Source organism: Pseudomonas sp. TZ252, assembly GCF_056110345.1.
Map to the genome: position 1 here is coordinate 282,928 of NZ_CM148566.1, position 54,661 is coordinate 337,588.

Sequence of the window (54,661 nt, forward strand, 5' to 3'; positions counted from 1 at the left end):
CCCCTACCTGGTGCGCGACCTCAAGGCCCGCGGCCTGTGGGACCCGGTCATGGTCAACGACCTGAAGTACTACGACGGTTCCGTGCAGCAGATCGAGCGCATCCCGCAGGACCTCAAGGACCTCTACGCCACCGCGTTCGAAGTCGAGACCCGCTGGATCGTCGAAGCCGCCAGCCGTCGCCAGAAGTGGATCGACCAGGCCCAGTCGCTGAACCTGTACATCGCCGGCGCCTCGGGCAAGAAGCTCGACGTGACCTACCGCATGGCCTGGTTCCGCGGCCTGAAGACCACCTACTACCTCCGTGCCCTGGCCGCCACCAGCACCGAGAAGTCCACCATCAACACCGGCAAGCTCAACGCCGTGTCGGCCGGTGGCAACGACGGCCTGCAAGCCGCCCCGGCCGCCGAGCCGAAGCCGGCGCCGGTGCCGCAGGCATGCAGCATCGACAACCCCGACTGCGAAGCCTGCCAGTGATCGCGCGTCGCTGAACGGCGTCCGTGTCGTGGCCGGGTAAGCCGGACTCCTCCCGTGAGTCCGGCTTGCCCGGCTCCTGACGGTCGCTCGTCCAGCGCCACGCTGGCAGCGCAAGGCCCCTCGCCAGGGCCAGGAACAATCCCCTTCTTCCCTCCGGGGGAGAAGAACGGCCCGGCCAGACCGTGCCGGACCACCGCTTTCGCGTGCACCTCACGCCCCATATCCAGGCCGCCGAGACGGCCGCCAGACCAGGAGAGAGCAAGATGCTGAGCTGGGACGAATTCGACAAAGAAGACCCGACCGAAGCCAAGGCCGCGCCCGCCGCCGCCCAGGCCGTTGCCCAAGGCCATGACAAGCTGGACGACGAAGCCGCCGGCTCGGTGGAAGAAGCGCGCGCCGTTTCCGCCGACGACTCCGACGCCGTCGCCCGCGCCAAGAAGGCCCTGAACGACCTCGACATCCAGGAAGGCCTGGACGATCTCGAAGGCTCCGCCGCCCGCGTGCAGGTCGGCGACAAGCAGATGATCAACGCCCGCGCCGACCTCAACCAGCTCGTCCCCTTCAAGTACGACTGGGCCTGGCAGAAGTATCTGGATGGTTGCGCCAACCACTGGATGCCGCAGGAAGTCAACATGAACGCCGACATCGCCCTGTGGAAGAGCAAGGACGGCCTCAGCGAAGACGAGCGGCGCATCGTCATGCGCAACCTCGGCTTCTTCTCCACCGCCGACTCCCTGGTCGCCAACAACCTGGTGCTGGCCGTGTACCGCCTGATCACCAACCCCGAGTGCCGCCAGTACATCCTGCGCCAGGCCTTCGAAGAGGCGATCCACACCCACGCCTACCAGTACTGCATCGAGTCGCTGGGCATGGACGAGGGCGAGATCTTCAACATGTACCACGAGATCCCCAGCGTGGCGAAGAAGGCCTCCTGGGGCCTGAAGTACACCCGCTCGATCTCCGACCCAATGTTCCAGACCGGCACCCCGGAAACCGACCGCCAGTTCCTGCGCAACCTGATCGCCTACTACTGCGTGCTGGAAGGCATCTTCTTCTACTGCGGCTTCACCCAGATCCTCTCCATGGGCCGCCGCAACAAGATGACCGGCACCGCCGAGCAGTTCCAGTACATCCTCCGCGACGAGTCGATGCACCTGAACTTCGGTATCGACGTGATCAACCAGATCAAGATCGAGAACCCGCACCTGTGGGACGCCCAGATGAAGGACGAGGCGACCCAGATGATCCTCCAAGGCACTCAGCTGGAGATCGAATACGCGCGCGACACCATGCCGCGCGGGGTGCTGGGGATGAACGCGGCGATGATGGAGGACTACCTGAAGTTCATCGCCAACCGGCGCCTGACCCAGATCGGCCTGAAGGAAGAGTATCCGGGGACCACCAACCCGTTCCCGTGGATGTCGGAGATCATGGACCTGAAGAAGGAGAAGAACTTCTTCGAGACGCGGGTTATCGAGTACCAGACGGGCGGAGCACTGAGCTGGGATTGAGATTCTCGATTTAGATCAAGACCGTTAGACACTGTCGACGGAAAGGGATTTCGGGACAATGGTAGAGATAAAGAGCCCCGCCTTGTGCGGGGTTCTTCATTAAAGAGAAATAAAAACCCAAGGTGTTCAGCAAGTTAATTCACCAAATCAAATAGAAGATATGTGCCAAGCTCACTATCCCCAAGACACCATCGACAGACTATTTGAGTCAAACAGTCCTAGAAAACAAGAAATAAAAACATGCCCAACCATTCGCTCAATCTGAAATCTCCGTAGGGCGAATAACGCGCAGCGTTATCCGCCAGCTGGCCAAGGTACGCTCCGAAATCCTTCTGGATACACGGACGATCCCCAATGCCAAGCTACCGACGAACCTGGGTCCCCGGCGGCACCTATTTCTTCACCGTCACCCTGCATGACCGCCGCTCCAACCTGCTGACCCGCGAAATCGACCTGCTGCGCCGCGTGGTCGCCCAGACCAGGCGCCGGCATCCCTTCCGCATCGATGCCTGGGTCGTGCTGCCGGAGCACATGCATTGCCTCTGGACCCTGCCGCCCGACGACGCCGATTTCGCCACCCGCTGGAAGGTCATCAAGTCCGGCTTCGCACGGCGCATCCCCTGCCACGAATCACGTACCTTCGCGCAACGGCGGCGAGGACAACGCTCCATCTGGCAGCAGCGCTACTGGGAACACCTGATTCGCAATGACACGGACTACCGGCGCCATTTCGACTACATTCATCTCAACCCTGTGAAACACGGGCTGGTTACGGCGGTCAAGGATTGGCCCTTCTCCACCTTCCACCGGGCCGTGGCTGATGGGCTTTATCCCGAGGATTGGGCCGGTGATCCTTCCTTGGAGGTCCGGGCGGCCGAGCGGGTTTGAGTCTGCTGGCGGATAACGGCTGTGCCGTTATTCGCCCTACCCCGGCTACCAAGTCTTTTTCTCAGCCTCGCAGGATGGCCGGCCCCGAGAAAGTAACCAAAGCGCTTGCCCCTGCATTCGGCCTCCTACACGACGATTCCGCTCGGCCTCCTGATGGGGCGGACCGGAGCGTCGGATGTTTCTCTGGAAGAGATAGGGCGAATAACGCGAAGCGTTATCCGCAGCTACACAGGATTTTCCTGTAACGCCCGAGCATCGGGGGATTGAAAGAACTTCGTCAAGTCGATGTACAAGCAATGGCTTCAGAGAATCGGCGGATAACTGCTTTGCAGTTATTCGCCCTACCGTTGACCGCTATCGGTGCGCTCCATAATCATTCTTCGGCGCTAAGAACGCATACCACCCAGCGGCAAACCGCTCCCGAAAGTAGCGGTGTATTCCATTGAGGAAATGCGTATGCCATTCGTTTTTCAACCCACCCCATTCATCCCCTCGCGGCACGACACCAACACCACCTCCCCGGAGGTGCGCCATGTCTGACACCCTCCTCCACCCCAGCCGTTTCACCCACCACCATCGGGTCCTGCACGCCGTGCTGCTGGATGAGGAAGGCTGGTTCGTGCTCTCCGACCTGGTACGGCTGCTGGGCCGTTACCTGGGCGGTCGGGCGCCGGCGGCGTTGTGTGACGAGGCGCCGTGGCCGCTGGCGACGGCGGAACAGCGCGAGCGCTTGTTCGCCCTCTGTCATGCGCTGGAGCGGCATCTGGACACCGATCAGTGGCGGCTCGCCTGGCTCCATGACGAACGCCACGGGCCACGCCAGGACTGCCTGGTCAGCGAGTCCGGGCTCTACGCTCTGCTCTGGCTCGCAGTGCCTGGCGCGGCACGAGGCTTGCGCCGTTGGGTCAGCGGCTCGGTACTGCCACGCCTGCGCAGCCAGGCCCACCCCAACGCCACGCCCCAGCGCGCCGTGCTGCACTGGAAAACCGCCGAGATCGACACCCTGCACTGGCAAGGCAAGACCTGGATCCCCCTCTCCGACTGCCCCCAACTCCTCGACAGCCCACGCCCGCTGATCCGGGCCTGACCCCGCCACATGCCCTGAAAGGAGTCAGGGCTTGAAGCAGCGGAGTGACCTGCTTTTACATGACTACTTGTCGTGGCCTGCAATCAGCACCGGCCTGTAATCCATCGCGGCCAACCAGAATTATCTGCGACTGACGGATAGGCTGGGCTCAGATTAATTGCGAGTTTGCAATCCATTCGACGGGCTAGTGCTCTTTGCGACTGACGCTCATACTGGTAATCCGGCACTTTGCATCTTTTCCTGCAACTCGGTCGCTCGCGCCGGGTCCAGCGTATTGCTGAACAACGCACTAACCTCCGTAGGCTTGGCATCGAACTGCTCTACCAGGCTTTTATGGTTTATCTTGCTAGTAGTCGACGTGCTTCTGCATCTCGAGACGGGAAGCCACTCTCTACGAGAAGACAGAAGCCCCTCACAGAGGCCTCTGTCTACGCCTACTAAAGTTCGGCTTATTATATGTATTTGTATTCTTTCAATAAATCACTCAGAGCTATTTTAAGTTCACCCTCTGTAAGTTCACCTGGGCGCTCTTTCTTTCCCTCGGTAAAGCTGTCGGCCAGACCAAACATTAAACTCAAGCATCTCCCAAGCGATGCATCATCTTGGGCCAGCACCCCTGAATCGCGCTCGGACCTCCAAGTCTTAAAAAATTCTTCGCTGAAGGTTTTCCCGTCAATCGATGAGGCTAATAGCTTCTTTGCAATATCTATCATTTCCATGCTCATCTTAAAGCACCTCATTTTTCATGTAAAAATTGTATTGATCCGTGCCAGGCTCAATCCTCCACCCAGAAACAAACATCCCATCCTCTCCAATGATAACAACAATATTAGTCCTGGCATTGTAATGTACTTTTGATTTTACTTCGGAGTGGTAAGTCCCTTTTTCTACGGTTGCAGGATCAGCAAGGTGCTCAAGAATTTTATCCCTAAACTCTGCAAGCGTTCCATTGTTGGCGCTTTTTTCACCCAGCCCAAAATCATATTTGTGGCTATCAAATTTTTTCTGTAGTTGCCTCCGTGTGAAGATACCACTATCAAGAGGACTACTGAGCATTACATAAACAGGTTTGACTCCAGAATCCGCCGGGAAAATCACGATCAGATCGTTTAGGTCCAGTAGCACTCCCGGATAGGACTCCGGCTCGGTCTTCAACGGTGTGAGGGTCACCCCCTCATATACCGGCACCGGCTTCGGTACGACCGGAGTGGTACTCGAAGGGTTCTGGTTTCCTGGAGGACTCGCCGGCGTCCAGGTCAGGATCAGTGGCGGCGCTTCTGCGGTCGTAGAGGGAACCGTAACCTCGTACAGGCCTGTCGTGGCATTGTAGGCCGCCATCCGGACCGGAACGGCTTTCGGAACGCTCACACCATCGGTGCTGACCACCGAAAGGGTCGTCGTGTTGCCTCGTGCCTCGTTGGTCAGGCACATCGGCAGATCGACGGTACCGCTGGCTTTTGCAACCGCGTTCAGGTTTACGCTTGGGGGAAGCCCCAATTTAGCGGCATCCATGCCCAGGGCGTAACGAACGCTATCGGGCGTTTGGTCCTGCCATTGCTCGGCAGTCCGGGAGGAGTAGGTCAGACTGGCAAAGCCCACGGCCATCACCGAGGGTGCTGAAGCCAGGACCCGGCCCAGGACGGCAATCGCATCGGAGATCGCTTGAGCAAGGGATGCGGCGCCTTGTGCGACCTGGATCAGACCCCGGCCTGCGGCGGTGGCGACAACGCTGCCATTGGCTGGCATGGCATAAGTATTGGCAGCCCTGATCGCCGCTTGACGAGCGATTTCCTTGCGCCTTGCCGTTTCGGCGTTCAGCTTGTCCAGCCGTGCTTGCAGGCTGGCGATTTCATCCACTAGGAGATCGGCGTTGTAGGTTGCCTTTTGTTTCTCCAGTGCATTGGGTGCCTTGGCAATCAAGGCATTGTTTGCAGTCTGCAATTTCTTCTTATTGGCGATCGCCTGCGTAACCAGTTGAGTAGCGCGTTCAAGCCACTGCTCTGGCGTTGGATTGGTCAGTTGAGGCAAAGCATTCCCAGCCTGGTCAAGCTCGGACTGCACTTTTTTCTCGACATTTGCCTTCCTGGCCTTGTAGTCCGCCTCCACCTCAGCAGCGGCTCGCTGGGCTTCTGCTTCCAATGACCGGGCTTTATTCTCCAGCTCTTGAGACGTTTGTTTCAAGATAGCGATTTGCGCCTTATAAATATCGGCGCTGTACGCTTTGGCCAGCTCACTCATATGGCGATCCAGGAACTCTCCATAGAATTTTCGGCTGGCCAGCAACTGACTCTGGTACATCGACCCTGACTTCTGAGGAAAGTCTGAAGCCGTATAAAGATTGGCCGGGCGATCCTCAATGGCCTTTAGCGATTTTGCTTTGGCATCCATGAGTGCATCAACGATACTCTTTTCATCGCGGATGTCATTGGCACTGACCGCTTTACCTGGCAACCCCGCTTCACTCTTGATTTCATCAACCTCCTTCAGGGTTTCATTTTTCAGGTTTTTCTTGAGTTCTGAATGGGACTTATCAAGCGTACTTCTTAGCTTCCTGTACTCCTGCATTCCAGTACCGACATACGGACTTGGTCCTGGTGGGACAAATGGTGGAGTACCGTAGCTTGATCGAGCAGGAATATACTGGATTATGTCACGCCCACCACCCTGCACATGTGTAATAACCATCGAACCAGGTTCGTAATCATTGACAGCCATAGATCGCCCCTACATTAATTTGAAAGTGTAATGTATTGAGCGACCCCCACCTAGAGAACCCTCTCCCAGTCAATAAGCCCCAATGCATCGGCAATACACTGCAATCAACTTCAATATCCCGTGTTTAGATGATCCAGAAGGTGCGCTCTCTCGCCTCTTATAATCGCGCCTGCGTCAAACGGTCATTTCCTGAACGCACACCTCATCTACCCCGGCCAGTCACGGAAGCCGCATACCTTCAGTTCATTAACGAACTCCCACTTTCAAAATTCATCCATGCCGCCCCTTCGCGAGCTTCCGGACAAAACCACGCTGATTGCGAGCCCAGCGTTTTTGATTGCAAGCCGCTGCACTTGGTCAGGCCGTTTCCGCAGCGCATGAAGTCTTGGCCGATCTACCGGCACGGCCAGCCATCGTTCGACGAATAAAGCCACCTCAGCCATGATGCCCTTTCCATCCCCAGCGAACCCCCGACATGGACGCCAAAGCTCTGCTCCTCGGCAGCCTCTGCCTGGCCTCCCCATTCGCCGACGCGGCGACGCTCGACAATGCCCTCTCCGCCTGCCTCACCGCCCGGCTCGGTGCACCGCACACGGCGGAGGGCCAGTTGCACCTGCCACTCACCCTTGAGGCCCGGCGCTCCACCGGCGAATGCGGCTGTACCTCGGCGCTGGTGCGATATCGGCTGCTGGCCATGCATGCCAATGCGAAGGCACAGGTCCTTCAGGAAGGTCTGCTCGACGGTCGCTACGAAGGCACCCGTACCCTAACGTTGGCAGCGGATGCGCAACTGGCGGCGGACAGCACGCTCGTGGTACGTCTTGGTTGCGCCGTCGCCGAATGACCATCCACCGACCCAGCGAGGTTCGCGATGCACCTGCTTTACCCCTCCGCCCCCGACCGCAGCAACGCGGTCGATGAACTCTTCGCCGAGGAATATGACGCGGCCCGTTCGGCAGGCTTGGCCTGTTCGCTGTTCTGCGACGAGGAACTGGAAAGTGGACGCTTCCGCGCCCGCCCGGAGTTTCCGGCAAACACCCAGGTGCTGTATCGCGGCTGGATGCTCACACCGGAAAACTACGCTCGCCTGCACGGCGCGATCCTCGTCGCTGGCGGACGGCCCCTGACCAGTCCACAGCAATATCGGCACTGCCATTACTTGCCGGAGTGGTATCCGCTCTGTGAGGACCTCACGCCGGCGACCCTGTTCCTGTCCAGGAACGCCGACTTCGAGGCAGTGTTGGCGCAAAGCCCGTGGCGCGCCTGGTTCGTCAAGGACCATGTGAAATCCCTGACCACCCAGCGCGGCTCGAAGGCCACCAATGCTGCGGAAGTGCGGGAAGTCCTCGATTCGATCGAGCGTTATCGAGGCACCATCGAAGGCGGTGTATGCCTTCGGGAGTTCGAGGCGCTGCGTGCGGAAACCGAGGAACGCTACTTCGTTCTTCACGGCCGCGCTCACGGGCGTCTCGATGCCGTCCCGCCGCTAGTGGAACAGGTGGCACAACGTATCGATTGCCCGTTCTTTTCCGTCGACGTGGTCGAGTCGACCAGTGACGAGTTGCGCCTGATGGAACTCGGCGATGGCCAGGTCTCCGACCGCAAGCAATGGCCCGCCGCACGCTTCGCGGCGATGCTGGCACAGGCATAGTCGGAACCGCTGCAATCCCAACCCGACCAAGCTCCCCTTGATCGATCCTGAGGGGGGCTCGTCACTCGCGCAGTGCCTCGACCACTTACTCTCATCCAAAGCCCAGGAACGGTTGTCCGTCCCCTCGCCCATGGATATTTCTTCCACTCTGCAATCCAGTTCATAAATCCCATAAAAGCCCTCTTCCGCTCCCCGCCAGCCTCCCCGCATCCCGCACCCTAGACGCCCCGCCGCTCTCCGCCGGCTCGCCCGACAAGAAAAACCAACCGCTCGATCAGCCTCATCCTTCACCCATCACAGGAGCCATCGCGATGCACCTGATACCCCATTGGATCCCCCTGGTCGCCAGCCTCGGCCTGCTCGCCGGCGGCTCGTCCGCGTCCGCCGCCGAGGAAGCCTTCGACCTCTGGAACGAATGCGCCAAGGCCTGCGTGCTCGACCTCAAGGACGGCGTGCGTTCCAGCCGCATGAGAGTCGACCCGGCCATCGCCGACACCAACGGCCAGGGCGTGCTGCACTACTCCATGGTCCTGGAGGGCGGCAACGACGCGCTCAAGCTGGCCATCGACAACGCCCTCAGCATCACCAGCGACGGCCTGACCATCCGCCTCGAAGGCGGCGTCGAGCCGAACAAGCCGGTGCGCTACAGCTACACGCGCCAGGCGCGCGGCAGTTGGTCGCTGAACTGGCTGGTACCGATCGGCCACGAGAAGCCTTCGAACATCAAGGTGTTCATCCACGAACTGAACGCCGGTAACCAGCTCAGCCACATGTCGCCGATCTACACCATCGAGATGGGCGACGAGTTGCTGGCGAAGCTGGCGCGCGATGCCACCTTCTTCGTCAGGGCGCACGAGAGCAACGAGATGCAGCCGACGCTCGCCATCAGCCATGCCGGGGTCAGCGTGGTCATGGCCCAGGCCCAGCCGCGCCGGGAAAAGCGCTGGAGCGAATGGGCCAGCGGCAAGGTGTTGTGCCTGCTCGACCCGCTGGACGGGGTCTACAACTACCTCGCCCAGCAGCGCTGCAACCTCGACGATACCTGGGAAGGCAAGATCTACCGGGTGCTCGCCGGCAACCCGGCGAAGCATGACCTGGACATCAAGCCCACGGTCATCAGTCATCGCCTGCACTTCCCCGAGGGCGGCAGCCTGGCCGCGCTGACCGCGCACCAGGCCTGCCACCTGCCGCTGGAGACTTTCACCCGTCATCGCCAGCCGCGCGGCTGGGAACAACTGGAGCAGTGCGGTTATCCGGTGCAGCGGCTGGTCGCCCTCTACCTGGCGGCGCGACTGTCGTGGAACCAGGTCGACCAGGTGATCCGCAACGCCCTGGCCAGCCCCGGCAGCGGCGGCGACCTGGGCGAAGCGATCCGCGAGCAGCCGGAGCAGGCCCGTCTGGCCCTGACCCTGGCCGCCGCCGAGAGCGAGCGCTTCGTCCGGCAGGGCACCGGCAACGACGAGGCCGGCGCGGCCAGCGCCGACGTGGTGAGCCTGACCTGCTCGGTCGCCGCCGGTGAATGCGCGGGCCCGGCGGACAGCGGCGACGCCCTGCTGGAGCGCAACTATCCCACTGGCGCGGAGTTCCTCGGCGACGGCGGCGACGTCAGCTTCAGCACCCGCGGCACGCAGAACTGGACGGTGGAGCGGCTGCTCCAGGCGCACCGCCAACTGGAGGAGCGCGGCTATGTGTTCGTCGGCTACCACGGCACCTTCCTCGAAGCGGCGCAAAGCATCGTCTTCGGCGGGGTGCGCGCGCGCAGCCAGGACCTCGACGCGATCTGGCGCGGTTTCTATATCGCCGGCGATCCGGCGCTGGCCTACGGCTACGCCCAGGACCAGGAACCCGACGCGCGCGGCCGGATCCGCAACGGTGCCCTGCTGCGGGTCTATGTGCCGCGCTCGAGTCTGCCGGGCTTCTACCGCACCGGCCTGACCCTGGCCGCGCCGGAGGCGGCGGGCGAGGTCGAACGGCTGATCGGCCATCCGCTGCCGCTGCGCCTGGACGCCATCACCGGCCCCGAGGAGGAAGGCGGGCGCCTGGAGACCATCCTCGGCTGGCCGCTGGCCGAGCGCACCGTGGTGATTCCCTCGGCGATCCCCACCGACCCGCGCAACGTCGGCGGCGACCTCGACCCGTCCAGCATCCCCGACAAGGAACAGGCGATCAGCGCCCTGCCGGACTACGCCAGCCAGCCCGGCAAACCGCCGCGCGAGGACCTGAAGTAACTGCCGCGACCGGCCGGCTCCCTTCGCAGGAGCCGGCCTTCTCGGGGCCTGGCCATACATCAGGTTTTCCTGATGCCAGCCCAATCGAATATGAATTCATCCTGATAGGTAATCCGCCTAACCTGCGTCTGCCACGCTTTCGCTCGTCCCGGAAGCGGCCATAACAATTCCAATAGCCGACGAGGACTCTCCATGCTCACCCATCGCATCGGTGGCATCCGCCTTTCCCCTTCCCCGCAGCGCTCGCCCGGAGACCGCCATGACTGATCTCCGCGATACCTCCCGCGACGAACGCCTGCTGGCGGCCCACGGCTATCGCCAGGAACTGGAGCGCGGGCTGAGCCTGTGGTCGTCCTTTTCCGTCGGCTTCGCCACCATCTCGCCGGTGGTGGGCATCTACTCGGTGATGTCCCTCGGCGCCATGAGCATGGGCCCCTCCTGGGTCTGGGTGGTGCCGCTGTGCCTGCTGCTGCAGTTCGGCGTGGCGCTGGTCTACGCCGAGCTGTCCTCGCAGTTTCCGCTGGCCGGCGGCTGCTACCAGTGGGTGCGGCGCCTGGTGGGCGACCGCCTGGCCTGGTTCACCGGCTTCCTCTACCTGGCTTCGGCGCTGGCCTCGCTGACTACCGTGGCCTACCTCGGTGGCTTCTGGCTCGGCCTGCTGGCGACCGGCGCGCCGCCGTCGGCCAACGGCCAGGTGCTCTGCGGCGCGCTGCTGCTGGCGCTGGGCCTGGCGGTGAACCTGCTGGGGATCAACCCGCTGAAGTACTTCGTCAATGCCGGGATCGTCGCCGAGGCCATCGCCTCCATCGGTATCGGCGTGCTGTTGCTGCTGTTCTTCCGCAACCATCCGCTCGACCTGCTGTTCAGCGGCCCGGGCGGCACAGGCGATGCGGACGGTTCCTACCTGGACGGCGTACTGACCGCGCTGGCGGTGGGCGGCTGGGCTTTCCTCGGCTTCGACGCCTGCTCGCAGATTTCCGAGGAAACCACCGATGCCCGCGTCTCCACTCCCCGGGCGATCCTGCGCTCGATGCTGGTGGTGGGATTCACCGTGATGCTCACCGCCTTCGCCGTGACCCTGTCCTACCAGGACATCGGCGCGGTGGTCAGCGGCCAGGTGGTCGACCCGGTCACCCCGGCGGTGGTGGACGCCTTCGGCGCCTGGGCCGAGCGGCCCTTCGTCGCAGTGGTGCTGATCGCCTTCGTCGCCTGCGTGGTGTCGGTGCAGACCTACATCGGCCGGGCGATCTTCGGCATGGCGCGCGACGCCATCCTGCCCGGCTCCGCCCTGCTGCGCCGGGTCGACCGGCGCAAGGTGCCGATGGCGGCGATGGTCTGCAGCACGCTGCTGGCCAGCCTCGGCCTGGCCCTGGGGCTGAACGCCACGGCGGTCGGCACGCTGATCGCGTTCGGCAGCGGCGGTTTCTTCGTGGTCTTCCTGATCGTCGCCGCCTGCGCTCTCTGGGCCCGCCTCGTCGGCCGCTGGGACCCGGACAAGGGCGCCTTGCGCCTGGGGCGCGCGGGGCTGGCGGTGAACGTCCTGGCAGTCGCCTGGCTGTCTTTCGAGGCGCTCAACGTCGCCTGGCCGCGGGCCAGCCTCGCCCCGCCCGACGCGCCCTGGTTCCAGGTCTGGGCGGTGGTCGTGGTGTTCTCCGCGCTGGCCGCGTTCGGCCTGCTCTACATGGTCATCGCCAAGCCGCATCGGCGCATCGCCACCAGCCTCAGCTTCGCCGCTCCGCCGGCGGACTGACCCGCACGCGCCGGCCGTTCCGGCGCCTCCTCCGGTTGTTCCCGCACGCTGGCTTCGCGCCCGGCGGGGCCCGGCTCATCCTGCTTTCACGGAGCATCGCCATGAGCGACCTGCATTACTGGAACTACCCCACCGATATCCTCTGCGGCGTCGGCGCCCTGGAACAACTGCCGAGGCGTTGCGCGCTGGCGGGCGCACGCCGGCCCCTGCTGGTCACCGATCCCGGCATGCTCGCCCTGGAGCCCCTGCGCCTGGTGCGCGAGTGCCTGGAACGCGCCGGCATCGACCATGACCTGTTCCACGAACTGTCGAGCAACCCCAGCCTCGCTGAAGTCCACGGCGGCGCCAGGCGCTTCGAGGCTGGCGGGCATGACGCGCTGATCGCCCTCGGCGGCGGCAGCGCCCTCGACGCGGCCAAGGGAATCGCCCTGCTAAGCCGCGATCCGCACGGCCTCGAACGCTTCGAATGGACACAGACGCTGCGCAGCTATCCGACCCTCGCCGACTACCCGCTGCTCGGCCTGCCGCCGCTGCTGGCGCTTCCCACGACCGCCGGCACCGGCTCGGAACTGGGACGCGAGGCGGTGCTGACCGACACGCAACTGGGCATCAAGCGGGTCGTCGGCCACCGCGAGCTGCTGGCCGCCTGCGTATTCCTCGACCCGCGCCTGACCCGCGGGTTGCCGCCGGCGCTGAGCGCCGCCACCGGCATGGACGCCCTCACCCATCACCTGGAGGCGCTGTTCTCGCCGCTCTACCATCCGATGTCGGCGGGCATCGCCCTGGAAGGCGTGCGCCTGGTCAGGCAGCACCTGGAAAACGCCGTGCGCGACGGCAACGACCTCGCCGCCCGGGAAGGCATGCTGGTAGCCTCGGCCAGCGCCGCAGTGGCATTCCAGAAGGGGCTTGGCGGGGTCCACGCCCTGGCCCACCCGCTGGGCGCTCGCCATCACCTGCACCACGGCCTGCTGAACGCCGTGCTGCTGCCCTACGTTCTGCTGGCCAACCGCCCGGCGATAGAAGCCGACGCCGCGCGCCTGGCGCGCTACCTGGAACTCGACGAAGCGAGCTTCGACGGCCTGCTGGCGTGGATCCTCGAACTGCGCGCGCGCATCGGCATCCCGGCGAACCTCGCCGCCCTCGGCCTGGATGGCGAGGACGCGCAATGGGTGGGCGAGCAGGCGCTGGCCGACCTGTCGTCCTCGGCGACCAACGCCCTGCCGCTCGATGCCCGGGATTATGCGCGCATCTACCGCCAGGCGGTGGCCGGGACTCTCGCCTGAGCGCTCAGGACCCCAGGCCGTGGACCTGCAGCAGGTCGTCGATGAAGGCGCGGGCGGCTTCGCTGAGGGGGCGCCCGGCATAGACGATCATGCTGTGCTCCACCGGGTAGCTCAGCCGCTCCGGCAACAGCGCGCGCATCCGCCCGCGCTCGATCCAGGCTTCGGCGTAATGGGTCGGCAGGTAGCCCAGGTGGGTGCCGGCCAGCACGGCATGGGCGACCGCTTCCATGTGGTAGGCGGTGGCGCGGCTGCGCGACGGGCGTAGCGGCAGGACCAGGTTTTCCGGCAGGAAGCCATGCATCACCCAGTCACAGGCGGCGATCCGCTCCAGGGTCGGCTGCGCCTCGGCGAACAGCGGATGGCGATCGCCGCAGAACACGCCGATCTCTTCGCGATACAGCGGGCGGTATTCGAGGCTCGGCCGCGAACGGCTGAAATAGGAGATCGCCAGGTCCAGCTCGCCTTCGATCACCGCCAGTTCCAGCTCGGTGGGCGAATTGACGAAAAGGTTCAGCTGGACATCCTGGTCGCGCCGCTGGAAGCGCGCCAGCGCATCGCCGAAACGGGCCTGGGGCAAGGTCGCGAGATTGTCCGCGAGGCCCAGGTACAGCTCCCCGACCAAACGTCCGGACAACGCCTGCGCCTGGTCGCGAAACAGGCCGATGGCGTCGAACATCGTTCGCGAAGCCTCCAGCACCCGGCGACCCTTGGCGGTCAGTCGGAAACCGCCCTTGCCGCGCTCGCAGAGCCGGTAGCCGAGGCGCTTCTCCAGGCTGGCGATGTGCATGCTGATGTTCGACTGGCTCATGTTCAGCTCGGCCTGGGCCGCGGTGAAACCGCCGCACTTCACCACGCAGGCGAAGATGCGCAACAGACGCAGGTCTAGGTCGGTAACGTTTCTCAGCATGGCGGTCCGATCCGGCGCGAGGTCCCGCAGTCTAGCCGAGCGCCGCGACACGCGGCCATCCAGCGGCGGCGCACGGCGCACCAGAGGCGCTGGCGTATCATCGAAAATCTGGTCTATTCCAATTTCTTGAAAATACGTAGAAAAGTCCCGCCCAAAGGTGCCGCCAGGACAAGAAAATGCACCAATCCCAGGCAATCCCTCGAAAAAATCGAATCGTTTCGCCCCGCTTTTGGTCTAGACCATAAAAATACCCGGTGCTAGATTGACCTTCGCCAGCCGGCCCAGCCTGACCGGATCGGCGCCACGCACCGCCACCAAGCCTTCACAATCCATCTCAGCCTCGGCAGGACCGAGCAGGAGCGCATCGACAGCCAACCTTGCGCACGAAAAAAGTCATGGGAAAGGCATCTGGCCTAGACCATGCATCCGGACAGCTTTGCAGCAGCACAACAAGAACAACCTCCCCGCACTGTCTAGACCCATAGGGACCCACATGAACAACCACAACGGTACCCTGCACCGTGGCTGGCAATCGCTCCAGCGCTGGCGCATCCAGATCTTCGTCATCACCTGGCTGGCCTACGCCGCCTTCTACTTCACCCGCAAGGCCTTCTCGGTGGCCAAGCTCGGCATCGCCGAAGACCCCTCCTTCGAGCTCGACAAGAGCGCCATGGCCGATCTCGATGCCTCTACCTGGCCGCCTACGCCGTGGGCCAGTTCATGTGGGGGGTGTTCGCCGACCGCTTCGGCACCCGCGTGGTGGTGCTCGGCGGTTTGCTCACCTCGGCGCTGGCGGCGCTGGCGATGGGTACCTTCGCCACCCTGCCGATCTTCGCCGCCTGCATGGTGGTCCAGGGCCTGGCGCAGTCCACCGGCTGGTCGGGGCTGTGCAAGAACATCGGCGCCTTCTTCGCCACCTACGAGCGAGGCCGCGTGCTCGGCCTGTGGAGTACCTGCTACGCCTTCGGCGGGCTGGTGGCGACGCCGTTCGCCGGCTGGTGCGCCTACCGGTTGACGCATGACTGGCGCATGGCCTTCCTGTCCTCGGCGGGAGTGGTGCTGGCGGTGGCCGCGCTGTTCTTCTTCCTCCAGCGCAACCGTCCGCAGGACGTCGGCCTGCCGCCCGTGGAGGCCGAGGCCGCGCCCCCCGCCAACGCGCCCCGGCCGAGCCATTCCGGCGCCCTGCTGAAGGCGCTCAGGAATCCCCACGTGCTGGTCCTCGGCATCGCCTACTTCCTGCTCAAGCCGGCGCGCTACGCGATCCTGCTCTGGGGCCCGGTGATCATCTACGAACGCATGCCGGAGATCGGCAAGGTCGCCTCGGCCATCGTGCCTTCGGCCTTCGAGGTCGCCGGGCTGGCCGGGCCGATCCTCATCGGCCTGGCCTCGGACAAGCTGTTCGGCGCCCGCCGCATGCCGGCCTGCGTGCTCAGCCTGGCGGCGCTGACCGTGAGCCTGGCGTTGTTCGTCCCGGCGATGCAGAGCGGCAGCCTGTACCTGGTGGTCGGCCTGCTGTTCATGATGGGCGTCACCCTCTACGGGCCGGACTCGATGATCAGCGGCGCCGCCGCCATCGACTTCGGTACCAGCGAAGCAGCCGGTACCGCCACCGGCTTCGTCAACGGCTGCGGCTCGGTCGGGGCGATCCTCGGCGGCCTGCTGCCGGGCTACTTCGACACCCTCACGGTGTTCTTCGTGTTCACCGCCACCGCGCTGCTCGCCAGCCTGCTGCTGGTGCCGTTCTGGAACAGCCGGCCAGGCGCGTGCCGCGTCGAACCGAAGGCGCATGCCGGCGGGCCGCTGCTGGCGGCCGGCAAGCCGCGTTGAAACCTCGCCGAACCACCGCCCGGCGCCAGGCGTGCCGGGCCAATCCCTAGCGAACAAGGAACCGCCTATGCCACTTGCCCTCTTCGACCTCGACGACACCCTGATCGACGGCGACTGCGCGACCCTCTGGGGGCGCTACATGACCGAACTGGGCTGGGTCGAGAAGACCGCCTTCCTGCACCAGGAACGCCGCCTCATGGAACTCTATGCCGAGGGCCGGCTGGCCATGGAGGACTACATGGACTTCAGCCTGGCGCCCATCGCCGGCCGCACCCCGGCGGAGATCGCCGGCGCCGTCGAGGATTTCGTCGCGCGGATCATAGCGCCGCGCATCCACGCCGACGCCCTGCGCTGCCTGGAACGCCACCGCCAGGCCGGCGACCGCCTGCTGATCATCTCCGCCTCGGCGCACTTCCTGGTCAGCGCCATCGGCCGCCGGCTGGGGGTGGACGAGGTGCTGGCGATCGACATCGAGGAGCGCGACGGCCTCTACACCGGGCGCACCCGCGGCACCCTCACCTACCGCGAGGGCAAGGTCCGTCGCCTCGACGCCTGGCTGGCCCAGGAGGGCGAGACGCTGGCCGGCGCGACCTTCTATTCCGACTCGCGCAACGACCTGCCGCTGCTCTCGCGGGTCGACCGGCCGCACACGGTGAACCCCGACCCGGCGCTGCTCGGGCACGCCCGCGAGGCCGGCTGGCCAGTGCTGGAATGGCGCTGAGAAGGCGCGCCGCGCTATACCGCCGGCGGCCCGGAAGCATTACCCTGTAGCCCCCCGGAGCCCCAGCGGAGAAGCGTCGATATGCGCGACGAGCCGTCCCGCCCCCTGACGGTGATCTACCAGTCCCTGCGCGAGCAGATCGAGCGCGGCCTGCTCGCGCGCGGCAGCAAGCTGCCCAGCGAACGGCAATTGAGCGAGCTGTTCTCGACCACCCGCATCACCCTGCGCGAGGCGCTCGGCCAGTTGGAGGACCAGGGCCTGATCTACCGCGAGGAACGCCGCGGCTGGTTCGTCTCGCCGCAGCGGCTGCTGTACAACCCGCTGGTGCGCAGCCACTTCCACGCGATGGTCGCCGACCAGGGCCGGGTGCCGGAGACCGAGGTGCTCGGCGCGGCGATGATCCCGGCCAGCGTCGACATCTGCCAGCGCCTGGAGCTGCCGGCGCTGTCGCGGGTGTTCCAGATCCGCCGGGCGCGGCGGGTCGACGGGCGGCTGGTGCTGTACGTCGAGCACTACCTGAATCCCGCCTACTTTCCCGGCATCGAGCGCTTCGACCTGACTCGCTCGCTGACCGATCTCTACGCCAACCACTACGGCATCCGCTACGGCCGGGTGCGCTTCGAAATGGTCCCGACCATCCTCCCGGCGGAGGCCGCGGGACCGCTGCGGGTCTCGGTGGGCAGCCCGGCGCTACAGATCGTGCGGATCAACCGCGACCAGGCGGGCCGCCTGATCGACTGCGACCTGGAGTACTGGCGCCACGACGCGCTGCAGGTCAACGTCGAGGTGCCCGAGTAGCGCTCCGCGGTCCTGTTCCTGGCGCATGCATGACCGCCTGGCGGGTTTCCCGCCGCTTTCAGCGCATTGGTCGACCGCTGGGCACGCTGCGTCGACGCTGAGCGGTTGCCGCTGACGGCACGGCCTGCTAAAAGCGGCGACGACATTCGAAAATGCGATACGACCATGAGCGACAGTGAAAAATCGAATAGCCGCCTGTTCGACCTCGACCTGCTCCGCGCCATCGTCACGGTGGCCGACTGCGGCAGCTTCACCACTGCCGCCGCGCGCCTGCACTCGACCCAGTCGACCGTCAGCCAGAAGGTTCGCCGCCTGGAGGAAATGGCCGGACACCGCCTGCTGGAGCGCGGCAACCGCGACGTGTTGCCGACCGACGCCGGCGATACGCTGCTCGGCTATGCCCGCCGCCTGCTGGCACTGAACGACGAACTGGCCGAGGCGCTGTCCGGCGCCACGGTGGCGCTGACGGTGCGCATCGGCGTGCCGGACGACTTCGCCGCCGGCCGTACCACCGAGCGACTGGCGGCCTTCAACCGGCGTTATCCACAGGTCAAGCTGGAAGTCACCAGCGGCATGAGCCGCGACCTCAGCGCCAGCTACGACCGCGGCGAACTGGACCTGGTGCTGCTCAAGCAGCGCCGCGCCAGCCGCGAGGCACTGGCCTGCTGGCCGGAAAAGACATGCTGGGTGGACAGCGCCAGGAACCCCTGCATCGACCTCGACCCGCTGCCCATCGTCACCTTCCCGCCGCGCGGGGTCTACCGCGACGAGATGATCGCCGCCCTGGAAGCGGTCGGCCGGCGCTGGCACATCAGCTTCACCAGTTCCAGCCTCAGCGGCCTGCAATCGGCCATCGCCGACGGCATGGGCATCGGCCTGCTGCCGCTGCGCGCGGTGAGCGCAGGCCACGCGGTGCTGCCGAAGAACGCCGGGCTGCCGGCGGTGGACGTGTTCGAAGTGGCGCTGCTGCACCGGCCTGCGGCGGATCCGATGGTGAAGGCACTGGCACGCGTGCTGTCGCGGGTGCTGGCGGAAGATACCCGGAGCCGGCCCTCATTCGAAAAATGAATATGCTGGATTCCAACATTTAATTTGTGCATGCGACAGGCGCTGGATATCGTTGCCGTCAGCAACGGCTCGCGCCCGCCCATTTCGCTCCGGCGGCGCGTGCGCCGGCAGCAAGACAACAACGAGGAAACGCTCCATGTCCAAGTCCAGCTACTACGCGCCGCACGGCGGGCACCCGGCACAGACCGAGCTGCTCACCGACCGGGCGATGTTCACCGAAGCCTATGCCGTGATTCCCAAGGGGGTGATGCGCGATATCGTCACCAGCCACCTGCCGTTCTGGGACAACATGCGCATGTGGGTGATCGCCCGCCCGCTGTCCGGCTTCGCCGAGACCTTCTCGCAGTACATCGTCGAACTGGCGCCCAACGGTGGCAGCGAGAAACCGGAGCAGGATCCCAACGCCGAGGCCGTGCTGTTCGTCGTCGAGGGCGAGCTGAGCCTGACCCTGCAGGGCCAGGTCCACGCCATGCAGCCGGGCGGCTACGCCTTCATTCCGCCGGGCGCCGACTACAAGGTGCGCAATACCACCGGCCAGCACACCCGCTTCCACTGGATCCGCAAGCACTACCAGAAGGTCGACGGCGTACCGCTGCCGGAAGCCTTCGTCACCAACGAGCAGGACATCCAGCCGCTGGTGATGCCGGACACCGAAGGCCGCTGGAGCACCACCCGCTTCGTCGACATGAGCGACATGCGCCACGACATGCACGTCAATATCGTCAACTTCGAGCCGGGTGGCGTGATCCCCTTCGCCGAGACCCACGTGATGGAGCACGGCCTGTACGTGCTGGAAGGCAAGGCGGTGTACCGCCTGAACCAGGACTGGGTCGAGGTGGAGGCCGGCGACTTCATGTGGCTGCGCGCCTTCTGCCCGCAGGCCTGCTATTCGGGCGGCCCGGGGCGCTTCCGCTACCTGCTGTACAAGGATGTCAACCGGCACATGCGCCTGACCCTCAATGCGCCGCATTGAGGGCGGGACAGGCTGAAAGGGAACCCGGCGCCATGGCGCCGGGTTTTTCGTTTGCGGAAGGCGCCCAGCCCGTCGTCAGCTCCGGGCGCGGAGGACTTCAGGGCGAACCGAACATGGCCGTCCAGTAGATTCCCGCGTCGCTCTTCGGATCGGTGGCGTAGGCCGCGCCCAGCTCGCGGTAGCCGGGATTCATCAGGTTGGCGCAGTGGCCCGGGCTGGCCAGCCAGCCGTCGACCACCTTGTCCACCCCGTCCTGGCCGGCGGCGATGTTTTCGCCGATCAGCCCGCCGCTATAGCCGGCCAGCTCGGCGCGGTCGCCGGGGGTGCGGCCGTCGCGGTCGAGGTGGTCGAAGAAATTGCCGTTGGCCATCGCCCGCGAATGCGCTTCGGCGGCGCCGCCAAGGGTGGCGTTCCAGGCCAGCGGCTGGGTCGCTGCGTAAGGTTTGCCACCGCACTGGCGGGCTTGCCCGCGGGCGGCATTGATCTGTTCCAGGAGCTTCTGCCCTTCCGCCTGCCAATCGCCCATGCCGCCGCGCAGCAATGGCCGGGCGAGGACGATGCGCCAGTCGCGGTCCTGGCGGCTGACGCCGACGTCGACGAACTGCGGGTCGAGCACCACGCGGCAGAAGCTTTCCTCCAGCGCCTTCATCGCCGCGCCGGCATCGCGCGGCCCGGAAAGGCTGACCGACTGCACGTTGACCATCGGGTAGGCGGCCTGTGCCATCGCCTGCTGCAGGTCGCCGGCGGCATTCACCGGCAAGGCCAGGCGCGGGTCGGCGGCCAGCGGCGGCAGTTCACCGCTGGCCTGCCCGCCGCAGGACTGCACCTGGCCACGGTAGGCGTTGATCGCCTCGACCAGTTGCGCCTCGTCGGCGGCACTGGCGGCCGCTGCGAGCGCCAGCCCGAGCGTCAGTACGGCCAAACGCGGGATGCTTGGGATTGCCATGGAAATCTCCTCGATCTGATGGCGCCTATGATGCGCGATTCCGCGGCGCGCCGCCGCATTCGACCGGAACCCGGCGCCGGCGTTGCAGGCTCAGGCCGGCGCTTCGGCGAACGCCTCCACCAACCGCTCGATCACCGCGCGGACCCGCGCGGTGTGGCGCAGGTCCTTGTGGGTAACCATCCACACCTCGTATGGCCGGCGTCGCTCGCGCTGCGGCCAGACCCGCACCAGTCCGTCGCGCTCGCCCATGTACAGCGGCAGCTCGCAGAGCCCCAGGCCGCGCGCCAGGGCCTGGCGCACCATCATGTTGGAATTCACCGCGATGACCACCCGGCCGTCGCGGATCGGCTCGCCGCCCAGGGTCAGTTCGCGCTGGCTGTGCCAATAGGGTTCGTACATCACCAGGTCGTGGCCGCGGAAACGCTCGCCGGGCACCGGCACGCCGTTGCGCCGCAGGTAGTCCGCGGAAGCGAACAGGCCCATGGGCCAACTGGCGAGTTTTCTCAGGATCAAATCGGGATTTTCCGGCCGCAGGGTGCGAATCGCGATGTCGGTCTCGCGCTTGGGCAGGTCGACCACGGCCGAAGCGCTGTCGAGCAGCACGCGGATATCCGGGTGTTCAAGGTGCAGGCGGCCCAGGGCGGGTAGCACGAAGTCGACGGCCAGGGAGTCGGTGGTGGACAACCGCACCTCGCCGGACAGTCGGTGGTCCATCCCGCGGGTCCGCCGCAGCAACTCCAGGGCCGAGCGCTCCATCTTCTCGGCCAGTTCGAAGGCCGCCTCGCCGGCCGGGGTCAGCAGGTAGCCGGACGAGGTGCGCAGGAACAGGGTCGAGCCCAGCGCCGCCTCCAGCGACGCCAGCCGCCGGCCCACCGTGGCCTGGTCGACGTGAAGCGCGCGGGCGGCGCCGCGCAGGGTGTGCTCGCGGCAGAGCGCGAGGAAGACGCGGGTGTCGTCCCAATTCATGGCGGTTTTCCTGATGCATTTTCGCATCAGTCTAATGAAAAAGCGCTGCGCGACCACGGCATCCGCGCTGCTTACCATGCGAACCAGGTCCGAACCACTTTCCCAGGAGCATGCGATGAGCAGCACGAACCGATTTCCCGAACGAATGACCGCCATCGAGATCGCCCGGCCCGGCGGCCCCGAGGTACTGGTGGCGACCAGCCGGCCGCTGCCGACGCCCGGCCCGCGCGAGGTCCTGGTCGAAGTCCGCGCCGCCGGCGTCAACGGTCCCGACGTGCTTCAGCGCAAGGGCGTGTACGACCCGCCACCCGGCGCCTCGGACATTCCCGGCCTGGAGATCGCCGGCACGGTGCGGGCGGTCGGCAGCGAGGTCAGCCGCTTCGCCGTCGGCGAGGCGGTGATGGCGTTGATTCCCGGCGGCGGCTACGCGCAGTTCGCGGTGGCCGACGAGCGCACCACCCTGCACCTGCCCGACGGCCTGGGCATGGAGGAAGCGGCGGCGCTGCCGGAAACCTTCATGACCGTCTGGGTCAACCTGTTCCAGCGCGGTGGCTTCAAGGCCGGCGAGACGCTGCTGGTCCACGGTGGCGCCTCCGGCATCGGCACCACCGCGACCATGCTGGGCAAGGCCTTCGGCGCGGCGAAGATCTTCACCACGATCTCCAGCGAGGCCCAGCGCGAGGCCAGCCTGCGCCTCGGCGCCGACGTGGCGATCGACTACACCGAGCAGGACTTCGTCGAGGAAGTGCTGCGCGGCACCGAAGGTCGCGGGGTCGATGTGATCGTCGATATCGTTGCCGGCGACTATGTGACGCGGAACTACCAGGCGGCGGCGATGAACGGACGGATCGTGCAGATCGGCGTGATCAAGGGCAAGGCCGCCGAAGTCGACCTGTTCCCGATGCTGAGCAAGCGCCTGGTCCATCTTGGCTCGACCCTGCGCTCGCGAAGCCACGACGAGAAAGGCGCGATCATCGCCGAACTGGAGCGCCAGGTCTGGCCGCATGTGCGCGCCGGCACTGTCCGGCCGCAAGTGTTCCGCACCTTCCCTCTGGAACAGGCGCGCCAGGCCCACGAACTGATGGACTCCGGCCAGCACATCGGCAAGATCGTCCTCACGTCCGCTCCCTGAGGCCGCTCAGACCTCGATATCGCCCAGGCGCAGCGCCCGCGCCACCGCCTGGGCGGTGGACGCCGCGCCGAGACGGCGGCGGGCGGCACGCAGGTGATTCTCCACGGTGCGCTCGGAAATCATCAGGATCGCCGCCACCTCCGCTTGCTGCTTGCCCAGGGCGATCCATTGCAGGACTTCCCGCTCGCGCTCGCTGAGCGCTTGCGCATCGCCCGCCGACACAGGGCCGCGCAGGCGCTTCAGGGCGAAGAACAGGATCGGGCAGAAGGCCTGGGCGGCGAGCTTGCAACCGGCATTCAGGTCCAGCCGCTCGCCGGCGAAAGACACCGCGCCCTCCAGACCGTTGCGGCCGAACACCGGCACCTGCATGCCATTGACCTGGCCGAGGTCGCGGACCCCACGGACGATGCGGTAGGTCATGCGCTCGGGATCCTCCGAGGGGCTCTTCGACCAGAAGAACGGCTCGTCCAGTTCGAGGATGTGCCGGGTGACCGGACAGTGCAGAAGATAGGCGTCGCGCTCCTGGGCGCTGCGCCCTTCGGCCCAGTCGCCATGGACGAAGAACAGCTCGTCGATCAGTTCGTCCTCGTCGGGGCGGGGGAACAGGCTGCAGACGATCACCCGGTCAAAGCCCAGGCGTGCGGCGAACTCCACCATCTCGCGGCAGACCGCCTCGGTGGTAGCGGCCTTGCGCAGCCGGGCGACGCTGTCGAAGAGAAGGCTGGCGTAGTCGGTCATGGAGCGGACGTTCCTGGCTTTTTCCGCATGATCCCCGGCTTGCCGGCAAAAGCCCATAGGGGAAAACCCTCAGGCGACCCATCGTGGGTTAGGGGATTTCCCCTATTTCGCCGGCCGGCGACCCCGCCTATCGTCTTGGTACGACCTCCATCACGCAGAAAGGAACGAGCCATGAGCAACGAGCGCGATACCAGCAGAACCCCGACGCCCGACCACGCCGAGCACAACGCGTTCTTTCCCTCGCCCTATTCCCTGAGCCAGTACACCTCGGCAAAGACCGACTTCGACGGCGCCGACTACCCGACCCCGTACAAGGGCGGCAAGAAGGTGCTGATGATCGGTACCGACGAACGCTACATCCTGATGCAGAACGGCAGCATGTTCTCCACCGGCAACCACCCGGTGGAAATGCTCCTGCCGATGTACCACCTGGACAAGGCCGGCTTCGAGTTCGATGTCGCCACGCTCTCCGGCAACCCGGTGAAGCTGGAGATGTGGGCGATGCCCGGTGAGGACGAGGCGGTGAAGAGCATCTACGCGAAGTACCTGCCCAAGCTGAAAGCGCCGCGGAAGCTCGCCGACCTCCTGGAGCAGGCCGTCGCCGACGACTCGCCGTACGCCGCGGTGTTCGTTCCCGGCGGCCACGGCGTGCTGGCGGGCATTCCGCACAGCCGGGAGGTGAAACGGCTGCTCAATGCCTTCCTCGCCAAGGACCGCTACATCATCACCCTTTGCCACGGTCCGGCCTGCCTGCTGGCACCGGCGGTCGACGAGAAGCCGGAGGACTACCCGTTCAAGGGCTACGAGATCTGCGTGTTCCCCGACGCCCTGGACACCGGCGCCAACCTGGAGATCGGCTACATGCCCGGTCCCCTGCCCTGGCTGGTGGGCGAGAACCTGCAGAAGCTCGGGGTGAAGATCCTCAACAAAGGCATCACCGGCCAGGTCCACCGCGACCGCAAGCTGCTCACCGGCGACAGCCCGCTGGCCTCCAACAACCTTGGCAAGCTGGCCGCCAAGACCCTTCTCGAAGCGTTCGCCCGCTGATTCCCCGCCGCGCCCCGTCCGTGCCCCACGGACGGGGACATCTCCCGTTCGTCCCGGCGTCATCGAACTTAAACCGGCCTGGCGCAGCATCGTCCTTCAGGAAGAGGAATGGCGCGTTGCCCGACGCCGTCCGGCGAAAGACGAATCGATGACCGCACAGAAAGAAAACTCTGACAGCACCCCGACTAGTCGTCCTCCCTTCCCGCCGTTACGGTTCCGGGCTTGCGCACAAAGCCGAACCCAAGGGGGCCCCTCATGTCACTGCCGCCGTACCTCAAGCCCGGCGACAAGGTCGTGTTGTACGACCAGCACTGCCGCTTCTGCACGCTCTGGAGCGGTTTCCTGGCACGCCGCGCCGACCACCGGCTGAAGCTGCTTGCCGCGCAGTCCGCCGAAGGCCTGGCGATTCTCGATTGGTTCGGGCTGGCACCCGATCATTTCGACACCTGGCTGTTCGTCGACGGCGCCTACGCCTGCGACGACAACGATGCCCTGCTCGAGGTGCTGCGCCTGTTGCCGGGCCCCTGGCGTCACCTGCGCTGGCTGCGCCTGCTGCCAGCCTGGCTGCGCGACGAGTGCCACGAGGCGCTACGGCGCAACCGCTGGCGCTGGTTCGGCCGCCAGCGCCCACCCCTTCGTCGTCGCTCCTGGCGTCCCCGTCGGGCCTGACGCCTCTCCGCGCTGGCCGTGGCGGGTTATGCTGCCTGCGCACCAGCCTGCGGACCCATACTTGCCATGGCCCTTGACCCGAGCCAACGCCGACGACTGCGCCACGCGCTATCCGACGCCTTCGTCGACACTCTCCTGGAGCCCGAGGATATCGCCCGGCGGATAAAGGGCGTCGACCCGGCGTTGCTGGAGCGGTTGTTCTTCGAGGAAGTGGCGCCGGTCTGCCACGGCAACCTGCTCAGCCCCGCTCCGGCGGTATGGACCGCCTTCGACGAGGCCTGGCTGGAAGAGGCCATCGAGCGACGCCTGGCGCGGCAAAGGAGCTGCGCCCTGCGACGCTGGCACGAGCGCTGCCTGGTCGCCTGGCTGCGATGGCGATACGCCGACACCTGGCGCGCGATCGCCGGCACTCTTTGAGCGAGCGCCTCAGCGAAATACCGAATGGATGAGCTTGCCGGCCTTCTTCGTGTCGACCGCCTGCTGGCGTACCGGCGGCAGCGGCTCGCGCTTGTCCTTGTCTGCCTCGTTCATCTGCGCCACCCAGGCGTCCACCCGATCGCGGCTGACGGCGCCGTAGTTGAGACGGCAGCTGTCGACGAGCGTCTTGCCCTTCTTCTCCTTGTAGCTGCACTGCACGCGGAAGTCGCCGATGTAGTTGGTGGCGAAGCTCTCGGCACGGAACGGCGCGGAGAACGGCTTGGAGGTATAGGTCTCGTAGTAGTAGTCGGTCTTGGTCAGCGGCGTAGAACGACAGTTGGACTCCACGTTTACCGCCGTGTGGGTGACGCTGCGCTTCCTTTTCCGGACCGTCTTCTCCAGCGCCTCGCCGTTGGCCTCGCAGCGCTCCTCGTACGCACCGGTCTCGCGGGTGACGGTATAGGACAGGTACCTCACCTCGAACTCGTAAAGCTCGTAGTAGCGCGGCGTCAGTGCGAGGCTGAACAGCTCGGAGTACGACGAGGTGGTGACGTGCGCCGCATGGGTCTTGGAGGCGGGATCGCGGAAACGCAGGGTCAGGCGGGTGGACGGGTCGTTGCTGCCGGTGTTCTCGAAGCCGACCACGCCGGTGACGAAGCTGGGCGGATCGCCGGCGCGCATGGAGAACCAGGACGACACCGAGCCCTGGTTCGCCGGGTTGATGTTGCAGCCCGCCAGCGCTGCCATGCAGGCGAGCACGGCAGGTAGCTTTCCTTTTCTGGGCGTCATTGAAATCCCTTTGCTCGCGACAGGAGGAAAATATCGTTAGAAAACAACGTTGAGAGGCCGGCAAGGATACCCGACTGGCGCACGGGTCACATCATTATGACATCACACCGCCCGCCGGCGTTGCCGCGACCGTTCGTCGAACCTGTGAATTCCGGTAGTTTCCCTTGCCGTCGCTGGCGTCCCAGGATCGGGATTTCCTGTGTTCGCCGGGAGGGTCCTGGCGTGTCCACGACCAGCCTCTGCCCCTCCGCCACGCGGGAACACGGTCCCGGCGCGAAACGCGTCCTGCCTCTGCTGTTCCTCACCTGCCTGCTGGATGCCGCTGGCGTCGGCCTGATCGTGCCCCTGCTGCCGACGCTGATCGGCAGCGTGGCGCCGCTGGCGATCCGCGACGCGGCCACCTGGGGCGCCGCCCTGGTGATGACCTTCGCGCTGCTGCAATTGTTCTTTTCGCCGGTCCTCGGCAGCCTCAGCGACCGCTTCGGACGCCGCCCCGTCCTGGCCCTGGCGATGCTCGGCTTCGCCCTCAGCTATCTGCTGCTGGCGCTGGCCGACAGCCTCTGGATGCTGTTCCTCGGTCGCGCGCTGGCCGGGCTCACCGGCGCCAGCGTGGCCACCGCGATGGCCTGCGCGGCTGACCTCGGCACGCACGGGCAGCGCACCCGGCACTTCGGCTGGCTGTACGCCGGCCTCGCCCTGGGCATGATCCTCGGCCCCGCCCTCGGTGGGCTGCTGGCGGTGCACGGCACGACGCTGCCGCTGTTGCTGGCCGCCGGCCTGTGCCTGCTCAACGCCCTGCTCGCCGGCCTGTTCCTCGAGGAAACCCTGCCCCCGACGCGACGCCGCCGCCTGGATCCGAGGCGGATGAATGCCTTGCGCTCGATCAGCGGCCTGGCTCGGCAACCGGGGGTCGGACGCCTGCTGGCGGTGCTTGCCCTGGTATTCCTCGGCTTGCAGGCGGTGATGGTGGTCTGGCCGTTCTTCGTGATCGAGAAGTTTCACTGGAGCAGCGCCTGGATCGGCTACTCGCTGGCCCTCTACGGCGTGCTCGCGGTGCTCGCCCAGACCCTCGGCGTGAACCTCTGCAAGCGGCGCCTGGACGACGCCCGCCTGCTGCGCCTGGGCCTCGCCCTGCAAGGCTGCGGCCTGCTGCTGTTCGCCCTGGTCGACTCGTCATTCTGGCTGGTCTGCGCGCTGCTGCCCTTCGCGCTCGGCAGCCTCGCCACCCCGGCCATGCAGGGGCTGCTCTCGGCCCGCGTGCCGGTCGACCGCCAGGGCGAGTTGCAGGGCGTGCTGAGCAGCCTGATGAGCCTCGCCGCGATCGTCGGTCCGCCGCTGATGAGCGGCCTGTTCCACTGGGGCAGCGGTCCGCTCGCGCCAGTGCCCCTGGCCGGCGCGCCATTCCTCGCCGGCGCCCTTCTCGTTCTGGCCGGGCTGGTCCTGGCCTGGCAACTTCGACCTACGGGAGAAGAACGATCATGGACCGGATAGACATGGGCGTGCTGGTGGTGCTGTTCAATCCTGGCGACGACGACCTGGAACACCTTGGCGAACTGGCGGCGGCGTTTCCGCAACTGCGCTTCCTCGCCGTCGACAACTCACCGCACAGCGATCCGCAGCGCAATGCCCGGCTGCGCGGGCAAGGCATCGCCGTGCTGCACCACGGCAACCGGCAGGGCATCGCCGGCGCCTTCAACCAGGGGCTCGACGCGCTGTTCCGGCGCGGCCTGCAGGGTGTGCTGCTGCTCGACCAGGACTCCCGTCCCGGCGGCGCCTTCCTCGCCGCCCAGTGGCGCAACCTGCAGGCGCGCAACGGTCAGGCCTGCCTGCTCGGCCCACGGATCTTCGACCGGGGTGACCGGCGCTTCCTGCCGGCCATCCATCTCGACGGACTGACGCTCAGGCAATTGTCTCTGGACGGCCTGACGACCCCGCAGCGCACCTCGTTCCTGATCTCCTCCGGCTGCCTGCTGACCCGCGAGGCCTACCAGCGCCTCGGCCACTTCGACGAGGAACTGTTCATCGACCACGTGGACACCGAATACAGCCTGCGCGCCCAGGCGCTGGACGTGCCCCTGTACGTCGACCCGCGGCTGGTCCTCGAGCACCGCATCGGCACGCGCAAGACCCGCCGCCTCGGCGGTCTCAGCCTCAGCGCGATGAACCACGCCCCGCTGCGCCGCTACTACCTGGCGCGCAACGGCCTGCTGGTCCTGCGCCGCTACGCCCGGTCCTCGCCGCTGGCCCTGCTGGCGAACCTGCCGACCCTGACCCAGGGCCTCGCGGTGCTCCTGCTCGAACGCGACAAGCTGCTCAAGCTGCGCTGCCTGGGCTGGGGCCTGTGGGACGGCCTGCGGGGACGCGGCGGCGCGCTGGAGCGCAACCGCCCGCGCCTGCTGAAGCGCCTCGCCGGCCCGGCCGTGGCGTCCGTAGCTTCCGGCAAGGCCAAGGCCTAGTCGGCGAAACGCATTCCCGCATAGGGCGCTTGCCGGCACGCCGCGAGCCGGCTGCGCAGGTCGCCGACGTGGGCCTCCAGGCGATGGCCGTCCGGGTCGAGGAAGTAGAACGAATCGCCCTCGCTGCGGTTCTGCTTCCATTCGCGCACGCCATGCGCGCGCAGCTGCGCGGCGAAGCGGGCGAAATCCGCGGCGGCGATGCCGAAGGCATAGTGCGTGTAGTCCGCGGCCGGCCCGCCGTACTGCGGCTCCCGGGACAGGCACAGCCACAGTGAACCCAGTTCGAGATAGGCGCCCTGGTCCCAGCGTGCTTCCAGGCGAAAGCCGAGAAGATCGCGGTAGAAGGCGATGCTGGCCGGCAGGTCGGCGACCGCCAGGGTCAGGTGATTGAGACCGGTGAGCATGGGGGGCTCCTTGCAAGGTTTGGCGGGAGGACGATTCAGGCACGCCCCAGCCAGTCGCCGCGGATCATTTCCATCAGTTGGCGCAAGCCGGGTTGCGGCTGGCGTCGGCTCGGATAATAGAGGCAGAACGGCGCGCCCATCGAGGTCCAGTCCGGCAATACCAGTTGCAGCCGGCCGCTACGCAGCTCCTCGGCGATTCCCACTTCCAGGCAGTAGGCCAGGCCAATGCCGTCCAGGGCCGCGGCGACCGCCGTATTGCTTTCGTTGACGCTGAAAGGGCCGGGCACGTCGACCTCGACCATCCGCTCGCCGTCGCCCAGTTCCCATTTGTAGAACGAGTTGTCGCCCAGGCGCATGCGGATGCAGGCGTGCCGCAACAGGTCGTCCGGCCGCTGGGGCACGCCGTGGCGCGCCAGGTAATCGGGCGACGCGGCCACCACCCAGCGCAGCTCCCCGGTCAATGGCACCGCGACCATGTCCTGGGGCACCGTGCCGCCGTAACGGATGCCGGCGTCGTAGCCGTCGGCGACGATGTCGACCATGCGGTCCTCCACCGAAAGTTCCAGTTGCAGGTCCGGATACGCCTCGGTGAAGCGCCTGAGGACCGGCCCCAGCAGCAGCCGCGAGGCATCGCGCGGCACGTTCAGGCGCAGCCGGCCCACCGGCGAGGTGCGATAGGCATCGAGCTCGCCGAGCGCCTCGCCGATCACCTGGAAACCATCCTCCAGCTTGGCCGCCAGCGCGCTACCGGCATCGGTCGGCACCACCGAACGGCTGGTACGGTTGAGCAGCTTCACCCCGAGCCGCGCCTCGAGGTTGCGCATGCTGTGGCTCAGCGCCGAGGTACTGACACCCAGCTCCTGGGCTGAGTGACGGAAGCTGCGGCGCCGGACGATGGTCATGAAGACGTTCAGGTCGGCGAGTTCGGAACGGGTGAAAGCCGGCATTCCAGGGCTCCTGGCAGTTCTCGGAGGTCAATGCAGCATTGAGCCACATTCAATCTCGGGTGATCTAGAGTAATCGCTCCGTGCCGCCGAGCGCATTGCCGGCAAGCGTTTTCCCGATCTGCAGGAGTATTTCCATGAGCGTTGAAAGCATTCGCATCGAGGGTATCGACACGCCGGTCTCGCGCATCGGCCTCGGCACCTGGGCCATCGGCGGCTGGATGTGGGGCGGCGCTGACGACGCGACGTCGGTGGAAACCATCCGGCGTGCGGTGGAATCCGGGATCAACCTGATCGACACCGCGCCGGTCTATGGCTTCGGCCATTCCGAAGAGGTCGTCGGCAAGGCCTTGCAGGGCCTGCGCGACAAGGCGGTGATCGCCACCAAGGCGGCGCTGGAGTGGAGCGACGCGGGCATCCACCGCAACGCCTCCGCCGCACGCATCCGCCGGGAGGTCGAGGACTCGCTGCGGCGGCTGAAAACCGATCGTATCGACCTGTACCAGATTCACTGGCCGGACCCGCTGGTGGCGCACGAGGAAACCGCCGGCGAACTGGAGCGCCTGCGCCGCGACGGCAAGATCCTCGCCATCGGCGTGAGCAACTATTCGCCGGAACAGATGGACGGGTTCCGCCAGTTCGCTCCGCTGGCCAGCGTGCAGCCACCCTACAACCTGTTCGAGCGCGCCATCGACGCCGACGTGCTGCCCTACGCCGAGCGTAACGGCATCGTCGTGCTGGCCTACGGAGCGCTGTGCCGCGGCCTGCTTTCCGGACGGATGAACGCCGAGACCCGCTTCGATGGCGACGACCTGCGCAAGTCCGACCCGAAGTTCCAGCAGCCCCGCTTCGCCCAGTACCTGGCAGCGGTCGCGCAACTGGAGGAACTGGCTCGCGAGCGCTATGGCAAGTCGGTGCTGGCCCTGGCCATCCGCTGGATTCTCGATCGCGGCCCTACGGTGGCGCTGTGGGGGGCGCGCAAGCCGGAGCAGTTGAACGGCATCGCCGACGCCTTCGGCTGGCGCCTGGACGACGAGGCCATGGCCCGCATCGAGCGGATCCTCGCCGAGACCATCCAGGATCCGGTCGGTCCCGAGTTCATGGCGCCGCCCAGCCGCAACGCCTGATCGGACGGCCGGGGCGGCACGCCCCTGGCCGCTGGCCTGACGGAGCGGCGGAAGGCAAAATGGCGGTTTTTCTCAAGGACTGCCGGATCAGTTATGGAAAACGTCTACAAGACCCCGGAAGCGCCCCTGGTGGAAACCCGCGGCGCGAAGCGGGCGCATTTCTTCGTCACTTCCCTGGGCAAGATGAGCGTGCTCTTCCTCGTCACCCTGGGGCTCTACGGCGTGTACTGGATGTACAAGCACTGGAAGGCCCAGCAACCGCAGATGGAGCGGCGGATCAGCCCGGTATGGCGGGCGATCTTCGGCATCTTCTTTTTCCACGCCCTCGCCCGGCGGATCCACCAGGCCCTGCCGGAAGAGCGCCAGGCACTATGGAGCCCGAGCAAGGATGCGACCTGGGCGGTGCTGCTGACGGTCGCGGCGAACCTGATCAGCCATCTCACCGACGTGGTCCCCGCGCTGGAGCCCTACTCGCTGCCCTCGCTCCTGCTGCTGCTCACGCCGCTGATCCCGATGCGCAACATCCAGCGCCAGGCCAACCTCGCCAGCGGCGACCCGCAGGGCACGGGCAACGCCGGCTATTCGGGCTACAACCTGCTGTTCATCGTGCTCGGCGCGCTCTACTGGCTGCTGATCCTGATCGGTTCCGCGGTGATCCTCTTCGGCTCGTCCCAGGGCTGAGCCGCCTCAGCCGGGAAACGCCCGGCGCAACAGTTCGGGCAGCACCTCGCCGGCCGGACCGACGAGACAGTGTTCGCGCGGATGGCGGGTGCGCACCGGTTGCGGGTTCACATGCACGACGCTGGCACCGTGCTCCAGCGCCAGTCCGGGTATCCGCGCCGCCGGCTGCACCACGCCGGAAGTGCCGACGCTGAGCAACAGGTCGCACTCGCAGGCCGCGGCGAAAGCCTCGCGCAGCGCCGCCTCGGGCAGCGCCTCGCCGAACCAGACCACGCCCGGCCGGACCTGTCCGCCGCAGGCCGGACAACGCGGCGGCTCGATCCGTCGTCCCTCTTCCGGCTCGACCGAATCGGGCAAGGCGTCCCGGTAGGCTGCCGCGCAGGTTGCGCAACGCGGCGCGTGCAGGCTGCCATGCAGGTGAAGGACGTCGCGGCTGCCGGCGCGTTCATGCAGATCGTCGACGTTCTGGGTGACCAGCCGGGTGTCGGCGATTCGTCCGCTCAATGCGGCAATCGCCCGGTGCGCGGGATTCGGCTGGACACCCAGCACCTTCAGGCGGCGCCACTCGTACCAGCCCCAGACCAGCGCGGGATCGTCGGCGAAGGCCGCGGGCGTGGCCAGGGCCGCCGGATCGTAGCGCGCCCAGAGACCGCCAAGGGCATCGCGGAAGGTGGGAATCCCGCTTTCCGCCGACACCCCGGCGCCCGTGAAGATCACCAGGCGGTGGGCGCCGGCGAGCAGTTCGACGACAGCGCGCATCTCGCTCCTCCGCTTACAGCGCGGACAACGCGCGGTATTCGTCCTGGGCATGCTGGTCGGTCATGCCGCTGACGAAATCCTGGAGCATGCGGCAGCGGTGGTAGAACTCCCACTGCCGCTGCAACGGGTCCTCCGCCACACCTTTCATGGCCTCCAGGTAAGCCTTGATCTGCTGGCTCGGCAGGCGCCGAACCAGCAGTTGCGGATGCGGCGCGGCGGCCTGGCGACCTTCGGCGAGAGCCTGGAACTCCTCGGCCGGCAGGCGCAGCAGCGGCGCGTAGAAATCCAGCAACCCCTGAATGATGCGGTAGCCCTGCAATTCCAGGGTTTCCACCTCCGGATGGCAGAACACCCATTCCATGGCCACGTCCTTGAACGTCTGGACGATGGCGTGCGGCAGGCTGCCGTCCTCCATCAGCGCGCGGCCGAGGGTGCCGGCATGAACCGCTTCGAGGTTGTCGATGAACTGCTGGGCGGCGTGCTGGACCAGCGGGTGGATCATTTTCACCCGCAGGCGGATGAAGAATTCGCTGACCTTGTTGATCGGCTCCCGCTCGGCCTTTTCCAGCGAGTAGTCGACCATCCGCTGGAAGCTCATGTTGTCCGCGTCGCCGGGAATCGGCGCGTCCGGCGAATGGTGGACGGCAAACTTCTTCACCAGCAGATCCGCCAATTGACGGATGTCGAGGATGCCTTTTTCCACCGAGTCTTCGATATCGGCCAGGCAATAGGAGATATCGTCGGCCGCTTCCATGATGTAGGCCACAGGGTGGCGAGTGCCCGGGCGCATGCCGAGGACTCGGCGCAGTTCGTCGACGAAGGCTTCCTCGGAAAGATAGAAGCCCGGCTTCTTGTTCAGGTAGTGGTTCGCCGCCGCCTTGTCCGGCTTCGGCTCGTAGGCCGGACGCACGTACTTGAGCAGGCCGGCGGTCTGGGTGTAGGTGAGGTTCAGGCGCAGCAGCTTCACCACCAGGCGGATGGCCTGGGCGTTGCCTTCGAAATGCTTGAGGTCGGTGAGCATGCGCTGCTGCAACAGGCCGTCGCCCTGGCCCGGCGGTATGCGGCGCTCGAACAGGGCGTCGAGGTTGCGTTCGAACCAGTCGTTGATGGCGTACTCGCCGAAATGACCGAACGGCGGATTGCCGACGTCGTGCATCAGGCAGGCCATTTCCACCAGGCTTTCCAGCGCGCCTTCCAGCCCGTCCAGGCCGACCTCCGCGGCACGCGGGCCCAGTTGGCGGAACAGCGTGCGGACGATGAAACGCCCGGTCTGCTGCACTTCCAGGGAATGGGTCAGGCGGCTGCGCACCGCCGCGTTGCGCTCCAGCGGGAAGACCTGGGTCTTCTGCTGCAGGCGCCGCACGGCGGCGGAATTGACGATGCGCCCGCGGTCGCTTTCCAACTGGTAGACGATGTCTTGCAGATCGGTATTCCCGGCATGTCCGTAGGTTTCCCTGTCATGCGGACGCTGGCGGGATATCCGCTCCTTGAAATCCACGGCCCCTGGCATCTGGCGCTGTTCTCCACTCGGTCGGCTGCGAACCCCGAGCCTAGCGCGTGGCGGCGGTTTAACCAAGGTCGCGACAATCCGTCCCACTACCGTTCGCGGTCCGCCCTCTTCCCCGGGCGGCGGCAACTGGCAGAATACCCCGCTCGGCACCAGCGACCCCCGCCGCAGAACGGGGGCGCCGCCGATCATGCGTGCGCCCAGAGAAACAGGAACGTTCAGGGAGGTTCCGCATGAGCATCACATCCACCGACATCTGCCAGGCCGCCGATGCCCTCAAGGGGTTCGTCGGTTTCAACCGCAAGACCGGCCGCTACATCGTGCGTTTCAGCGAAGACTCCTTCGGCATGGACGTAGCCGACGACAGCATCACGCCCACCAGCGAGTTCGTCTGGAGTTCGGTACGCGACGACGTCATGCGCCTGGGCCGCGAGCAGTTGCAGATCCTGCTGGAACAGAACATCAACGAACGACTGAACATCGGCGAGCCGCTACTGGTCTATCTGCGCCGCCAGGACCTGCCGGAAATCACCGCACAACGCCAGTTGCCCTGAGCGCCGTCGATCGCCACCCGCGCCGGGCGCTGCGCCACGCATTATGCTGGAAGCGTCCGCCGCCGTCCGGCGTCGCGGACGCCATCGGCCATCCGGCGCGCCACGCAGGTGCTGCGTGGGGAGGTGAACGCCATGAGCAAGGGACTGAACGCGAAGAAGGAAACTCGTAGGAAACCGCTGAAAACCGCCCAGGAGAAACGCCTGGCGAAACGAGCGAAAAAACACGCTCCGGCGGCGCCGCTCGGCACCCCATCGCGGAGCTGAACCAGGCCGGAGCGGAGCCGCAGGCGCAATCGCTCAATCGTCCGCGGCGGGGTCCAGGTCGGGGAACAGCACCTCGGTGAAGCCGAACTTGCTGAAGTCGGTGATTCGCGAGGGATACAGGCGGCCGATCAGGTGGTCGCACTCGTGCTGCACCACCCGCGCATGGAACCCTTCGACGCTGCGGTCGATCGGCTGTCCCTGCGGGTCCAGGCCCTGGTAGCGGATGCGCCGATGGCGCGATACCGCGCCGCGCAACCCCGGCACCGACAGGCAGCCTTCCCAACCCTCTTCCATCTCGTCGTCCAGCGGGGTGACCCGCGGGTTCAGCAGGATGGTCGGCGGCACGGCCGGGGCGTCCGGATAGCGCTCGCTGCGCTCGAAACCGAAGATCACCAGCTGCAGGTCGACGCCGATCTGCGGCGCGGCCAGCCCTACCCCGCCGACGTGATGCATGGTTTCGAACATGTCGTCGATCAGCCGTTGCAGCTCCTCGCTACCGAACAGTTCGGACGGCACCGGCTGCGCGATACGCAACAGGCGCTCGTCACCCATCTTGAGGATTTCCCGGATCATGCCGCCCCCTGATAAAGGTCAGTAACGCCCTACATGCTCAGCCAGAAAACCAGACAGGACAAGACGCAAAGCGCTTCCATCTCCGGCAATTGCGCCATTGATTTGACACCGAACGGCTTTCTTTCCCGGCACATCCGGTAATATTCGCCGCACACCGACTACACTGGCCAGTCGTGCCACCCCGCTACGTTTTCCTGGAGGAAACCTTTTTGCCTTCGTTGCCCACCTTGCAGCCCCTCGACCTCTACAGGCGCACCCTGGCCTGCCTGGTCCTGGCGGTTTCCTGCCTGGGCGGCGGAGGCCTGTGGGCGGACGACGCACGGACGTCGGTCGAGCAACGCAGCAATGCGGTCAGCCAGGTTCTGCTGGGCATATTCAGCTACGTGCGCTGGCCGAAGGAGCCGGCGGTCCTGCAACTCTGCGTGGTCGGACCGACCGAGTACGCCGACGGCCTGCTCCGCGGCATGGTGCAGGCCAATGGCAGGCGCGTGCATGCGGAACGCCGCGCGGTGGACAACCCGGACCTCGGCACGCTCTGCAACGTGATCTACCTCGGAGTGGTCGACGAGCGCGAGCGCCAGCAGGTGTTCCGCAGCCTGGCCGGGCATCCGGTCCTGTCCATCAGCGAGCGTGGCACCGAATGCAGCGTCGGCAGCATGTTCTGCCTCAACGTCGGCGGCCCGCGCATCACCTTCGAGGCCAATCTCGACTCCATCGCCCGCAGCGGCGTACGCGTGCACCCGAGCGTATTGAAACTGGCAAGGCGGCAGGCCACTCCGTGATGAACCGTCGTCGTCGCTATACGGGTTCCAATCCATCGCTGCGCCGGGTGCTCTATCGCGCACACCTGGGCGTGGCGCTGGTCGCGGTATTCACCGCCGGGCTGGCGGTGACCCTGGTCGGCCTGCTGACCCTGCGCGCCTATGCCGACCCCAACCAGCAACTGATCGCCCGTTCCATCAGCTATACCGTCGAAGCCGCAGTGGTCTTCGGCGATGCCCAGGCCGCCGAGGAGTCCCTGGCGCTGATCGCCTCCAGCGAAGAGGTCTCCAGCGCCATCGTCTACGACCGCCAGGGACAGACCCTGGCCAGTTGGCATCGGGAAAGCACCGGGCCGCTGCACCTGCTGGAACAGCAACTGGCGCACTGGCTGCTCAGCGCGCCGACCGAACAACCGATCCTGCACGACGGCCAGAAGATCGGTTCGGTGGAGGTGAAGGGCTCCGGCGGCAGCCTGCTGCGCTTCCTGCTCACCGGTTTCGCCGGCATGGTCCTGTGCCTGCTGCTTACCGCCCTGGGCGCCTTCTACCTGTCGCGGCGGCTGGTACGCGGTATCGTCGGCCCGCTCGACCAACTGGCGAAGGTCGCGCATACCGTGCGCCGCGAACGGGATTTCGAGAAGCGCGTACCGGAAGCCGGCATCGCCGAGCTGAGCCAACTGGGCGAGGACTTCAACGCCCTGCTCGACGAACTCGAATCCTGGCAGGCGCGCCTGCAGGACGAGAACGCCTCGCTGGCGCACCAGGCCCACCACGACAGCCTGACCAGCCTGCCCAACCGCGCCTTCTTCGAAGGCCGCCTGAGCCGGGCGCTGCGCGATGCCAACGAGCATCGCGAGCAATTGGCGGTGCTGTTCATCGACAGCGACCGCTTCAAGGAGATCAACGACCGCCTCGGCCATGCCGCCGGCGACACCGTGCTGGTCAACATCGCCATGCGCATCCGTGGGCAGTTGCGCGAAAGCGACCTGGTGGCGCGCCTGGGCGGCGACGAATTCGCCGTCCTGCTCGCACCGCTGGCGTCCGGCGCCGACGCCCTGCGCATCGCCGACAACATCATCGCCAGCATGCAGGCGCCGATCCGGCTCAGCGACGGCAGCACGGTGAGTACCTCGCTGACCATCGGCATCGCCCTCTATCCCGAGCATGCGGATACCCCGGCGGCGCTGCTCCACGACGCCGACATGGCGATGTACATCGCCAAGCGCCAGGCCCGCGGCAGCCGGCGCCTGGCGGAACTCAACGACCCCCGCATCCTTCAGGAAGAAAAGGAGATAGACAGTGCTACCCCAGAGGCTCCACCCAAGTAGATTGCTTGCCCTCGCCCTGTTCAGCCTTGTGCTGGGCCTGGCCGGTTGCCAGACCAAGCCGCCGCAGACCGGCCTGAGCGCCGAGCAGATCGCCGTGCTCCAGGAGCAGGGCTTCGAACTCCGCGACGAAGGCTGGGAGTTCGGCATGTCGAGCAAGGTGCTGTTCGGCAACAATCTAGACCGTCTCAATCCCGACAGCCGCAACACCCTGACCAAGATCGCCCGCGCCCTGCTCGCGGTAGACATCGACAAGGTCCGCCTGGAAGGCCACACCGACAACTACGGCGACGAAGGCTACAATCAAAAGCTCTCCGAACGGCGCGCCGAATCGGTGGCCGCGGTATTCCGCGAAGCCGGCATGCCGGCGGCCAACATCGAGGTCCGCGGCCTTGGCATGAGCAAGCCGGTGGCCGATAACAAGACCCGCGCCGGCCGCAGCGAGAACCGCCGCGTCGCCATCATCGTTCCCGCCGAGTAATCCTGCGCTCGCGGGCTGCGTACGGCCCACCCGTACCTGGCCCGTCCATCGCCCGGCCCCGCCACTACCCCGCTTCCGGCCTATGTTGAAGGAAGAAGCCAGCAGACCGGCGTACCGGCCGCCGCTGCCGCGGATGCTAGACTGAATGCTGCGCAAGAAACCGACAATCCCGGCCGACCTGCCGCTTGCGGGTGCTCCGGGATTCACCGACAGGGGGTATCGACCTTTGCCTGTTCGCCCAAGGAACAGGCCGTCAGACGATGGGAGGCATGCCATGAACCGGCATTACTACATCAGCGACAACCTCGACGAGCTGGAACGGCTCGAAGCCGAACTGGAAGCCAGCGGCATCGCCACCGAGCAGATCCACGTCCTCAGCGAAAAGGACGCGGAGACCGGCCAGCGCCATCTGCACGAAGTCTCTCCGTTCATGAAGAAGGATGTGGTCCGCTCCGGCCGTGTCGGCCTGCTGGTCGGCCTCGTCCTGGCCATCGTCGCCGTGGCCTTCGCCTATGCCAGCGGCTGGACGGAAACCGCCGCCGGCTGGATTCCGGTGATCTTCCTCGGCGCCATGCTCTGCGCGTTCTGCCTGTGGGAAGGCAGCTTCTTCGGCCTGCAGCGCACCAACCGCGCCTTCCGTCCCTTCGAAGAACGCCTGCACCAGGGGCAGCACCTGTTCTTCGTCGATGTGAAGAACGCCCAGGAGCCGATCCTGGTCAACGTGGTCAGCCACCACCCGCGCCTGCAGGACGCCGGCACCGGCCCCGCGGTCTCTCCGCTGCTGCTGGGCTGGCAGCAACGCTGGCGGCAGTTCCGGCGGATGGTCTGAGCGGCGGGGCCTGTGCACCGCGCAGGTCCTGCGGCGTCCCTCCGGCTGCTAGAATATCCGGCTACCCGCCCGCCATCCCGGCCGGCGCGGCCCGTCAGGAAACTCCATGAAACTCGATAAAGCGGCAGCCATCGCACAGCTCAACCAGGCCTTGGGCATGTCCGTGCTGGATGCCGGCAACACCCTGCTCGCCCGCTTCAACAAGAGCAAGAACGTCTGGTGGTTCGATATTCCGCTCAGCCAACTGAAGGCCGGCAAGTTCCTCAACCTGCTGCTGGCGAACCCGGCCGGCGATGCAGTGGAGCACCTGAAGGTGCCCACCGGTTTCCTTCGCCAGCAGCAGGACAGCCTGGAACTGCGCGACAAGAACGCCCGCCGGCCGACTCTCAGCCTGGAGCTGAGCGCGGACCCCGGCAAGCGCCTGCGCGACGTCCGCCCCGGCGGCGCTGGCCTGGACTTCGCCCCGTTCCTCCAGCCCTGAGCGGAAACCTCAGCGCGGCAGTTCGATGCGTTCCGGGTGGATCAGGATCAGGCCTTTCTTGTAGAGGCCGCCGATGGCCTTCTTGAAGGTCCCCTTGCTGACCCCGAAGAGCCGGTGGATATCTTCCGGCGAACTCTTGTCGCTGAGCGGCAGGCTGCCGCCGGCCTCCAGCAGCCGGGCGAGAATCTGCTGGCTCAGCTCGACGGCGGCCTCGGCGCCGACCGGCTGCAGGCTCAGGGCGATCTTGCCGTCCGCGCGCAACTCCTTGATGTAGCCCTGTTCGCGCATGCCGCTGCGGAGGAACTTGAACGCCTCGTTCTTGTGGATCAGGCCCCAGTGCTTGCCCTCGATGATCGCCTTGAAGCCCATCTCGGTACGCTCCACCACCAGCAGGTCGACCGCCTGGCCGACGCTGTAGCGCGGCGGCAGGTTGTCCAACTGCCGGTCCAGGCGCGCGGTGGCGGTGATGCGGTTGGTGCGCTTGTCCAGGTAGACGTAGACCACGCAGTAGTCGCCGACCTGCAACGGACGCTTCTCTTCCGAATGCGGCAGCAGCAGGTCCTTGGGCAGGCCCCAGTCGAGGAACAGGCCGATCCGGTTGATCTCCACGACCTTCAGGCTGGCGAAACCGCCGACCTGGACCTTGGGCGTCTGGGTGGTGGCGATCAGGCGGTCGTCGCTGTCCAGGTAGATGAACACGTTGAGCCAGTCACCCACTTCGCTGGGCTGGTCCTTCGGCACATAGCGCTTGGGCAGGAGGATCTCGCCGTGCTGGGTACCGTCGAGATAGAGCCCGAACTCCGTGTGCTTGACCACCTGCAGTGAATTGAAACGCCCGATGACCGCCATGTTGTCTCCCCCTGTCGAAGGGGCGGCATTCTACCGGGCGCCACGCAGGCGGGCGGAAGTTTTTGCCGGTACGCCGACGCCGCTCATCGCCTTGCCGGCCGTTCGCGCCGAAACATCCTGAACCACGCGGACATTTCCCAAATGACGACTGTCTACTGGCAGTAAGCACAACGATGTTTCAAAATCGTGAACCCTAAAGACTTTTTTGGAACATCCTTATCAAGGATTCTCGCTGCCGCTCATCAGGAGTTCCTGTGCGTCCACTCAGCCGTTGGCTCTCATCTTGCGGCTCGCTTCTGGCGCTGGCCGCGCTGTTCCTGGTCGTTCCCCTCGCCGGCCGCTACTGGCTCGGCTGGTCGACGCCGTTCGGCTATCTCTCGGACCTGGCCCTCGGCAGCCTGCTGGTGCTGCTCCTGCATCGACGCTCCCTGTGGTTCGCGCTCCCGGTCATGCTGCTCTGGTGCCTGTTCCTGATCGGCAATGCCGAACTGGTCGGCGCGGTCGGGCGCATGCCGGAGCCTTCCGACCTCAAGTACCTGCTGGATCCGCAGTTCGTCAGCAGCTCCACCCAGGGCGGCGGCCTCGCCCACCTGCCACTGGCGCTCGGCCTCGGCGGCGCGACATTGCTTTGCGTGCTGCTCTGGCGTCGCCGCGGTCCGCGCCTGCCGCGCTATGCCTACGCGCTGCCGGCGGCGTTCCTGGCGGCGCATGTCGGCCTGCAATACCTGCGTCCGAGCGATGCCGACCAGTGGCAGCAGTACAACCTGCCGCACAAGTTGCTGGCCAGCGCGCTCAGCAGTGGCCAACTGGCGGTCGAAGACTGGCTCGCCGGCGACCGTCCGGACACCCCGCCGGACGTCGCCGGGCTCAACCAACTCGATCTTTCCGGAACGCCGCTGCTGGCCGGCGGAGGACGCGCGCGCAACGTCCTGATCGTGGCAATGGAGGGAATCCCTGGCGCGTATATCGCCGCCAACCGCGCCGCCATCAACAGCAGCTACCACGAAGCGCCGATGCCCCGGCTGAGTGGCTGGGCCGAACGGGCGATGACCACCCCGGACTACGTGCTGCACAGCCACCAGACCATCCGCGGCCTCTACGCCATGCTCTGCGGCGACTACAGCAAGCTCGACTCGGGCACGCCGAAGGGCGTCGAGCTGCTGAACAACCCGGCCCGGGCCAGGGAGTGCCTGCCCGCCCAGCTGCGCCAGCACGGTTTCAGCACGCACTTCCTGCAGGGTGCCGGCCTGCGCTTCATGGCCAAGGACAAGGTCATGCCGCAGATGGGCTTCGACAAGACCCTCGGGCGCGACTGGTTCCGCAACACGTCCTACCTGGAGTTTCCCTGGGGCATGGACGACAAGGCCTTCTTCGAGGGCGCCGCGACCTACGTGAAGCAGCTGCGCCAGCAGAAGAAACCCTGGATGCTGACCCTGCTCACCGTCGGCACCCACCAGCCCTACTCGGCGCCTGCCGACTACCTGGCCCGCTACCCGAACGCCAAGCAGGCCGCGGTGGCCTATCTCGACGACGCGATCGGCGCCTTCCTCGCCGACCTGGAGAAACAGGGCGTGTTGCGCGACACCCTGGTGGTGCTCACTTCCGACGAATCCCACGGTGTCGACCAGGTGCGCCTCGCCTCGGCCTGGGGCTTCAACCTGGTGCTGGCACCGGAACAGGCGGCGCTGCCGCCGATCAAGAGCGGCGTCTACGGCCACGTCGACCTCGCCGCGTCCGTCCTCGACTATTTCGGCTACCGCGTGCCGGCGGGGATTTCCGGGCGCTCGCTGTTCCGCGACTACGCCAGCGGTCGCGAAATGATGTCCTACACCAACGGCATGCTGCGCCACCACGACGGCAAGGCCACCTTCGTCGAGTGCGATTTCCAGCAGGTCTGCCGGCGCTACCGCAGCGAGGGCTTCATCGCCGACGAAGCCGAGTTCCTCGGTCGCTTCAGCGGACGCCAGGCACGCCTGGTCAGCCAGCGCGCCGCCGTCCTCGACCACTCCGTGCAACAGGCAGGCCAGTTGGGCCAGGAGTTCCAGTTCGCCACCCACGAACGCATCCGCCTGAAGCCGGAAACCCACAACGACTGGACCGACAACCTGATCGGCGCGCAATACCTGGAGATGCCGAAGAACAGCAGGACCACGGTCACCCTGAAGATCCGCGCCTTGCAGATGGACCGCAACGGCGCCCGGGTGACGCTGAAGACCAAGGAGTTCGAACGCGACGTTCCCATACCGGTACCGGACATCCCGCGTCTGCTCAAAGGCAAGCCGCTGGACATGAGCTTCACCTTCGACAACCCGGAAGCGCGCAAGGCCTTCTCCTTCCACTTGCTCGCCGAGGGCCGCGGGATCATCGAGATCAGCGACTTCCACGTGGTCACGGCGGCCAACCCGGAACCCGTGGAAAGCCGCAGCCAGGTCGCCGAAGCGGCGAAGGAACAGCCGCTGCTGAGCACCCTGAAAAGCCTGTTCGCCAACCGCCCCGAAACCGAGGAAGCGGAACGCGCGGACGCCCCTCGGGAGCGCACCGTCATCCCCGAGCAGAAGGCCCTGATCCTTTCGCACTGACCGCGCCGGAGCGGCCCGCCCGGCCGCCGCGCGCTCCCCGCTGAACCCAGCGCCGTCGCTGGCGTCGAAGATTCGCAAGCAACCAGGCGAAACGGAGAACGGCATGAAGCACCTGGCATTCCTCGCCCTCGGCGGACTCCTGCTGGCGCCCCTGGCCGAAGCGGCCAGCTTCGATTGCGAAAAGGCTGAGCGAGCGGACGAAAAGGCCATCTGCGCGAACCGGGCGCTGAACGACAAGGACGTCGAGATGAGCGTCAAGTACCACTTCCTCCGCGGCCTGTTCGCCATGGGCGGCCGCGGCACCATGCAGGACCGGCAGCAGGACTGGCTGCGTGAGCGCCGGCGCTGCGGTGGCGACACCGACTGCCTCTCCCGTGCCTACGCGCAGCGTATCGACGAGCTGGACAAGCAGTACGCGGGCATCGACAAGCCGCTCTGAAGCTAGCGTCCGCCGGCAGCGAACTGCAGTTCCGCCAGGCGCGCATAGAGCGGGTTCTCGGCGATCAGCCGGGCATGGCTACCAATGGCCACCAGCCGCCCCTGGTCGATCACCGCGATGCGGTCGGCGCTCTGCACCGTGGCCAGGCGATGGGCGATCACCAGGGTGGTACGTCCGCTCATCAGGCCTGGCAGGGCCTGCTGGATCAGGTGCTCGCTTTCCGCATCCAGGGCGCTGGTCGCCTCGTCGAGCAGCAGCACCGGCGCGTCTACCAGCAACGCCCGGGCGATCGCCAGGCGCTGGCGCTGGCCGCCGGACAGGCCGATGCCGCCCTCGCCCAGGTGGGTGGCGTAGCCCTGCGGCAGACCCAGGATGAACTCGTGGGCATGCGCGACGCGCTGCGGCCTCGACCTCGGCGGCGCTGGCATGCGGACGGCCGTAGCGGATGTTTTCCTCGACGCTGCCGAAGAACAGCGCGGGGTTCTGCGACACCAGGGCAAAGCTGCGGCGCAAGTCGGCCGGGTCCAGTTCAACGATCGGCTGTCCGTCCAGCAGCAGCCGTCCCTGCTGCGGATCGAAGAAACGCAGGAGCAGATCGAACAGGGTCGACTTGCCGGCACCGGAAGGTCCGACCAGGGCCAGGGTTTCCCCCGGTTCGACGGCCAGGCTGATGTCGTCGATGGCCCAGTGTTCGGGACGGGTCGGATAGGCGAAGCGCACCGCCTGCAATTCGATCCTCCCGCTCACCCGTGCCGCCAGCTTGCGTGGTTGCGCTGGCGGGCGGATCTCGCTGCGCGCCCTGAGCAGCTCGGCGATGCGCTCTGCGGCGCCGGCGGCGCGCTGCAATTCGCCGATCACCTCGCTGAGGGTGCCGAAGGCCATGCCGACGATCAGGCTGTAGAAGACGAACGCGGCCAGTTCGCCGGCCGAGATGCTGCCGGCGATCACGTCGCGGCCGCCGACCCAGAGCATGACGCCGACCGCGCCGAGCACCAGCACGATCACCACGGTGATCAGCCAGGCGCGCTGGGCGATGCGCTTGCGCGCGGTGTCGAAGGCGCGTTCGACGGTGCCGGCGAAGCGCTGGCGATCCTGCGCCTGGTGGTTGTAGGCCTGCACGGTCTTGATCTGACCGAGGGTTTCACCGACGTAGCTGCCGACGTCGGCCACCCGGTCCTGGCTTTCCCGCGACAGGCTGCGCACGCGGCGGCCGAACAGCAGGATCGGGGCGATCACCAGCGGCAACGCCAGCACCACGATGCTGGTCAGCTTGGCGTTGGTGACGAACATCAGCAGCACCCCGCCGACCAGCATCAGGGCATTGCGCAGGGCCATCGACAGCGAGGAACCGATCACCGTCTGCAGCAGCGTAGTGTCGGCGGTCAGGCGCGACTGGATCTCGGAGCTACGGTTGGTTTCGTAGAAACCGGGATGCAACTCGATCAGGTGGTCGAACACGCGCTTGCGGATATCGGCGACGAAGCGCTCGCCGATCCAGGACACCAGGTAGAAGCGCACGAAGGTGCCCACGGCCAGGCCGAGCACCAGCACGAAGAACAGCAGGATGTAGCGATTGAGCAATTCGGGCGAGGCGGTGAGGAACCCCTGGTCCACCAGCAGGCGGATGCCCTGGCCCAGGGACAGGGTGATCGCCGCGGTGAACAGCAACGCCACCAGGGCCCCGAGCATGCGCCAGCGGTAAGGCGCCATGAAGCGCCAGGCCAGGCGCAGGGCGATACGTTGGCGGGAGGAGAGAATGGCTGGCATGCGGCGCTCGCTCGGCGGCTGGGGTTCCGCAGGTTAGCACCGGGAACGCAGCGAGGCGATGCATGCCCCGGCCGGCAGCGCGATGATATCGACGTATATATCCGGGCAACTTAGCCGATAACTAATCGTGAACTTTTCATTATTCTCGATATAGGTGAGATAGAGGCCCGGAGAACTTTCTCGCATCAACTAATGCAAACATTGGAATTCATGCCGGGATGCGCGAAGGGAGTTATCCACCTGGCGGTATCCTGCGTCGCCCGGGATCGGCGGAACATCCAGCCGCGGAGACCTCGAGCAGTTCGCCGCCGGCTCGCCAATGCCGCAGCGCCTCGCTCGGGTATTGCCTAACGGACTTTATAGAAAACAGCAGGTTACGTCCGAAATCTGATCGACAATATTCAAGATGAAATAAAACGCCGCTTCGGTTATAATGAACGGCCATATTTAATGCAGAGACAGGTCCCCGGATATGGCCATCATGAAGAAAACCGTCGCGCCGAAAGCCGCCAAGCCGGCTCCCGCGGTCGAAACCCGCGAGTCCATCGAAGCGCAGGTCGCCGCCTTCCTCCAGGCCGGCGGCGAGATCCAGAAGATCGCCAAGGGCGTCAGCGGCCAGGTCTACGGCCCGTCGCGGCAGATCACCATCAGCAAGAAGCGCTGAACGCCCGCCCCTCGCCGGGGACTACGAAGGGGATGGCAGGCCGGCACGCAGATGTGCCACGCTCCATCCCCTTTTTCATTGCCTGAATCCCGAGCCCTTCATGCCTGGCCATCCCGATCCATTGCACGGCGTCACCCTGGAAAAACTGCTCACCGAACTGGTCGCCCACCACGGCTGGGCGGAGCTTGGCAAACGGGTCGACATTCGTTGTTTCAGGAACGACCCGAGCATCAAGTCCAGCCTCGCCTTCCTGCGCAAGACGCCCTGGGCCCGGGAAAAGGTCGAGGCGCTCTACGTCCAGCTCAAGCGCAACCAAGGCTGAAGGCTAGCGCGCCAACCCCAGGCGCAGCAATTGCCCGTCCTTCTGGTCGGTGAGCAGGTAGAGATAGCCGTCCGGGCCCTGCCGCACGTCGCGGATGCGCACCCCGAGATCGCCCAGCAGGCGCTCTTCGTGGACGATCCGGTCGCCATCCAGTTGCAGGCGGATCAGTTCCTGCGTCGCCAGCGCGCCGATGAACAAATTATGCTGCCAGGCCGGGAAGCGCTGCGCATCGTAGAACGCCATGCCGCTGATCGCCGGCGACTTCTCCCAGACATGGTGCGGCGCCTCGGTACCTTCGACGGCCTTGCCCCTGGCTTCGGGGATCGGCAGCAGGGTGTAGTTGATTCCATGGGTCGCCAGCGGCCAGCCGTAGTTCCCGCCGGCCTGGGGTATGTTGATCTCGTCGCCGCCGCGCGGGCCGTGCTCGTGGGTCCAGAGCCGGCCGGTCCAGGGATTCAGCGCGGCGCCCTGCTGGTTGCGGTGGCCATAGCTCCAGATCTCCGGCCGCGCGTCGGTACGGCCGACGAAGGGATTGTCCTTGGGAACGCCGCCGTCCGGATACAGGCGGACGACCTTGCCCTGCAACTTGTCCAGGTCCTGCGAGGTGCTGCGCTGGTTGTTCTCGCCGAGGGCGATGAACAGGTGGCCCTTGCCGTCGAAGACCAGGCGCGAGCCGAAGTGATGGCCGCTGGAAAGCTTCGGCAACTGCCGGAAGATCACGTGGAAGCCCTCCAGCCGTCGCTTGTCCGCCGATAACCGGCCACGTCCCGCCGCCGTTCCGGCGCGGCCGTCCTCGCCGGCCTCGGCATAGGTCAGGTAGACCAGCCGGTCCTCGGCGAACCCCGGCGACAAGGCGACGTCGAGCAGTCCCCCCTGGCCGCTGGCGAAGACCCTGGGTACGCCTTCCAGCGGCGCCGACAACTGTCCCTCGGGACTGACGAAACGCAAGCTGCCGGGCCGCTCGGTGACCAATATGCCCTGGTTGTCCGGCAGGAAGGCGACGGCCCAGGGATAGGCCAGACCGCCAACCACCGGGGTGACCTCGACGGCGCCCAGCTCGCTGTCGTGGCGACCGGCGTCCACCGCCTCGACCGACGGAGCGAGCAGCGCGACGGCGCTCAGCAGGATGGCATTCAAAGACAGGCCCGGCATGCGTTCTCTCCTTCCCCAAGCGAAAAACACCACTCTAGTCGCAGATCCGCCGCGCCTGGCGGTCCGCACACGGGCTGTAACAAACCCACCCCTCAAAGCAAGGCGACCATTTCCTTGAGAGTCACCGCCCAGGTGCCCTTGGCATTGATATAGCGATAGCCGAACCGGGAACCATGCGCCTCGCTGGTGATCACCGCGTTCCAGGCCTGCCCGCGCGGCAGGTCGTGGGCCGGGTCGAGGAGCAGGAAGGCGCGCTCGCTCATGCCGATGGCCAGGCCCCAGTGGCGGATATCGCTGCCCTTGCGGCCGTGGAAACCGAGTACTACCGGAAAGCCGGCCTCCAGGTATTCGCGGGTGTGCCGGACCAACCTGCGCCCCTCGCCCTTGAGGGCGAAATGCTCGGTATCGTTGATCTCGGCCAGCAGCTCCAGCAGGTCGACGCCGGTGGTGCCGACGCGCAGCAGCGGGCCGTGCTGGTCCAGCGCCTTCATCAGGCGCCCGTAGCGACTGCGACTGTCGACCCGCTCCAGGCCCTTGGCCTGGCGCCGGCGCAGTTGGCCGCGGACCAGCATCGCCATGACCAGGCAGTAGGGCCCGCAGGCGCCGTCCATGTCGCCCTGGCGCAGATGGACCTTGTCGCCATGGACGTTGCACAGGCCGCCGCTGCCATCCTCGTCCAGGTCCCATTCCAGGCCATCGATCAGGCGTGACTGCATGAGGGTCTCCTCTCCGGTTCCTTAAGTTGGGACCGAGCGGGCGCCGAATCATTCCTCGGCGCCCATCGCCACAACGAGTAAACTGGCGGTCTTTCATTCCAGTAGCCTCGCCATGACCGACCCGATTCGCCTGTCCAAACGCCTCGCCGAACTCACCGCCTGCTCGCGCCGCGAAGCCGAGCTGTACATCGAGGGCGGCTGGGTCAGCGTCGACGGCGAAGTGATCGAGGAGCCACAGTTCAAGGTGCTCGACCAGCGCGTGGAGCTGCTGCCGGGCGCCCGCGCGGAAACGATTGAACCGGCCACCCTGCTGTTGCACAAGCCGGCCGGCTGGCGCCACGACGATTTCGAAGGCCTGCTCGCTGCGGGGCGGCGCTGGAGCGATGACCCCAGTCCCTTGCGAGCGCTGAAAAAACACTTCGCCCGCCAGCGTCCCACCCTTGCGCTGGACAGCGAGGCTTCGGGGCTGGTGGTGTTCAGCCAGCAGCACAGCGTACTGCGCAAGCTGGTGGACGACGGTGCACGGCTGGAGCAGGAATACCTGGTCGAGGTCGCCGGCGACCTGGCCGCCGGCGGCCTCGAGCGCCTGCGCCACGGCCTCGCCTACCAGGGCCGCAGGCTATCGCCGTGCAAGGTCAGTTGGCAGAACGAAAGCCACCTGCGCTTCGCCCTCAAAGACGTGCTGCCCGGCCAGTTGCGCTTCATGTGCGAAAGCGAGGGGCTGGAAGTGCGGAGCATCCGCCGCCTGCGCATCGGCGCGCTGTCGCTGGCCAGGCTACCGCTCGGCGAATGGCGCTACCTCGGCCTCCACGAACGCTTCTGAGCGCTCATTCGAGACCACGCAGGGCGCGCCCCGGCGACTGCCCGCAGACCCGCCGGTACATGGCGATGAACGCGCTGTCGCTGGCGTAGCCCAGGGCGTGGGCGACCTCGGTCACCGAGCGGCCTTCGGCCAGGCGTCTCCGCGCTTCGAACAAGCGCGCCTGGGTTCGCCAGCGGGAGAAACCCAGGCCGGTCTGCTCGGTGAACAGACGCGCCAGGGTCCGCCCACTGGCGCCGACCTCGCGCCCCCATGCCTCGATGCTCCAGTCCAGCGCGGGTTGCGCCAGCAGCGCCTCGGCCACCTTCAGCGCCCGCGCATCGCGCGGCATCGGCAGGCTCGCGGCGTGTGCCGGCGCGCTCGCCAGTTCATCGAACAGTGCGCGCAACAGCGTCAGGTGCGGCCCTTCCAATTGCAAGTCGGCTGCCCAGCCGGTCATGCGCAGGATCAGTTCGCGCATTAGCGGCCCGACCTCGAGGACCTGGACGCTGTCCGGTAGCTCGGCGAACGCCGAGGGTTCGAAGTACAGGCTACGGTAGGCGAAGCGCCCGTGCAGGACCGTGCGATGCGGCACGCCGGCCGGCAGCCAGGCGGCCTGGAGCGGCGTCAATTGGCAAATGCGCTCGGCGAAATACAGCGTGACGCTACCGGCCGCCATGTACAGCAACTGCGCGCGCCGGTGGCAATGCCAGTCGCTGCGGTGGCCGGTGCTGTCGACCTCGAGGCCGACCACCGGGCAGCGGGCGAGATCGGGATCCTCGACCCGTTCGTAGGGATAGCGCGGCACCTTGTCCTCTTCGCGATGTTTTCCGTCCTGACCGCAGCATTCTGCCAGGCGCAGGCGGCCTAGGCTTGGCTCTTTTTTCCGGAGCCATCATGCCTGACCGTCCTCGCCCTCCCCTGCTGCTGGTGCTCGCCCTGCTAGCCCTGCCGCAAGTCGCCGAAACCATCCTTTCCCCCGCGCTGCCGGCCCTGGCCAGCCACTGGCGACTGGACGACGCTACCAGCCAGTGGACCATGGCGCTGTTCTTCGTCGGTTTCGCCCCCGGCATCTGGCTCTGGGGCTGGCTGGCCGACCGCCTCGGCCGGCGCCCGGCTCTGCTCGGCGGGCTCGGCCTGGCGGCCCTGGCGACCTTCGGTGCCTGGGCCAGTACCGACTATTCCTACCTGCTTGCCTGTCGCCTGGTCCAGGGCCTCGGCCTGGCGACCTGCTCGGTGACGGTGCAGGCCAGCCTGCGCGATGTGCTGCAAGGCCCGGCGTTGATGAGCTATTTCGTCACGCTCGGCGCGGTGCTGGCCTGGTCGCCGGCAGTCGGCCCCCTCGGCGGCCAGTGGCTGGCCGACCTCGGCGGGCACCCGGCGGTGTTCGCCACCCTGGCGGTGCTGCTCGCCTCGCTGGCGGCGCTGGTCGTCCCGGCCTGGCCGGAAACCCGTCCGCTGCTGGCGGGCACGCCCGAGCCCGCGACCCTGGCGATCTTCCGACGGGTCCTGGCCGACCGCCCGCTACAAACGCGCGCACTGCTGGTGGCGGTGCTCAATGTGCTGGTGTTCTCCTTCTACGCCGCCGGGCCGTTCATGGTCGGCGACCTGCCCGGCCTGGGCTTCGGCTGGATCGGCCTGGCCATCGCCATTGCCGGGAGCCTCGGCGCCTTGCTCAACCGACGCCTGCCGCGCACCTGGAACAGCGCTCGCCGGGTACGCCTGGGCCTGGCGCTGGCGGCCGCCGGCGCGACAGCGCAGACGCTGTTGGCCGCCGTCGGATACGCCGAAGGCCTGTACTGGGCGCTGCCAGCCCTGCCGATCTTCATCGGCTTCGGCGTGGCGATTCCCAACCTGCTGGGTCCGGCGCTGCACGCCTACGACGATTGCCGGGGACGCGCCGGAGCCCTGTTCGGGCTCGCCTACTACCTGCTGATCGGCCTCGGACTGGGCGCGTCCACCCTGCTACCGTTCGACCGTCCCTGGCCGCTGGCCGCGTACTGGAGCCTGCTGGGCCTGGTCGCACTGCTGCTGGCCAAGCGGCTGCCGGAATGAAAGCGGCGCCAGGTACGCCCGTGCAAACCGGACGACCGGCCCGGAAAGCCGGATAGGGCGGCCGTCGCGACGCTGCTATGCTGTGATGGCACAGCGCCCACGCGGACCCGCAGAACGTGGCCAGAACGACGCTCGAATCGATCCAGCACGCCATCGAGGTGAATTCGTCCCTGGCCCTTCCCATCGCCCTGGAGAATCTCTCGCGTCTGACCCACCTCGCGCTGCTGACCGTCCCCTTCAACCTGATCCACATCCTGGTGTTTTCCCTGAAGGACTTCCGCCCGGACCTCGGCCATCAGCTCTGGCGCCAGGAAATCATGTACGCCCATGGCGCCATGGCCCTGCTCTTCGGCGGCATCGGCCTGCTCGCGCTATGGCTGCGCCGCCAGCCACCCAAGCTGTGGCGCATGCGCCTGCTGATCCTGCTGGGCGGCGCAGGGATCATAGGCTTCGGCGTCGCCATCGCCTGCATCGACCAGCGCATCACCAGCAACATCACGCCGCTGCTGCTGGCCTGTTTCGCCTGCGCCATGTTCATCCTGATCCGCCCGGCCTACGCGGTGCCCTTCTACGGTCTGGCGATGCTGGCCTTCGAGGTGGCGATGGACCACGCCCAGGCCGACCCGCAACTGCGCCTGTCGAACCAGGCCAACGGCCTCACCGCGTTCGGCCTCGGCCTGCTGCTGTCGCTGATCCTCTGGCACGGCCACGTGCGCAACCTGCGCCAGCAACGCAAGCTGGAGTTGCAGCGGCAGGAGCTGGAGGAGAAGAATCGCCAGTTGGAGTACCTGGCCGGTCACGACCCCCTGACCGGCCTGTTCAATCGTCGCGAGTTCGACCAGTTGGTGCTCATGGAGCTCGCGCGCATCGCTCGCCAACCGCAGCCGCTGAGCCTGCTGATGGTCGACCTGGATCACTTCAAGTACATCAACGACCGCTATGGGCACCCCTTCGGCGACGAGGTCATCCGCCATGCCGCCAACCTGCTGCGCGGCAATACCCGTAGCAGCGACAGCGTGGCGCGCCTGGGCGGGGAAGAATTCCTCCTGCTCCTGCCCGACACCGCCGAGCAGCAGGCTCGCAGCCTCGCGGAAAAACTCCGCGAACGCCTCGAAGGTACCCCGCTGGCGACGCAGGACGGCGTGCTCTGCCTGACCGCCAGCTTCGGCGTGGCCAGCCTCGACGGAGGCGGCCAGGCCAGCTACGAGCAGCTCTACAGCGCCGCCGACCAGGCTCTCTACCGGGCCAAGAGCAGCGGTCGCAACCGGGTGGAAGTGATTCGCCTGGCCAGCCTCGCGGAAAGCCTGCGGTAACAATTGATCGGCCGGCCCTGACGAGCGGTCGGTCAGCCGCCCGAACCTTGGTTAAGATGGTCCGTGGCGCTCTAGCTCGCCGCTCTTCCTGCCCTTCCGACCTGCCCGACCTCGCCCGGCCCCATGCCGCGGCCTTGCCGTTGGCGTCGTGCGGGAAGACCGGCGCAGCGCCGTTGTCCGCATTACCAGGGGAGAACCATGCTCAAGCACCTGCTCGTGCTCACCTGTGCCCTGCTCGCCAGTTCCTCGGCCCTGGCCCAGGTGATGGCCCGCGACCTGGGCGATTTCGAACTCAAGCTGGCCACCAGTCCGACCCGCAGCATGGCCCAGGGCCTGGTCACCCCGGGCAGCTCCGGCAGTTTCCACGGCGGCCTCGACCTAAGCCACGAAAGTGGCTGGTACATCGGCAACTGGACCTCCAACCTCGACCCCGGCAAGCCCACCGAGATCGACTCCTACGCCGGCTTCAAGCGCCCGCTGAACAACCGCCTGGGCTACGAAATGGGCCTGATCCGCTACAGCCGCCCGGAGCAGCCGGCCAACGACGCAGCCGAACTCTACGGCGGCCTGTCGATCTTCGGCAGCCGGCTCGGCGCGGCCCTGAGCAGCGACCCGGGGCGCAACGACACCACCCTGTTCGCCGACCTCGGGGTCAACCCGCCGTTCGGTTTCGACGTCACCCTGAAGTACGGCAACCATCGCCTGGACAACCCGGCGAGCCTCAGCGGCGGGGGCTACGTGAGCGTCTTCAACGACTGGTCGGTGAACCTCTCGCGGCCCTGGCTGGGCATCGACCTGAACCTGTCCTACAGCGGCACCAGCCTGACCGGCAGCGATTGCAGCGCCTACTCGGGACACAACAGCTACTGCGACACCACATTCATGCTGAAGGCGTCGCGTCCGTTCTTCTGAGTCGTCAGTCGTCCTGGCGGCGGGTACGCTGGGCGAGTTCGTCGAGCTGTTTCTGCTCGCGCTTGTCCTCGGCCTGGCGCGCCTCTTCCAGGTAGCGCTCGACCAGCTTGCGCAGCCCTTCCAGGCGGGCGTATCTCTCCTGCCAGTTGAGCCGCGCCTTGTCCACCGCCTCGCGGTGCCAGGTCACGCTGTTGGCCTGCTGGGCGACGGCGGTCTCCAGTTGCGAGAGGAAGCGCTGGTAGTTCATCAGCCACTGGCCGCTGACGCCCTTCTGGCCCTGGCTGATCCATTGCTGCTGGTAGTCGTTGCGGTAGCGTTCCAGCTCCGCCAGCTTCTGCTGTGCCGCGAGCAATTGCTGCTGGCACCTGCCCAACTGGGTCGCGGCATCCCGCTCGGCCTTGCTGGCCATGTCCACCACCGGCGCCAGCCGCGCCGCGCGCTTCTCCATGCCTCAGCGCGTCTCAGGCCTGCCCGCCGGCGAGCAGGCTCGCCAGCCGCGCACGGCTTTCCGCCAGGCTTTCGCTTTCGTCGAGGCCCTGGCGCAGGAACTGGCGCATGACCGGGAAGCGAGCGATGGCCAGGTCGGTCTCGGGATCGCCGCCGGCCACGTAGGCACCGACGCTGATCAGATCGCGACTCTGCTGGTAGCGCGACCAGAGCTGCTTGAAGCGCTGGGCGTCGCGCAGGTGCTCGGCCTCGACCACCTGCGGCATCACCCGGCTGATCGAAGCTTCGATATCGATGGCCGGATAGTGGCCTTCCTCGGCCAGCCGCCGGGACAATACGAAGTGCCCGTCGAGCACGCCGCGAGCGGCGTCGGCGATCGGGTCCTGCTGGTCGTCGCCCTCGGAGAGCACGGTGTAGAACGCGGTGATCGAGCCGCCACCGGCTTCGGCATTGCCGGCGCGTTCCACCAGCTTCGGCAGCTTGGCGAACACCGATGGCGGATACCCCTTGGTCGCCGGTGGCTCGCCGATGGCCAGGGCGATCTCGCGCTGGGCCTGGGCGTAGCGGGTCAGCGAGTCCATCAGCAGCAATACGTTCTTGCCCTTGTCGCGGAAGTACTCGGCGATCCGCGTGCAGTACTGCGCGGCACGCAGGCGCATCAGCGGCGCGTCGTCGGCCGGCGAGGCGACCACCACGGAGCGCTTGAGGCCTTCCTCGCCGAGGATCTCGTCGATGAACTCCTTCACCTCGCGGCCCCGCTCGCCGATCAGACCGACGACGATGATGTCGGCCCTGGTGAAGCGGGTCATCATCCCCAGCAGCACCGACTTGCCCACCCCGGTACCGGCGAACAGGCCGAGGCGCTGGCCGCGGCCGACCGTGAGCAGGCCATTGATCGAGCGGATGCCGACGTCG

At 66.4% G+C, this 54,661-nt stretch carries 54 protein-coding genes and 3 pseudogenes (2 of these 57 running past the window's edge); 37 read left to right on the forward strand and 20 right to left on the reverse strand.

Annotated elements, in window-relative coordinates:
* The 4 genes from ACYAF3_RS01305 to ACYAF3_RS01320 form a co-directional block, all read left to right on the forward strand.
* A protein-coding gene (locus ACYAF3_RS01305; RefSeq protein WP_003082358.1) for a ribonucleoside-diphosphate reductase subunit alpha crosses the window boundary here: on the forward strand, positions 1 to 475 show its 3' portion. 2,417 nt of this gene lie to the left of the window's left edge; the window shows 475 of its 2,892 coding nt (coding positions 2,418-2,892); its start codon lies beyond the left edge, outside the window; the stop codon is at positions 473 to 475.
* A gap of 263 nt (positions 476 to 738) precedes the next feature.
* Positions 739 to 1,986: a ribonucleotide-diphosphate reductase subunit beta gene (locus ACYAF3_RS01310; protein ID WP_003086547.1), complete on the forward strand. Its 1,248-nt coding sequence runs from the start codon at positions 739 to 741 to the stop codon at positions 1,984 to 1,986.
* A 354-nt stretch (positions 1,987 to 2,340) separates the two neighbouring features.
* A complete protein-coding gene (locus tag ACYAF3_RS01315) occupies positions 2,341 to 2,874 on the forward strand; it encodes an REP-associated tyrosine transposase (RefSeq protein ID WP_033936145.1) in 534 nt (177 codons plus the stop codon).
* Between the two features lie 532 nt (positions 2,875 to 3,406).
* Entirely contained in the window at positions 3,407 to 3,961 is a 555-nt protein-coding gene (locus tag ACYAF3_RS01320; protein WP_105579115.1) for a BRO-N domain-containing protein, read from the forward strand.
* A gap of 452 nt (positions 3,962 to 4,413) precedes the next feature.
* Here the strand turns inward: ACYAF3_RS01320 and ACYAF3_RS01325 are convergent, their stop codons facing one another.
* The 3 genes and pseudogenes from ACYAF3_RS01325 to ACYAF3_RS01335 form a co-directional block, all read right to left on the reverse strand.
* Positions 4,414 to 4,686, reverse strand: a complete 273-nt coding sequence (locus tag ACYAF3_RS01325) for a colicin immunity domain-containing protein (RefSeq protein WP_016561652.1) — start codon at positions 4,684 to 4,686, stop codon at positions 4,414 to 4,416.
* Between the two features lies 1 nt (position 4,687).
* Entirely contained in the window at positions 4,688 to 5,707 is a 1,020-nt protein-coding gene (locus tag ACYAF3_RS01330) for an S-type pyocin domain-containing protein (protein ID WP_405045536.1), read from the reverse strand.
* A gap of 103 nt (positions 5,708 to 5,810) precedes the next feature.
* Positions 5,811 to 6,676, reverse strand: a pseudogene (locus ACYAF3_RS01335) (hypothetical protein).
* Between the two features lie 475 nt (positions 6,677 to 7,151).
* Here ACYAF3_RS01335 and ACYAF3_RS01340 point away from each other — a divergent pair.
* From ACYAF3_RS01340 to ACYAF3_RS01360, 5 genes are all read left to right on the forward strand, one after another.
* Positions 7,152 to 7,520: a DUF2195 family protein gene (locus ACYAF3_RS01340; protein WP_003101825.1), complete on the forward strand. Its 369-nt coding sequence runs from the start codon at positions 7,152 to 7,154 to the stop codon at positions 7,518 to 7,520.
* A 27-nt stretch (positions 7,521 to 7,547) separates the two neighbouring features.
* Entirely contained in the window at positions 7,548 to 8,327 is a 780-nt protein-coding gene (locus ACYAF3_RS01345) for an ATP-grasp domain-containing protein (protein ID WP_034012079.1), read from the forward strand.
* Positions 8,328 to 8,638: 311 nt separating this feature from the next.
* Positions 8,639 to 10,555, forward strand: coding sequence for an exotoxin A (toxA, locus tag ACYAF3_RS01350; RefSeq protein WP_034012081.1), 1,917 nt, complete (start codon positions 8,639 to 8,641; stop codon positions 10,553 to 10,555).
* A gap of 259 nt (positions 10,556 to 10,814) precedes the next feature.
* The gene (locus ACYAF3_RS01355; protein WP_003082330.1) at positions 10,815 to 12,305 is read left to right on the forward strand and encodes an APC family permease; all 1,491 of its coding nucleotides are present in this window, start codon (positions 10,815 to 10,817) and stop codon (positions 12,303 to 12,305) included.
* 101 nt (positions 12,306 to 12,406) lie between these two features.
* Positions 12,407 to 13,588, forward strand: coding sequence for an iron-containing alcohol dehydrogenase (locus ACYAF3_RS01360; protein WP_003101834.1), 1,182 nt, complete (start codon positions 12,407 to 12,409; stop codon positions 13,586 to 13,588).
* Between the two features lie 4 nt (positions 13,589 to 13,592).
* Here ACYAF3_RS01360 and ACYAF3_RS01365 read toward each other — a convergent pair whose 3' ends face one another.
* On the reverse strand, positions 13,593 to 14,495 hold the full coding sequence (locus ACYAF3_RS01365) for a LysR family transcriptional regulator (protein WP_003116332.1): 903 nt from the start codon (positions 14,493 to 14,495) through the stop codon (positions 13,593 to 13,595).
* A gap of 493 nt (positions 14,496 to 14,988) precedes the next feature.
* Between ACYAF3_RS01365 and ACYAF3_RS01370 the strand changes: the two are divergent.
* The 5 genes and pseudogenes from ACYAF3_RS01370 (at position 14,989) to ACYAF3_RS01390 (ending at position 19,882) form a co-directional block, all read left to right on the forward strand.
* Positions 14,989 to 16,322: pseudogene (locus tag ACYAF3_RS01370) on the forward strand (MFS transporter).
* Between the two features lie 67 nt (positions 16,323 to 16,389).
* Positions 16,390 to 17,043: an HAD family hydrolase gene (locus ACYAF3_RS01375; RefSeq protein ID WP_003082318.1), complete on the forward strand. Its 654-nt coding sequence runs from the start codon at positions 16,390 to 16,392 to the stop codon at positions 17,041 to 17,043.
* A gap of 81 nt (positions 17,044 to 17,124) precedes the next feature.
* A complete protein-coding gene (locus tag ACYAF3_RS01380) occupies positions 17,125 to 17,841 on the forward strand; it encodes a UTRA domain-containing protein (protein WP_003082314.1) in 717 nt (238 codons plus the stop codon).
* Between the two features lie 165 nt (positions 17,842 to 18,006).
* A complete protein-coding gene (locus ACYAF3_RS01385; protein WP_003082309.1) occupies positions 18,007 to 18,909 on the forward strand; it encodes a LysR family transcriptional regulator in 903 nt (300 codons plus the stop codon).
* Positions 18,910 to 19,045: 136 nt separating this feature from the next.
* Positions 19,046 to 19,882 (forward strand): bifunctional allantoicase/(S)-ureidoglycine aminohydrolase, encoded by an 837-nt coding sequence (locus ACYAF3_RS01390; protein WP_057385643.1) that lies wholly within the window; start codon positions 19,046 to 19,048, stop codon positions 19,880 to 19,882.
* Between the two features lie 97 nt (positions 19,883 to 19,979).
* Here ACYAF3_RS01390 and ACYAF3_RS01395 read toward each other — a convergent pair whose 3' ends face one another.
* Entirely contained in the window at positions 19,980 to 20,828 is an 849-nt protein-coding gene (locus tag ACYAF3_RS01395) for a CAP domain-containing protein (protein WP_128669446.1), read from the reverse strand.
* A 90-nt stretch (positions 20,829 to 20,918) separates the two neighbouring features.
* Positions 20,919 to 21,794 (reverse strand): LysR family transcriptional regulator, encoded by an 876-nt coding sequence (locus tag ACYAF3_RS01400; protein WP_003101845.1) that lies wholly within the window; start codon positions 21,792 to 21,794, stop codon positions 20,919 to 20,921.
* A gap of 145 nt (positions 21,795 to 21,939) precedes the next feature.
* Between ACYAF3_RS01400 and ACYAF3_RS01405 the strand changes: the two genes are divergently transcribed.
* Positions 21,940 to 22,926: an NAD(P)H-quinone oxidoreductase gene (locus tag ACYAF3_RS01405; RefSeq protein ID WP_003133873.1), complete on the forward strand. Its 987-nt coding sequence runs from the start codon at positions 21,940 to 21,942 to the stop codon at positions 22,924 to 22,926.
* Between the two features lie 6 nt (positions 22,927 to 22,932).
* Here ACYAF3_RS01405 and ACYAF3_RS01410 read toward each other — a convergent pair whose 3' ends face one another.
* On the reverse strand, positions 22,933 to 23,664 hold the full coding sequence (locus ACYAF3_RS01410; protein WP_003112485.1) for a PA1136 family autoinducer-binding transcriptional regulator: 732 nt from the start codon (positions 23,662 to 23,664) through the stop codon (positions 22,933 to 22,935).
* 171 nt (positions 23,665 to 23,835) lie between these two features.
* On the opposite strand from ACYAF3_RS01410, the gene hchA reads away from it, so the two are divergent.
* The 3 genes from hchA to ACYAF3_RS01425 all read left to right on the forward strand — a co-directional run bounded on the left by hchA (position 23,836) and on the right by ACYAF3_RS01425 (position 25,797).
* A complete protein-coding gene (gene hchA, locus ACYAF3_RS01415; protein WP_003082292.1) occupies positions 23,836 to 24,711 on the forward strand; it encodes a glyoxalase III HchA in 876 nt (291 codons plus the stop codon).
* Between the two features lie 255 nt (positions 24,712 to 24,966).
* Positions 24,967 to 25,380 carry a thiol-disulfide oxidoreductase DCC family protein gene (locus ACYAF3_RS01420; RefSeq protein ID WP_003163116.1) on the forward strand — a complete coding sequence of 138 codons (414 nt, stop codon included), beginning with the start codon at positions 24,967 to 24,969 and terminating at the stop codon, positions 25,378 to 25,380.
* Positions 25,381 to 25,446: 66 nt separating this feature from the next.
* Positions 25,447 to 25,797: a DUF7079 family protein gene (locus ACYAF3_RS01425; protein WP_031688526.1), complete on the forward strand. Its 351-nt coding sequence runs from the start codon at positions 25,447 to 25,449 to the stop codon at positions 25,795 to 25,797.
* Between the two features lie 9 nt (positions 25,798 to 25,806).
* Here ACYAF3_RS01425 and ACYAF3_RS01430 read toward each other — a convergent pair whose 3' ends face one another.
* The gene (locus tag ACYAF3_RS01430) at positions 25,807 to 26,496 is read right to left on the reverse strand and encodes a hypothetical protein (RefSeq protein ID WP_003123148.1); all 690 of its coding nucleotides are present in this window, start codon (positions 26,494 to 26,496) and stop codon (positions 25,807 to 25,809) included.
* Positions 26,497 to 26,808: 312 nt separating this feature from the next.
* Here ACYAF3_RS01430 and ACYAF3_RS01435 point away from each other — a divergent pair, with 312 nt between their 5' ends.
* Positions 26,809 to 28,077, forward strand: coding sequence for a tetracycline resistance MFS efflux pump (locus ACYAF3_RS01435; protein WP_031670675.1), 1,269 nt, complete (start codon positions 26,809 to 26,811; stop codon positions 28,075 to 28,077).
* Positions 28,065 to 29,042: a rhamnosyltransferase gene (locus ACYAF3_RS01440; protein ID WP_031670674.1), complete on the forward strand. Its 978-nt coding sequence runs from the start codon at positions 28,065 to 28,067 to the stop codon at positions 29,040 to 29,042. Before ACYAF3_RS01435 ends, ACYAF3_RS01440 begins: the two co-directional genes overlap by 13 nt.
* On the opposite strand, the gene ACYAF3_RS01445 is transcribed toward ACYAF3_RS01440, so the two are convergent.
* Together ACYAF3_RS01445 and ACYAF3_RS01450 are read right to left on the reverse strand one after the other, a co-directional pair.
* Entirely contained in the window at positions 29,039 to 29,446 is a 408-nt protein-coding gene (locus ACYAF3_RS01445; protein ID WP_003082280.1) for a FosA family fosfomycin resistance glutathione transferase, read from the reverse strand. The genes ACYAF3_RS01440 and ACYAF3_RS01445 overlap by 4 nt on opposite strands.
* 35 nt (positions 29,447 to 29,481) lie before the next feature.
* Entirely contained in the window at positions 29,482 to 30,393 is a 912-nt protein-coding gene (locus ACYAF3_RS01450; RefSeq protein ID WP_003120586.1) for a LysR family transcriptional regulator, read from the reverse strand.
* Between the two features lie 134 nt (positions 30,394 to 30,527).
* Between ACYAF3_RS01450 and ACYAF3_RS01455 the strand changes: the two genes are divergently transcribed.
* Together ACYAF3_RS01455 and ACYAF3_RS01460 are read left to right on the forward strand one after the other, a co-directional pair.
* Positions 30,528 to 31,517, forward strand: coding sequence for an aldo/keto reductase (locus ACYAF3_RS01455; RefSeq protein WP_003082273.1), 990 nt, complete (start codon positions 30,528 to 30,530; stop codon positions 31,515 to 31,517).
* A gap of 93 nt (positions 31,518 to 31,610) precedes the next feature.
* Positions 31,611 to 32,198: a DUF4234 domain-containing protein gene (locus tag ACYAF3_RS01460; protein ID WP_003082271.1), complete on the forward strand. Its 588-nt coding sequence runs from the start codon at positions 31,611 to 31,613 to the stop codon at positions 32,196 to 32,198.
* Between the two features lie 6 nt (positions 32,199 to 32,204).
* Here the strand turns inward: ACYAF3_RS01460 and ACYAF3_RS01465 are convergent, their stop codons facing one another.
* A complete protein-coding gene (locus tag ACYAF3_RS01465) occupies positions 32,205 to 32,957 on the reverse strand; it encodes an SIR2 family NAD-dependent protein deacylase (RefSeq protein ID WP_034003114.1) in 753 nt (250 codons plus the stop codon).
* A gap of 13 nt (positions 32,958 to 32,970) precedes the next feature.
* Positions 32,971 to 34,467, reverse strand: coding sequence for a dGTPase (gene dgt, locus ACYAF3_RS01470; protein ID WP_003133889.1), 1,497 nt, complete (start codon positions 34,465 to 34,467; stop codon positions 32,971 to 32,973).
* A 230-nt stretch (positions 34,468 to 34,697) separates the two neighbouring features.
* On the opposite strand from dgt, the gene ACYAF3_RS01475 reads away from it, so the two are divergent.
* Together ACYAF3_RS01475 and ACYAF3_RS01480 are read left to right on the forward strand one after the other, a co-directional pair.
* The gene (locus ACYAF3_RS01475; RefSeq protein WP_003163119.1) at positions 34,698 to 35,018 is read left to right on the forward strand and encodes a DUF2025 family protein; all 321 of its coding nucleotides are present in this window, start codon (positions 34,698 to 34,700) and stop codon (positions 35,016 to 35,018) included.
* A 132-nt stretch (positions 35,019 to 35,150) separates the two neighbouring features.
* Positions 35,151 to 35,282: a hypothetical protein gene (locus ACYAF3_RS01480; protein WP_003086493.1), complete on the forward strand. Its 132-nt coding sequence runs from the start codon at positions 35,151 to 35,153 to the stop codon at positions 35,280 to 35,282.
* Between the two features lie 33 nt (positions 35,283 to 35,315).
* Here ACYAF3_RS01480 and def read toward each other — a convergent pair whose 3' ends face one another.
* Entirely contained in the window at positions 35,316 to 35,855 is a 540-nt protein-coding gene (gene def, locus ACYAF3_RS01485; protein WP_003112493.1) for a peptide deformylase, read from the reverse strand.
* Between the two features lie 209 nt (positions 35,856 to 36,064).
* Between def and yfiR the strand changes: the two genes are divergently transcribed.
* From yfiR to ACYAF3_RS01510, 5 genes are all read left to right on the forward strand, one after another.
* Positions 36,065 to 36,637, forward strand: coding sequence for a small colony variant regulatory diguanylate cyclase inhibitor YfiR (gene yfiR, locus ACYAF3_RS01490; RefSeq protein ID WP_003082257.1), 573 nt, complete (start codon positions 36,065 to 36,067; stop codon positions 36,635 to 36,637).
* Positions 36,637 to 37,944: a small colony variant regulatory network diguanylate cyclase TpbB gene (tpbB, locus tag ACYAF3_RS01495; RefSeq protein ID WP_003082256.1), complete on the forward strand. Its 1,308-nt coding sequence runs from the start codon at positions 36,637 to 36,639 to the stop codon at positions 37,942 to 37,944. Before yfiR ends, tpbB begins: the two co-directional genes overlap by 1 nt.
* A complete protein-coding gene (yfiB, locus tag ACYAF3_RS01500) occupies positions 37,916 to 38,422 on the forward strand; it encodes a small colony variant regulatory network protein YfiB (protein WP_003082254.1) in 507 nt (168 codons plus the stop codon). The genes tpbB and yfiB overlap by 29 nt, the downstream gene beginning before the upstream one ends.
* Positions 38,423 to 38,696: 274 nt before the next feature.
* Complete coding sequence (locus ACYAF3_RS01505; protein WP_003112496.1) at positions 38,697 to 39,251, forward strand: magnesium transporter; 555 nt, start codon at positions 38,697 to 38,699, stop codon at positions 39,249 to 39,251.
* A 106-nt stretch (positions 39,252 to 39,357) separates the two neighbouring features.
* Positions 39,358 to 39,732: a hypothetical protein gene (locus ACYAF3_RS01510; RefSeq protein WP_003082252.1), complete on the forward strand. Its 375-nt coding sequence runs from the start codon at positions 39,358 to 39,360 to the stop codon at positions 39,730 to 39,732.
* 9 nt (positions 39,733 to 39,741) lie between these two features.
* On the opposite strand, the gene ACYAF3_RS01515 is transcribed toward ACYAF3_RS01510, so the two are convergent.
* Positions 39,742 to 40,581 (reverse strand): CvfB family protein, encoded by an 840-nt coding sequence (locus tag ACYAF3_RS01515; protein WP_003082250.1) that lies wholly within the window; start codon positions 40,579 to 40,581, stop codon positions 39,742 to 39,744.
* Between the two features lie 254 nt (positions 40,582 to 40,835).
* Here ACYAF3_RS01515 and ACYAF3_RS01520 point away from each other — a divergent pair, with 254 nt between their 5' ends.
* Both ACYAF3_RS01520 and ACYAF3_RS01525 read left to right on the forward strand, forming a co-directional pair.
* Positions 40,836 to 43,160, forward strand: coding sequence for an LTA synthase family protein (locus ACYAF3_RS01520; RefSeq protein ID WP_003109109.1), 2,325 nt, complete (start codon positions 40,836 to 40,838; stop codon positions 43,158 to 43,160).
* Between the two features lie 103 nt (positions 43,161 to 43,263).
* Positions 43,264 to 43,599, forward strand: a complete 336-nt coding sequence (locus tag ACYAF3_RS01525) for a lysozyme inhibitor LprI family protein (protein WP_049243872.1) — start codon at positions 43,264 to 43,266, stop codon at positions 43,597 to 43,599.
* Positions 43,600 to 43,601: 2 nt separating this feature from the next.
* Here ACYAF3_RS01525 and hcuC read toward each other — a convergent pair.
* A pseudogene (hcuC, locus tag ACYAF3_RS01530) lies at positions 43,602 to 45,366 on the reverse strand (hydrophobic compound transporter HcuC).
* Positions 45,367 to 45,838: 472 nt separating this feature from the next.
* Here hcuC and ACYAF3_RS01535 point away from each other — a divergent pair.
* Both ACYAF3_RS01535 and ACYAF3_RS01540 read left to right on the forward strand, forming a co-directional pair.
* Positions 45,839 to 46,030: a hypothetical protein gene (locus tag ACYAF3_RS01535; protein ID WP_003109112.1), complete on the forward strand. Its 192-nt coding sequence runs from the start codon at positions 45,839 to 45,841 to the stop codon at positions 46,028 to 46,030.
* A 100-nt stretch (positions 46,031 to 46,130) separates the two neighbouring features.
* Complete coding sequence (locus ACYAF3_RS01540) at positions 46,131 to 46,352, forward strand: VF530 family protein (RefSeq protein ID WP_003082243.1); 222 nt, start codon at positions 46,131 to 46,133, stop codon at positions 46,350 to 46,352.
* 3 nt (positions 46,353 to 46,355) lie between these two features.
* On the opposite strand, the gene hcuB is transcribed toward ACYAF3_RS01540, so the two are convergent.
* Positions 46,356 to 47,504: a hydrophobic compound transporter HcuB gene (gene hcuB / locus ACYAF3_RS01545; RefSeq protein ID WP_003159764.1), complete on the reverse strand. Its 1,149-nt coding sequence runs from the start codon at positions 47,502 to 47,504 to the stop codon at positions 46,356 to 46,358.
* Positions 47,505 to 47,596: 92 nt separating this feature from the next.
* Positions 47,597 to 48,220, reverse strand: a complete 624-nt coding sequence (hcuA, locus tag ACYAF3_RS01550; protein ID WP_003082239.1) for a hydrophobic compound transporter HcuA — start codon at positions 48,218 to 48,220, stop codon at positions 47,597 to 47,599.
* A 112-nt stretch (positions 48,221 to 48,332) separates the two neighbouring features.
* On the opposite strand from hcuA, the gene ACYAF3_RS01555 reads away from it, so the two are divergent.
* Positions 48,333 to 49,043, forward strand: a complete 711-nt coding sequence (locus ACYAF3_RS01555) for an rRNA pseudouridine synthase (protein ID WP_016851889.1) — start codon at positions 48,333 to 48,335, stop codon at positions 49,041 to 49,043.
* Between the two features lie 4 nt (positions 49,044 to 49,047).
* Here ACYAF3_RS01555 and ACYAF3_RS01560 read toward each other — a convergent pair whose 3' ends face one another.
* A complete protein-coding gene (locus tag ACYAF3_RS01560; RefSeq protein ID WP_003082235.1) occupies positions 49,048 to 49,827 on the reverse strand; it encodes an AraC family transcriptional regulator in 780 nt (259 codons plus the stop codon).
* An 89-nt stretch (positions 49,828 to 49,916) separates the two neighbouring features.
* On the opposite strand from ACYAF3_RS01560, the gene ACYAF3_RS01565 reads away from it, so the two are divergent.
* The 3 genes from ACYAF3_RS01565 (at position 49,917) to ACYAF3_RS01575 (ending at position 53,299) form a co-directional block, all read left to right on the forward strand.
* Positions 49,917 to 51,074, forward strand: a complete 1,158-nt coding sequence (locus ACYAF3_RS01565) for a multidrug effflux MFS transporter (protein WP_003158219.1) — start codon at positions 49,917 to 49,919, stop codon at positions 51,072 to 51,074.
* 116 nt (positions 51,075 to 51,190) lie between these two features.
* Positions 51,191 to 52,387 carry a diguanylate cyclase RoeA gene (gene roeA, locus ACYAF3_RS01570; protein ID WP_003082226.1) on the forward strand — a complete coding sequence of 399 codons (1,197 nt, stop codon included), beginning with the start codon at positions 51,191 to 51,193 and terminating at the stop codon, positions 52,385 to 52,387.
* Positions 52,388 to 52,585: 198 nt separating this feature from the next.
* Positions 52,586 to 53,299, forward strand: a complete 714-nt coding sequence (locus ACYAF3_RS01575; RefSeq protein WP_003086461.1) for a TorF family putative porin — start codon at positions 52,586 to 52,588, stop codon at positions 53,297 to 53,299.
* A 4-nt stretch (positions 53,300 to 53,303) separates the two neighbouring features.
* On the opposite strand, the gene fliJ is transcribed toward ACYAF3_RS01575, so the two are convergent.
* Positions 53,304 to 53,747, reverse strand: a complete 444-nt coding sequence (gene fliJ / locus ACYAF3_RS01580) for a flagellar export protein FliJ (RefSeq protein ID WP_003082220.1) — start codon at positions 53,745 to 53,747, stop codon at positions 53,304 to 53,306.
* A 13-nt stretch (positions 53,748 to 53,760) separates the two neighbouring features.
* Positions 53,761 to 54,661, reverse strand: the 3' portion of a protein-coding gene (gene fliI / locus ACYAF3_RS01585) for a flagellar protein export ATPase FliI (RefSeq protein WP_003086458.1). Its footprint extends 455 nt past the window's final position; 901 of the gene's 1,356 nt are visible here — the last part of the coding sequence; its start codon lies beyond the right edge, outside the window; its stop codon occupies positions 53,761 to 53,763.

What these genes read in the sequence shown, in the direction of transcription:
- ACYAF3_RS01310 (WP_003086547.1), top strand. Translation starts at nt 739, where the DNA reads ATGCTGAGCTGGGACGAATTCGACAAAGAAGACCCGACCGAAGCCAAG.
- ACYAF3_RS01315 (WP_033936145.1), top strand. Translation starts at nt 2,341, where the DNA reads ATGCCAAGCTACCGACGAACCTGGGTCCCCGGCGGCACCTATTTCTTC.
- ACYAF3_RS01320 (WP_105579115.1), top strand. Translation starts at nt 3,407, where the DNA reads ATGTCTGACACCCTCCTCCACCCCAGCCGTTTCACCCACCACCATCGG.
- ACYAF3_RS01325 (WP_016561652.1), bottom strand. Translation starts at nt 4,686, where the DNA reads ATGAGCATGGAAATGATAGATATTGCAAAGAAGCTATTAGCCTCATCG.
- ACYAF3_RS01330 (WP_405045536.1), bottom strand. Translation starts at nt 5,707, where the DNA reads ATGCCAGCCAATGGCAGCGTTGTCGCCACCGCCGCAGGCCGGGGTCTG.
- ACYAF3_RS01340 (WP_003101825.1), top strand. Translation starts at nt 7,152, where the DNA reads ATGGACGCCAAAGCTCTGCTCCTCGGCAGCCTCTGCCTGGCCTCCCCA.
- ACYAF3_RS01345 (WP_034012079.1), top strand. Translation starts at nt 7,548, where the DNA reads ATGCACCTGCTTTACCCCTCCGCCCCCGACCGCAGCAACGCGGTCGAT.
- toxA (WP_034012081.1), top strand. Translation starts at nt 8,639, where the DNA reads ATGCACCTGATACCCCATTGGATCCCCCTGGTCGCCAGCCTCGGCCTG.
- ACYAF3_RS01355 (WP_003082330.1), top strand. Translation starts at nt 10,815, where the DNA reads ATGACTGATCTCCGCGATACCTCCCGCGACGAACGCCTGCTGGCGGCC.
- ACYAF3_RS01360 (WP_003101834.1), top strand. Translation starts at nt 12,407, where the DNA reads ATGAGCGACCTGCATTACTGGAACTACCCCACCGATATCCTCTGCGGC.
- ACYAF3_RS01365 (WP_003116332.1), bottom strand. Translation starts at nt 14,495, where the DNA reads ATGCTGAGAAACGTTACCGACCTAGACCTGCGTCTGTTGCGCATCTTC.
- ACYAF3_RS01375 (WP_003082318.1), top strand. Translation starts at nt 16,390, where the DNA reads ATGCCACTTGCCCTCTTCGACCTCGACGACACCCTGATCGACGGCGAC.
- ACYAF3_RS01380 (WP_003082314.1), top strand. Translation starts at nt 17,125, where the DNA reads ATGCGCGACGAGCCGTCCCGCCCCCTGACGGTGATCTACCAGTCCCTG.
- ACYAF3_RS01385 (WP_003082309.1), top strand. Translation starts at nt 18,007, where the DNA reads ATGAGCGACAGTGAAAAATCGAATAGCCGCCTGTTCGACCTCGACCTG.
- ACYAF3_RS01390 (WP_057385643.1), top strand. Translation starts at nt 19,046, where the DNA reads ATGTCCAAGTCCAGCTACTACGCGCCGCACGGCGGGCACCCGGCACAG.
- ACYAF3_RS01395 (WP_128669446.1), bottom strand. Translation starts at nt 20,828, where the DNA reads ATGGCAATCCCAAGCATCCCGCGTTTGGCCGTACTGACGCTCGGGCTG.
- ACYAF3_RS01400 (WP_003101845.1), bottom strand. Translation starts at nt 21,794, where the DNA reads ATGAATTGGGACGACACCCGCGTCTTCCTCGCGCTCTGCCGCGAGCAC.
- ACYAF3_RS01405 (WP_003133873.1), top strand. Translation starts at nt 21,940, where the DNA reads ATGACCGCCATCGAGATCGCCCGGCCCGGCGGCCCCGAGGTACTGGTG.
- ACYAF3_RS01410 (WP_003112485.1), bottom strand. Translation starts at nt 23,664, where the DNA reads ATGACCGACTACGCCAGCCTTCTCTTCGACAGCGTCGCCCGGCTGCGC.
- hchA (WP_003082292.1), top strand. Translation starts at nt 23,836, where the DNA reads ATGAGCAACGAGCGCGATACCAGCAGAACCCCGACGCCCGACCACGCC.
- ACYAF3_RS01420 (WP_003163116.1), top strand. Translation starts at nt 24,967, where the DNA reads ATGTCACTGCCGCCGTACCTCAAGCCCGGCGACAAGGTCGTGTTGTAC.
- ACYAF3_RS01425 (WP_031688526.1), top strand. Translation starts at nt 25,447, where the DNA reads ATGGCCCTTGACCCGAGCCAACGCCGACGACTGCGCCACGCGCTATCC.
- ACYAF3_RS01440 (WP_031670674.1), top strand. Translation starts at nt 28,065, where the DNA reads ATGGACCGGATAGACATGGGCGTGCTGGTGGTGCTGTTCAATCCTGGC.
- ACYAF3_RS01445 (WP_003082280.1), bottom strand. Translation starts at nt 29,446, where the DNA reads ATGCTCACCGGTCTCAATCACCTGACCCTGGCGGTCGCCGACCTGCCG.
- ACYAF3_RS01450 (WP_003120586.1), bottom strand. Translation starts at nt 30,393, where the DNA reads ATGCCGGCTTTCACCCGTTCCGAACTCGCCGACCTGAACGTCTTCATG.
- ACYAF3_RS01455 (WP_003082273.1), top strand. Translation starts at nt 30,528, where the DNA reads ATGAGCGTTGAAAGCATTCGCATCGAGGGTATCGACACGCCGGTCTCG.
- ACYAF3_RS01460 (WP_003082271.1), top strand. Translation starts at nt 31,611, where the DNA reads ATGGAAAACGTCTACAAGACCCCGGAAGCGCCCCTGGTGGAAACCCGC.
- ACYAF3_RS01465 (WP_034003114.1), bottom strand. Translation starts at nt 32,957, where the DNA reads ATGCGCGCTGTCGTCGAACTGCTCGCCGGCGCCCACCGCCTGGTGATC.
- dgt (WP_003133889.1), bottom strand. Translation starts at nt 34,467, where the DNA reads ATGCCAGGGGCCGTGGATTTCAAGGAGCGGATATCCCGCCAGCGTCCG.
- ACYAF3_RS01475 (WP_003163119.1), top strand. Translation starts at nt 34,698, where the DNA reads ATGAGCATCACATCCACCGACATCTGCCAGGCCGCCGATGCCCTCAAG.
- ACYAF3_RS01480 (WP_003086493.1), top strand. Translation starts at nt 35,151, where the DNA reads ATGAGCAAGGGACTGAACGCGAAGAAGGAAACTCGTAGGAAACCGCTG.
- def (WP_003112493.1), bottom strand. Translation starts at nt 35,855, where the DNA reads ATGATCCGGGAAATCCTCAAGATGGGTGACGAGCGCCTGTTGCGTATC.
- tpbB (WP_003082256.1), top strand. Translation starts at nt 36,637, where the DNA reads ATGAACCGTCGTCGTCGCTATACGGGTTCCAATCCATCGCTGCGCCGG.
- ACYAF3_RS01505 (WP_003112496.1), top strand. Translation starts at nt 38,697, where the DNA reads ATGAACCGGCATTACTACATCAGCGACAACCTCGACGAGCTGGAACGG.
- ACYAF3_RS01510 (WP_003082252.1), top strand. Translation starts at nt 39,358, where the DNA reads ATGAAACTCGATAAAGCGGCAGCCATCGCACAGCTCAACCAGGCCTTG.
- ACYAF3_RS01515 (WP_003082250.1), bottom strand. Translation starts at nt 40,581, where the DNA reads ATGGCGGTCATCGGGCGTTTCAATTCACTGCAGGTGGTCAAGCACACG.
- ACYAF3_RS01525 (WP_049243872.1), top strand. Translation starts at nt 43,264, where the DNA reads ATGAAGCACCTGGCATTCCTCGCCCTCGGCGGACTCCTGCTGGCGCCC.
- ACYAF3_RS01535 (WP_003109112.1), top strand. Translation starts at nt 45,839, where the DNA reads ATGGCCATCATGAAGAAAACCGTCGCGCCGAAAGCCGCCAAGCCGGCT.
- ACYAF3_RS01540 (WP_003082243.1), top strand. Translation starts at nt 46,131, where the DNA reads ATGCCTGGCCATCCCGATCCATTGCACGGCGTCACCCTGGAAAAACTG.
- hcuB (WP_003159764.1), bottom strand. Translation starts at nt 47,504, where the DNA reads ATGCCGGGCCTGTCTTTGAATGCCATCCTGCTGAGCGCCGTCGCGCTG.
- hcuA (WP_003082239.1), bottom strand. Translation starts at nt 48,220, where the DNA reads ATGCAGTCACGCCTGATCGATGGCCTGGAATGGGACCTGGACGAGGAT.
- ACYAF3_RS01555 (WP_016851889.1), top strand. Translation starts at nt 48,333, where the DNA reads ATGACCGACCCGATTCGCCTGTCCAAACGCCTCGCCGAACTCACCGCC.
- ACYAF3_RS01565 (WP_003158219.1), top strand. Translation starts at nt 49,917, where the DNA reads ATGCCTGACCGTCCTCGCCCTCCCCTGCTGCTGGTGCTCGCCCTGCTA.
- ACYAF3_RS01575 (WP_003086461.1), top strand. Translation starts at nt 52,586, where the DNA reads ATGCTCAAGCACCTGCTCGTGCTCACCTGTGCCCTGCTCGCCAGTTCC.
- fliJ (WP_003082220.1), bottom strand. Translation starts at nt 53,747, where the DNA reads ATGGAGAAGCGCGCGGCGCGGCTGGCGCCGGTGGTGGACATGGCCAGC.